The sequence below is a fragment of the Ruegeria sp. CDSA079 genome, assembly GCF_059612245.1.
Genome location: NZ_JBXWQF010000011.1, coordinates 1 through 56,518, shown reverse-complemented (window position 1 = coordinate 56,518; position 56,518 = coordinate 1). Strand labels below are relative to the sequence as shown.

Sequence of the window (56,518 nt, the reverse complement as noted above, 5' to 3'; positions counted from 1 at the left end):
TCCTACCCCAACTCTCAGGATGTCGCTCAAGCCAAGGCAGAAGGGGTTAACCCGGGCGGAGATATTTTCATCCACGGCCAGCCGAATCTTCGGTCAGAACTCAAGCGCGCGCGGAAAACACCGGATTGGACGGCAGGATGCATCGCGGTCAAGAATGACGAGATCGAGGAGATTTATTCGATGGTCAACAAAGGTACGCTGATCACTTTGCGTCCCTAGGCGGCACTGGCGTCCAGGCAGCAAATCCAAACACTTCATAGTCGCGCTGGTAGGCCTCTGCTGCCAGCGCCTCAAGTTCCGCGTCATAGATCTGGTCCAACGTAAACGGCACGTCGGGCGCGCATGGGCCAGGCGCAGGTGGGTGCGAATGCCCAATCTCATGCGCCAGTGCAGGAAGTGCCGCCGCCATCTCTTCTTCTCGGAGGATCAGGTCAGGCATTAGGAAACTGGCAATACCGTCCAACACCCGCGATTGGCTGCACCACGTCCCGTCGACGCGGATTGGCGTTTGACCATTGAGGTTGAGGCGCAGGAAGCTCAGGAAGGCCAAAAACGCGTCCCTGTGTTGCTCGATGGAATAATTGTTATCCCGCACTTGCCCAGGAATCGGTATTTTGAGCCGGTTACGCAGATAGTTGCGCACCATTTTATAGCTGCCCGGCCCTGTGCTCAGGATGTGCTGGCAAAAGGCCGTATGTGCTCGTGCCAACGGGTGGCGCAGGACGGTGAATTTTCGATGGCCGGGGTAATCCTTTAACCAGGCGCGGATTTGTTTGCGATTCCGATCGGTGATCAGGTCGTCAACCACGCAGCCATCCAGATCGGCCAGCCATTGGCCGATAACAGGCTCTAAACCGCTACGAATAGGTAGATACATCAGGGGGGACTTTGGCGCTGCGATGTATTGCGGTACGGCGGCCCCGCGCTGTGGTTCGAAGCCATATGAACGATGTAGCCCAAACTGATCGATATCTGCCAAAGCGCGCGTCATGTCGTCAGGATTGGTGACCTTTGACACGGCTGGCGCCGGGTTTTGCGGCTTCAGCGTGTCATCCAGCTTGGTCAAACGCGCTTCGACCCTCAGCCATGTAGCCAGGCCGTTTAGGACGTCCAATTCGGTCAGGTCGTCATAGGTGACGAAAAAAGCGGTTTGGCCAGTCTTTTGAAGATGCCGCCGAAGCATGTGCTGGTGGCCTTGGACCTGATCCAGATAGTCCGAAAACTCCTGTGCATCAAAGTCAACCACAGCATCGACACGCCGTTTGACGTTCTTCAGCAGCCATTGCTGCGTGGCCCGCGCGATTTTTAACGACAGGTAACTGTCCAGCGGGTTGCGTGTAAGGATGATCTTGGCGCAGCGAGGGTCATTCAATACCGGCTTTAGAACCCGCGGGTCGTGTTCTACGAAATATCGGAATCCGTTGATGTCACCGGGGGCAGAGCGAATGGCTTTCAGCAATTTCAACGGGTCGGCATCCCGGTCTTCCAGAGACAGGCCCAGCAGGCTATCGGATTTCAGATTGCCCGCAAAATGCGGGTTAAACGCTTCGCCATGGCAGGTCACGCCGTCCAGCGCATTGAGATTTGCTTCCAGCAGGTTCGACCCTGTGCGCATGGCCGCCAATACAACGAAATAATCAAAGTTGGCTGACATGGGCCGTCACTGCACCAGATAAGGTTTGCGGAATGGTCTTGTCTGAGGGCCAAACACATCATCCACGGGGAAGTCCCCCATGAGGTATGGATGCATACCCTGATTCTTGAGGTTTTGTAGGAACTTACCGAAACCAGACAAATCACCCATAGTGGGCACTTCGGTCAGATGGCTGGTCTGATTCACTCCGATTTCATCAAGGATGGACTGCAAGGGATCCATCGGCGATTCAATGAAATCCGCCAACGTCCAGTTGCGCACTCTTGCCTTGGTCCAGACCGAGGTCAAAACCTCAAGCTGCTTGGTTTCGATCTGCTGCAGCCGTGCCGCTTCGCATCGGATATCCGAGAAGTTGAGATTCGAGCGGAACAGCGGAATCGCCCACGCTCCGGTGATGACCGAGATCTGGGCGTTCTTGTCGCGCGCCAGGAACCAGTTGATCTCTTGCGTGTCTCTTGGGCCGAACTGAAAACACTGTCGTTCCCCCCGCGTATTCCAGACCAAGTTCGACAGGAAAGCTGTGGGATTATAATCCCGCAACGATGCAGAATCGCTGAGAGCCCCGTTGGTTATGGGTTCGCCCTGCGCAAACTCGGCGTGTTGGGGTTCGAACAAGTGCCCGTGGACCCTTGTGCCTGTGATGGTCGCCAGCCAGGATTCAAAATCGTCAAACAGCTCGGAAAAGCCCTGAAAGACGGAATAGGGCGAAGATGTCAGGCCATTTTCGCTGCCGTGCCTCGGAAAGCGGCTTTGCATATAAAGCCCGTCGCGCCCGCGTGTCCGCCGTTCGACCGCTTTCGAGAAGATGCGATCTATCTTACCCGGATTGGGCTCGGCCGGTTTCATGGCGCCGCTCTGGTCGGTCAGGAATGCCTGATACAACCGTTCGGCCTGGGGCCAGATCTTGCGCGCTACAAAGCAGTCCGAGCGTCGTAGCAATTGCAGGTGGTCGTCGTAAAAAATGTGAGGGCGGCCCTGATAGTCGAACTTGGACAGGGTCAGGGAACGGCTTTCGATATGTGTGGAGTATTGCCGAGAAAGTGTTTGGAAATAGCTTTCGTCGGGTATCCAAACATGGCGGAAATACTTGTCGTACTGTTTGCGCTTGGGATCTTGAAGAATGGCAGACAGCGTTTGGCGGGTCAGGCACCACCATTGGCTACCCATATGAGGTACCAATCCGTCGGGGATATTCCTGCGGTATCCCAACGCTCGCTGAATCCTGACATAGGTGTCAAACAGCTTGCGTTGTTTTCGCCACGAAAACGGGAAGCGCAGGGTAAAGCGTTCATGGTCCAGCCCGCCAATGGTCCAGTTGACGTCCGATGTCGTCGCGCTTTCGATGAAGTCCACGCGGGGCCGGTCGGCCAGGTATGCTATCAATTCCTGAACCGGGCGCAGCGGTAAGCACGCCCCCGAGGACAAAAACACGTGCCGCACCTCAGGGAATTGTTCCAACATCATCTCGGATGCGCTTTGCGAGGCAGCAACAATGCCCCACCCGCCCCAATCGCACCTGTGACGTTCGGAAAAAACGATGCTGGGATCATTCGAGCAGGAGGCGACAAAGCGTGTGTATAGACCATCGGGTACTTTGCGATCTACGTGGATCACGACCGGGCATCCTGCAGCCGTCCAGTGGCGCGCGACCTGCTCGGCCCGATCCAGTGATGTATGGACCAGCATGACGATGCCCAGACCGCTCATGCCCAATTCCCCTTGGACATCAGGCCCAGAATCTCAAGCTGCCGCCAATTGATGTACGCCTCGGACCATTCGCACCAGAAAACGGGTTTGTCCTCAAGCCGGGCAGCATAGGCTTTGTATTCATCCGACCCGCGATAATGCTGACCGCGCTTCAGTTCCTCGCGCGCCTTGTCGCCAAGGGTGTTTATCAATTTGGCATGAAGCAGTGACCCGCTGGCCTTTTCCCCACCCCATTCGTCATACACCTGGTTCAGCCCCCGCGGCAAAAGCGAATGGGTCGAGCTGATATAGACATAGCGCCGATCCCATTTCACCAACGGAATCTTGTTCAACGCTGGAGCCTTGGAGGGGTTTTCGCTGAAAAACACTCGCGCCCTTGGGCCGCCCTGAATCCACAGGTTCTTATAATCCGGGTTTTTGGTGATCATGTAATTTCCGGGATCGAACCAACGCGCGATTTCGAACGGATCCTGCCCCTCGTGGTAGGGTTCCGCATCCACCGGGCCTTCGGGGTACATGTCGATCAGCATGGTTCCAAAGCTGCGCACGGCGCTGCCATCCAGCCAATCCGTCAACGCACGGACCGGACGGGTATCGCAAAATGGATAGATGAAGAACTCATCCGGGTCGACGGTCAGAACCCAATGCCCGTGCGCGTATTTGCGCAGAATGTAGTTTGACCAGTCCAGACCATAGCCCGCGCGTTTGTAACTGGTGGTCGTCCGCCAGACTGACACGTCGACCTGTTCTTTCAGGAACTCGAAGCTTCCGTCATCGCTGTTGTTGTCGATGAACAAAAAGTGGTTGATGCCCAGTTTGCGGTAATATTCCAAAAAGAATGGCAGGCGGATTTTTTCGTTTCGGATAACACTCATCAACAAGATGTCGTCGCTGCGGATTGCTGATGTATTGTTACTGGCAGGTTTGAGTTCACGTCTTCGTCTGAGGCAACGCAGAATACGGCGCTTGCGCCGCAATCTCATCTTGTAGGACTCAAACAGGCTCACGTGACTGCCCAACCCTTTTTATAACGCGAGCTTTCCCCGACCCCGTCATGACCGCTGGCACGACAAAGCATTATCGGTTTATGGCACCTATGCATCTTCTGAGGCAACTTCTTTAAATTCTGGAAAGGGTAAACGGGCCGTTGATTGTCGTGTTTTCATGACAGCACCCAATCCCCGCCTGTCATCAGCCCCATTTGCTGCAACTGTGTCCAATCAGCGTATCGCACCGATTGTGGGGTCCACATGTCCGGTTTATTAATTATCCCGTCATAGTACGCCCCGAATTGGTTCGGGTCGTGAAAATGCTGGTGTCGTTGCTTTTCGGATTTGGATTTTTCGACAATCTCCGGCAGGAACTTCGTGTGCAGCAAAACCCCCGAAGGGGCCGAGCCGCCCGGTCCGTCATAAGTTGCGTTCAGGTGACGCGGCAGGGCGGAATGGCAAGAGTTTACATAGGCATACCGCCGCGACCAGCGCATAAGCGGGATCTTGTTCAGCGTGGGGGATCGTTGCCGCGTTTGGGCGAAGAACATGCGTTCCCTTGCACCGCCTTGAACCCACAGATTGCCCATCGGGCTTTGTCGCTCTGCGCGATGTGGCCCTGCGTCGAACCAACATAACAACTCCGTCGGGTCGGTATTGGAGTCATAGGCCTCATGGCCCAGCGGACCTTTGGGGTAGAGGTCCAGCATCAACGCGCCAAAACCAACCCGCCCTTGCTGGTCCAGCCAATGCGTCAGGTCCTGCAGGGAGTGGGTATCGCACTGGGAATAGACCAGCAGTTCATCCGCATCGACCATCAGGCACCAGTGATTGTGCCCATACCGCATCTGAAGCCAGGTCAGCCAATCCAGGCCAAATCGTGATCCCCGATAGCTGGAATAGGTTTGCCAGACAGACACATCCGGTTGGTCCAACAAATATTCTGCCGAGCCGTCATCGCTGCCGTTATCCACGAAAAGGAAATGACCTACGCCCAACTGGCGGTAGTGGTGAAAGAACCAGGACAGGCGAGTGATCTCGTTGCGCAATGTTGTAAAGCACAGCACTCCACCAGCGCGGATCTCGCCTGTCTGATCCTTCAGGCAGGTCAATTGGTGCCGACTGCGCAAGGACCGCCACAGCAGCCGTCGACGTTTCCAGCACAGCTGATACTTTTGCCGCCAACTGATCCGCGGCAGGTTATGCACTGTGCCGGAGGTCACCGGCGACTCATTTCTCGTAATGCCCGTTCTGATGCCAGCGCCAGGCATCCGCGATCATCGTCTCTAACGTTGATCTTTTGGGCGACCATCCAAGTTCCGTTTCAGCACGTACAGAACCTGAGACCAGCTTTGTGCAATCCCCGGCGCGACGCGGTCCGATAGAATACGGTACCGGTCGATTGGTGACGGATTTGGATTGTTCGATGACCTCAAGCACGGAAAATCCGGATCCGGTACCCAGATTGAAGACGCGACTTTCCTTGCCCTGTTCCAACCAGTCCAGCCCCAGAACATGCGCGTCCACCAGATCGCAGACGTGTACATAGTCGCGGATACATGTTCCGTCGGGGGTGTCGTAGTCGGTGCCAAAGACGGTCAAACCATCCCGTTTGCCATCAATCGCGTCCAGCATCAGAGGGATCAGGTGAGTCTCGGGGCGGTGAAATTCACCCACTTCCCCCTCGGGATCCGCCCCGGCAACGTTGAAATAGCGGAAAATGACATTGCGCAGGCCATGGGCCGCTTCGAAATCCTTCAGGATGTCTTCGATTGCGCGCTTTGAGGCGCCATATGCATTCAACGGAAGCTGCGCGGTGGATTCATCCAGAACCACGTTGTCATGCTCGCCGTAGGTGGCGCATGTGGATGAAAACACAAAGTCCAGACACCCGGCTGCGACTGCAGCTTCGATCAAGTTCAGTGAACCCGTAACATTGTTTGACCAGTACACTCCGGGCTGGCGCATCGCGTCACCCACCTGGCTTAGGGCAGCAAAATGAATCACCGCCGCTGGTTGGTGTTTGGCAAACACCTCGTCAAGACGCGCCCGGTCCAGCAGGTCGCCCTGTTCAAAAGGGCCGTATTTCACTGCATCCTGCCAGCCCGTGACCAGATTGTCATACGTCACCGGAACATAACCCGCCTTCGCCAGCGCCTTACAGGCGTGCGAGCCAATATACCCGGCACCACCGGTCACAAGGATAGTTGTCATGATGCGCCCTTTGGAGCCGAGTTACCTTTACATAAGATATGGGGACCGCCGGATGTCATGGGGAAAATCGGTTACTCCAGCCCCATCGCCGCCATCATCTCTTCGATCTTTGGCACGTCCTGCGGGTTGTTCAATTCCCAGAACTGGCGGCCCTTGGCCGCGACCTCGACGCACAGAACCTTGCGCCCGTTTTCCATGAACCGAAGCTGTTCCAGACCCTCCAGCTGCTCCAGCGGGCCGGTGGGCCAGCCTGGATATGCGGCAAGCGCATCGGGTCGGTAAGCATATACGCCCACGTGATGAAACACCGGGGTCGGTTCGCCGCCTGCATAAGTCTCGGACGTAAAAGGCACGACCTCTTTCGAGAAATACATCGCGCTGTGGTCGCGCCCGAACACTGCAGTTGTACCGCCAACGCGCCCATTTTTGCGATCGTTCAGCAGACTGTTCAGCGCGTCCCCGTCGCAGCGCAGCACGGGCGTGGCAACACCGGCATCTGGCGCGGCGCGCAGGCCGGCGATCAGGTCTTCGACAAACCAGCGTGGCGTCAGCGGCGCGTCGCCTTGCAGGTTGACCACGATGTCATGACCACCACCCAGAACTTCATGCGCTTCGGCGCAGCGTTCGGTGCCGTTCTGGCAGCTTTCCGAGGTCATGACCACTTCGGCCCCAAACCCTTCCGAGACCTCGCGGATACGATCGTCATCCGTTGCAACGACCACCCGGTCAACACCCGAAACAGACTTGGCCGCGCGCCAGGACCGTTCGATCAGCGTCATTGCAGCACCTGTGGCACCCGATAGCGGCACCAGTGGTTTGCCCGGATAACGGGTCGAGGCATAGCGGGCAGGGATGGCGATCAGAACAGACATCAGGCTTCCTTCAGTTCAACACCCGGAGCGTAAGCGATAAAAAACGGGTTGGCATAGCCTTCTTTGCCATAAGTCAGCGGCGAGTGGTCGTCAAAACGCACCACCTTTCCGCCCGCCCCGGCAAGCACCGCATGGCCTGCCGCCGTATCCCATTCCATCGTGCGCCCAACGCGGGGATAAATGTCCGCCTCACCCGTAGCCACCAGGCAGAACTTGAGCGAGGACCCCGCGCTTTTGCTGTCTTTCACCTGATACTTGTTGATGTAGTCCTCGGTGGCCTGATCCCGATGGGATTTCGAAGCCACAACAAAAAGCGCCGAATTGTCCGGTTTAGAGACTGATATTCCGGTCAAAGTCCCGGGCGTTGCCTTGTCAAACGCCCCTGTTTCCTCGACTGACTGACCATCCGATTGCGTATAGAACATGCGCCCGCGTGCTGGTGCATAGACCACGCCCCGGGTCGGTACTCCGTTCTCGACCAGCGCGATGTTGACGGTGAAGTCGCCGCGACGGTTGATGAATTCCTTGGTGCCGTCCAACGGATCAACAATCAGGAAGGTATCGCCTTTTTCCGAATGCGAGGCGGCCTGTTCTTCAGTGACCAGAAGGATATCCGGGAAGGCTGCGCGCAACCCGGCGGAAATCAAAGCGTCAGCAGCCTCGTCCGCTTCGGTCACAGGGCTAGAGTCGGATTTGACTTTGACGTCGAAATCATCCGCCTCATAGATCTCCATGATCTTGTCGCCCGCCTCCAGGGCCAGCCGCCGAATGACGGGAATAAGCGCGTCGTAGGTCACAAAAATGCTCCGTTCCTGTGGTTTGTTGATCCAAACTCATCACCGACTTATGATGCGGCGGTTACGGAACGGCAAGATATTCGTGGCAGATTAAAGGCGACGCGGCTGGAAAGACCTTCGAGTGTATTACTTCAAGCGCAATCAATCACTGCTGGGCGGCGCCTTTACAACGGCTGAGCTGGTGTTCCACGCTTCGGTGCGAAATGTGCGTGCGCAACATCCCAATGCGGTGATGGCCATCCTGATCAACGTTATGCAACTGGTGGTTATGGGCACTACGTTTTACCTGCTTATGACTTTGATGGGTCGAGGCGGTGTTCCCAAGATCAGAGGCGAATTTCTACTCTACGTCCTGTCGGGAGTTTTTCCTTTCATGATGCATATCCAATCCATCGGCGCGATTTCAGGGGTCGGGACGGCGAATAATCCAATGATGCTGCATTCGCCGATGAACGTGATGGTCACGATCCTGTCGTCAGCATTCAGTACGCTGTACAAGCAAATGCTGGCCATGTTCATCATCCTTTTTTTCTACAGCGTCGCAATCGCACCGATTGAGATTCAGGATCCTGGCGGTGCTTTTGCAATGATTTTGCTGGCCTGGTTTACCGGGTGTGCTGTGGGATTGGTGTTTATGGCACTGAAACCGTGGTTTCCGACAACGGTCGGAATGCTCACCAATATCTATCGTCGTCTGAACATGGTGTTTTCCGGCAAAATGTTTGTTGCTAATACACTGGGTGGCGGGTTGCTGATGATGTTTGCGTGGAATCCGCTATTTCATATCATCGACCAATGTCGCGGTTTCATTTTCCAGAATTATTTCCCGCGCAATTCCAGCTGGGAATACGCGCTCTGGGTTGGGATTGCCTTGTTGATGATCGGCCTGATGGGTGAGTTCTTTACACGCCAGCACGTTTCACAAAGCTGGAACACCCGCCGTTAACGCGCGACCCGCAATGTAAGGTTGATCCGTCCGCCTTTGGGCAGCAGCCGAGAAGATCCGAACCTGATCCGATCTACCCCGTGATACGCCAACCGCGCTGGTCCACCCATGACCACCACATCACCCGAGCCTAGCCAGATTGACTCGGTCTTGCCGCCACGGGTCGTGTTGCCAATGCGGAACAGGGCGTCGTCGCCCAGAGAAACTGACAAAACGGGCCAGGAAAAATCGGCCTCGTCTTTGTCCTGATGAAGCCCCATCTTTGCGCCTTCACCATAGTAATTGATTAAACAGCAATCCGGTTCACGTTCGGCGCTGACCAAATCACGCCAGATATCCAGAATACTTTTGGGAATGCCGGGCCAGATGCCGCCCTTGGGATGCTGATCCTGATAGCGATAGCCCGCCTTGTCAGTCACCCAACCCAAGGCCCCGGCTGAGGTCATCCGCACCGACATCTCTTTGCCCGAGGGCGTAACGGGGCGAAACAGGGGCGCGGCTTTTAGAATCGGTCGCAAATCAGCGATGACCTGCGTCTGAGCGGCAGGATCCAGATAGGCTTTTCTGATATCGAACCCCCGCAAAACCAGCCGCGCCATTCCGGAAACCCCAATCCTTTCCAAATCCTTGCCAAAAAAGGCCACAGATTCCCGAAAACCTGCCTTTTACGGTGCTTGCAGGCCCTTGGTCTCGCCCTTATATACGCCGGGACGCGCGATGGTAGTGCTGTCGCGCACAACAGATCGGGGGCGGGATGCCGTAACGGGTCCGGTCCTCGGGACATCGCCTTGAAGAGAAAGGGATTGCAAAAATGGGAAAAGTAATCGGGATTGACCTCGGTACCACAAACTCTTGTGTGGCCATCATGGACGGCTCGCAGCCGAAGGTCATCGAAAACGCCGAAGGGGCGCGGACCACGCCCTCGATCGTCGCCTTCACCGAAGATGAGCGTCTGGTCGGTCAGCCTGCAAAACGTCAGGCGGTCACCAACCCCGACAACACGATCTTTGGCGTCAAACGTCTGATTGGTCGTCGCGTGGATGATGCCGAAGTCGAAAAAGACAAGAAAATGGTGCCGTACGCCATCGTCAATGGCGGCAATGGCGACGCATGGGTGGAAGCCCGTGGTGAAAAGTACTCCCCAAGCCAGATCTCGGCCTTCACTCTGGGTAAGATGAAGGAAACCGCCGAAAGCTATTTGGGTGAGGAAGTCACGCAGGCGGTTATCACCGTTCCGGCCTACTTCAACGACGCTCAGCGTCAGGCCACCAAAGACGCAGGCAAGATCGCCGGTCTGGAAGTGCTGCGGATCATCAACGAACCGACAGCGGCCGCTCTGGCCTATGGTCTGGACAAGGAAGAAACCCAAACCATCGCGGTTTATGACCTTGGTGGCGGTACGTTCGACGTGACCATCCTGGAAATCGACGACGGCCTGTTCGAGGTCAAATCGACCAACGGTGACACCTTCCTGGGTGGTGAAGACTTTGACATGCGCATCGTCAACTACCTGGCGGACGAGTTCAAAAAGGAACACGGTGTCGATCTGTCTGCTGACAAGATGGCCCTGCAGCGTCTGAAAGAAGCCGCTGAAAAAGCCAAAATCGAACTGTCCTCAACCTCGCAGACCGAAATCAATCAGCCGTTCATCTCGATGGGCTCGAACGGTCAGCCGCTGCACATGGTCATGAAACTGACCCGTGCCAAGCTGGAATCGCTGGTTGGCGACTTGATCAAGAAGTCGATGAAGCCTTGCCAGGCCGCTCTGAAAGACGCCGGTCTGTCGGCTGCCGACATTGATGAGGTTGTTCTGGTCGGTGGTATGACCCGAATGCCGAAAGTGATCGAAGAGGTTACCAAGTTCTTCGGCAAGGAACCACACAAGGGTGTGAACCCGGACGAAGTGGTTGCAATGGGCGCCGCCATTCAGGCTGGTGTTCTGCAGGGCGACGTCAAAGACGTGGTTCTGCTGGACGTGACCCCGCTCAGCTTGGGTATCGAAACCCTGGGTGGCGTGTTCACCCGTCTGATCGACCGCAACACCACGATCCCGACCAAGAAGTCTCAGGTCTTCTCGACCGCCGAGGACAACCAGAACGCGGTGACCATCCGCTGTTTCCAAGGTGAACGCGAAATGGCTGCGGACAACAAGATCCTGGGTCAGTTTAACCTTGAAGATATCCCGCCCGCGCCACGCGGCATGCCTCAGATCGAGGTGACTTTTGACATCGACGCCAACGGCATTGTCTCGGTTTCGGCCAAGGACAAAGGCACAGGCAAAGAGCAGAAGATCACCATCCAGGCATCTGGCGGTCTGTCCGACGAGGATATCGACAAGATGGTCAAGGACGCCGAAGAGAACGCGGAAGCCGACAAGGAACGCCGCGAGCTGATCGAGGCGAAGAACCAGGCGGAAAGCCTCATCCACTCGACCGAAAAGTCGATGGAAGAGCATGCCGACAAAGTCGATCCGACCACTATCGAAGCCATCGAGCTGGCGATCGCCGCACTGAAGGACGAGCTGGAAACCGAGAATGCCGACAAGATCAAGTCGGGTATCCAGAACGTCACCGAAGCAGCCATGAAGCTGGGCGAAGCCATCTATAAGGCGCAAGCCGAAGAAGGCGAAGATGAGCCTGCGGCTGCAGATGCAGCACCAGCGGACGATGACATTGTCGACGCCGAGTTCGAAGATCTGGACGACGACAAGCGTAAGTAACGGGTAACCGGGCCAGTTTGGGCCGGTCCGGATGCCGGGCCGGCCTATTTACGTTGAGGCAGAAGGAAATACTGATGTCAAAGCGCGACTATTACGAAGTGCTGGGTGTGGCCAAGGGCGCTTCGGCGGATGAGATCAAGAAAGGTTTTCGCACGAAAGCCAAAGCGCTGCATCCTGACCGCAACAAGGACAACCCGGATGCCGAAGCGCAGTTCAAGGAAGCCAATGAGGCCTACGACGTGCTGCGCGATGCCGAAAAAAAGGCAGCTTATGATCGCTTTGGCCATGCCGCATTTGAAAACGGCATGGGAGGCGGTGGTCGCCCCGGTGGTGGCTTTGGCGGACAAGGCGACTTCTCGAGCGCGTTCTCGGACGTTTTCGATGATCTGTTCGGCGATTTCATGGGCGGTCAACGCGGTGGCGGCGGTCGTCGCGCCGCGCGAGGTTCGGACCTTCGCTATAACCTGCGCGTGACGCTGGAAGAGGCGTTCTCGGGTCTGCAGAAAACCATTAACGTACCCACGGCCGTGGCCTGTTCATCATGCGACGGGATCGGGGCTGAAGGTGGTGTTGAGCCCACAACCTGTCCCACCTGTTCCGGCATGGGCAAGGTGCGGGCGCAGCAGGGTTTTTTCACCGTTGAACGCACTTGCCCGACCTGTTCAGGGCTGGGGCAGATCATCAAGAACCCCTGCAAATCCTGCCAGGGATCAGGCCGTGTCGAAAAAGATCGCGCCTTGTCGGTCAACATCCCGGCTGGTGTCGAAACCGGCACGCGGATTCGGCTGGCAGGCGAGGGTGAGGCCGGATTGCGTGGCGGCCCTCCGGGGGATCTTTATATCTTTGTCGAAGTATCCGACCACAAACTGTTCGAACGCGACAGCGTCAACCTTTACTGCCGAGTTCCGGTCAGCATGGCCAAGGCCGCGCTGGGCGGGTCGATCGAAGTTCCGACCATCGATGGTGGGCGGGGCCGGGTCCAGATTCCGGCAGGCAGTCAGTCGGGTCGGCAAATGCGCTTGCGCAGCAAAGGCATGCCTGCGCTACGCGGCGGTGGCGTTGGCGACATGTTCATCGAACTGGCAGTGGAAACTCCGGTCAACCTGACCAGTCGTCAGAAAGAGTTGCTTCGCGAGTTTGACGATCTGGGTGAAGACAACCACCCGGAATCCAAGAGCTTTTTCTCTTCCGTCAAATCCTTTTGGGACGGAATGAAAAGCTAAGATTGAGGCGGCATTTGCCGCCTCTTTTTCGCTCTGGCCTTCTTAAAAAACACCCAAGCCTCATGGCGTGGATTCATGAAAATCGGCGCTATCGGGTTTCCAGCCAGTCCATCAGGCGCATCGACCAGATTGCCGAACCTAAACCTGCAATCTTGAACGAGCGATAGGGCATGGCTCGTACGGGGGTCGTTGGAAACGTCAGAGACCCTGGATCAGCCCCCAATGCACGCTCTGCCAGCACCCGACCCATGACATGTGACATTGCAACGCCACGCCCGTTATACCCAAGCCCGACTAGAAGACCCGGCTGCGGTTCATGCAGGTGAGGCAGGTGATCGTCGGTGATCGCAATACGCCCTCCCCAGCGATGGGACCAGTTGGCACCTTTCAACTGAGGGAAAACGCGTTCGGCGTCCCGTTGAAGCCAGTCGAAGCCGCCCAGATTGCCCGCGCGATCCACGCGACCCAACCCACCGTAGACCAACCGATTGTCCGGCTCGCGCCGCGCATACATGATGATACGTCGGCTGTCCGAGATTGTGTGCCCCTGCGGCAAGATCGAAGCGACGATATCTTCTGGCAAAGGGTCTGTTGCGATTTGGATCGGTGTCAGGGGCAGGATGCTGTTGGGCAGTTTCGGCACCAGTGGTCCGGTATAGCCATTGGTTGCAACGATCACCGTGTCGGACGTGACCGAACCCTGATCTGTGCGCAGTTGCCACTTCCCGCCGACCTTGTTCATCGAGGTAACAGCGCTGTTTCCAAAAATCGAAACGCCGCGCTGTTGGGCGGCGCCTGCCACGCCGCGCGCCAGCATCATCGGCTGCACCGCACCGCCGCGCGGGGTCACGACACCACTGGAATAGGCGTTTGTGCCCGAAGTGATTCTCAGATCGTCGCCGCGTAGAACCTCCATTCCTGCGCCAAAGTCATTCCAGGCTTTCACATCAGCCTCGGCTTTACGCAAAGCTCGGTCATTGTGCAGCACCCGCAACCACCCTTTTTGTCGCGCCTGACACGGGATCTGATAGGTGTCGATCAGTGAAAACAACTCGTCTGCCGAGTTTAACGAGGTTTGGGTCAAGCGCTCGAAGTAAGTCTGCCCCAGCATTCGGCGCAGATCCTCGGGCGAGTTGAATGGCAGCATCGGATTGACCTGCCCGCCGGTGCGTCCGGAAGCGCCCCAGCCCACATCACCGGCATCAAGCACAACAACAGACGTGCCTGCTTCGGCCAAGGCCAGCGCCGCGCGCAGACCGGTGAAACCCGCGCCCAGAATGGCCACATCCGTGTGTAGATCACCGGACAACTCTGGGCTCTCGGGTTTCTGCGGCGCAGTGGCGGCCCAAAGCGAGTTTGGTCGTGTGGCTATGGGCGGCGGCGTTGCGAGCATAAGACTCTTGTATATCAGAACTGTCATTCCAATATTCGATAGTATTGCTCAGGTCGTCAAGTCGAAGTTTTCCGGGGCCTCGCCTCCGATCCGGGCGCAGATCTCAGCGGCGGTTTGTTTCAGCATGTCGAGATGGGAAAGCAATTCCTCAGGCGTGTATTCTGCCGTAAATGTCCAGGCAGAAAGGCAGGCAGCCACCTTGCCTTGTTCATTCCAAATCGGGGCGGACATGCCCATGACCTGTAGGAATTCCTCTTTTACCACAATTGCATAGCTCTGGTTCCGAACGACATTCAGATCCGCTTCAAGTTCTGGCAGGCTAGTCCGGGTGAACTCGGTGAACTTTTCCAACCCGGATGACTCGAGCACGGAACGGCGTTGATTTTCGGACATAAAGGCAAGAAAAACCTTACCCGCAGCGGTGCAGTGCAGCGGGGCATGATCGCCCGGGCGTGCGGCATACCGTACGGCAACGTGGTTAGACGTCCGCAAGTAAAGAATGGTATCCCCATCCAGCACAGACAACGCGATGTTCATACCGGTCGCTTCGCTCAGACGGTCTACAGGTTCGGCCACAATTTGCTGAAGATCGGGATGGCGGAACCCGGCACGCGCCCAATCCTGAAACCGCGAACCGGGTTTGTAGGTTCTGCCAGTTCTTTCATATTCGACCAGCCCTTCGCTTTGCAGAACGGCCAAGACACGGTGGCACGAGCTTTTGACGAAACCGGTCTGTGTGACAATGTCCGAAAACACCATTGGCCTTTTGGCATGGGTCAGGACATCCATGATCTTAGCGCACTTTGCGACGATAGAGCTGTCTGTTGGTCTCGCCATGTCTGCTCCTAAAGCTATTACATTGCAGAACTACGACGAGATTGTACTCGTTTCAAGTCTTTGTGTGACCGTTCTTGCAGGGTTGAGCAATAAACAGTTGACGGAAAGAATATGCACTCTCTAATGTTTCAATTCTGAAAAGCTGTTCTGCAGAACGATAGAGTATAGGGCTTCAAGATAGGCGGCGTGCAACAACAAAAAACAGGCGGCACTGTACCGCAAGATGCACCCAACGCTCCCTCTACAGTAATACGGCGGCTTACGCTGAAAACAAAAAATGACCCAACCGGAGGATACTATGAAGAAAACATTCGCCACTCTCGCAGCGACCAGTGTGCTTGCGCTGACAAGCCATGCGGTGCTTGCGCAGGATCTGGAAGAATTAACCGTCGCATACTTCCTGGAATGGCCCCTTCCCATGTTGGAAGCCAAAGCCAACGGAACCTATGACGAGGCGCTTGGCCTCAAAGTAAACTGGGTAAGCTTTGAAACCGGCACGGCGATGAGCGCGGCCATGGCCTCGGGCGACGTGCAGATCGCGGTCAGCCAAGGTATCCCGCCATTTGTTGTTGCTGCATCAGCAGGTCAGGCGATTCAAGTGGTCGATGTCGCTGTGACGTATTCTGAGAACGACAACTGTGTTGTGTCGGAAGCGCTGGAGATCGACAAGGAAAATGCCAGCGAACTGGCAGGCAAAAAGGTCGCTGTGCCACTGGGCACCGCCGCGCATTATGGGTTCCTGCGCCAGATGGATCATTTCGGCATCGACCTGGCCGGCCTTGAAGTTGTCGACATGGCCCCGCCTGAAGGCGCTGCTGCATTAAGCCAGGGCGCGGTTGATTTCGCCTGTGGATATGGCGGCGGTCTGTCCCGGATGAAAGAACACGGCAACGTGTTGCTGACCGGCGCAGAAAAAGAAGAGCTGGGTATTCTGGTGTTCGACGTAACCTCGGCCCCAGAAAGCTTTATCTCGGAAAACCCGGAACTGGTCGCACAGTTCTTGCAAGTGACAGCAGATGCAAATGAGCGCTGGAACTCGGGTGCTGGTGGTGACGCTATGCTTGAGGTCGTTGCCAAAGAATCCGGTATGGACCTTGAAGGTGCGCGCGCCGCGATCGGGACGATGGGCTTCCCCAGCATGGATGATCAGCTGTCGTCGAAATGGCTGGGCGGCAACGTGCAGACCTTCATGAAAGGCGTGGCCGATGTGTTTGTCGAGGCCGGCAGCATCGACGGTGCGCTGGACAGCTATGACAACTCGGTCAACACCGAGCCGATGACGATTGCCGACGGCAAGTAACAAGGTCCGGCGTGGCGCAATTCCATGCGCCCGCCTATCTTTCCCCGGCAATCGGGCGTGCTGCCTGCGTGTGGCGGCGCCCTCATCTATAGAGAGAGGGATATGACAGGTTTATCCATCGAAAAAATCTCCATGCGTTTTGACTTGCCCAACGGAACGGCGGTGCAGGCGTTGAAAGACGTCACGTTGCATCTGAACGAAGGCGAGTTGCTAAGCGTGCTGGGCCCCTCGGGTTGCGGCAAGACCACATTGCTGAACATTGTCGCGGGTTTTCTGGCCCCGACCGAAGGGCAGATCGTGTTGAACGGCCACACGGTCACCGGCCCTGATGCCGAACGCGGTATGGTGTTTCAGAAGGGCGCCTTGTTCGAATGGATGAGCGTGCGGGACAACGTAAGCTTTGGTCCTCGAATGAAGGGCCAGAAGGAAGCGCAATACGCTGCCGAGGTCGACCATCTGCTCGAGGTCGTGGGCCTTCAGGACTTCAAGGAAAAGGCGATCTACGAATTGTCTGGCGGGATGCAGCAGCGCGTGGCGCTGGCGCGGTGTCTGGCCAATGACCCGGATGTCATCCTGATGGACGAACCGCTGGGCGCGCTGGATGCGCTGACCCGTGAAAAAATGCAGTCTCTGGTTTTGAAACTGTGGAAAGAGACTGGCAAGACCATCATCCTGATCACCCACTCAGTGGAAGAAGCGCTGCTGCTGGGCGAGCGTTTGCTGGTGATGGCCCCCAGACCGGGGCGCATTCACAAGGAATATCGTCTGCCCTTTGCGGATATGGGTGTCGACCAGGACCTGCGAGAAGTTAAAAAACACCCTGAATTTGCCATCAACCGCGAAGAGATCCTGGGCATGATCTGGGACATGGAAGAAGAAATCATGGGTCGGACGGAGGCAGCGCAATGATTCCCATTCTGATCTATATCGCGATTTTTATCGGTGCCTTCTTCGTGGTCAAACTGGTGACAGCCGGCACAGACCGCCATGATTTCACGTCTCTTAAAACGGTTACTTTTGGCGATGAAAGCGCCGTTGTCTCGGATCGTAAGGCGTCAATTATCTCGATCGTCGCCATCATCGTGCTTTGGGGTGCGTTCACCGGGTCGGTCTTGTTGCCGTCCTTCTTGCACGCGCCCGGGCCTTACGTCGGAGAGGACTCGTTCACTTACACGGTTGAAACGGCAGATGGGCAGACCGATGACGCCACAGTGACGGTGATCGTGCACCCTGCGGATGCACCGGTGGACGAACCCGAAGTCGCGCCCGGCGATGGCTTTGCCAAGGACGACGTGGTCGTGGTGCAGGCCTATCGCAGCAAATTGGCCCGTCTTGACCGAAATGATGAGATCGGTCGCGACGAAGGGGCCAAGATTGTTGCCGTGAATGGCCAGCCGATTCAGCCGGGTGGTGTTGTGAACACCGATTTCGGCCGTGTGGTCATGTCGCAGCGTGGCACGCTCAACATTGACCCGGACAAAGGCTGGCAGATGGAGCCGATCTGGCTGCCAGCACCGGAAAACGTTTTCGAACGGTTGGGCGAAATTGCCAGCGAAGGCTTCCGGAACTTCACCCTTTGGGAGCATCTGGGCTATTCGCTGTTCCGCGTGATCGTGGGCTTCCTGTTGGGATCGCTTGTGGGCATTCCCTTGGGCTATGCCATGGGTCTGTCCAACTGGTTCCGTGGGTGGTTCGACCCGATCGTCGAATTCATGCGCCCGGTTCCGCCATTGGCTCTGATCCCGCTGGTGATTATCTGGGCGGGGATCGGTGAGGGTGGCAAGATCATCCTGCTGTTCCTGGCGGCGCTCTGGATCATGGCGATCGCAGCCCGTTCTGGTGTGTCCGGCGTGAACATCTCGAAGGTACACGCGGCGTATTCCCTTGGGGCGTCAAAGTGGCAGGTGATGCGCCATGTGATCATCCCCAATTCGTTGCCAGAAATCTTCACCGGTGCGCGGGTTGCCATGGGCGTGTGCTGGGGTACGGTTGTGGCTGCTGAACTGGTCGCCGCTGAAAAAGGGGCCGGCATGATGATCATGGTTGCCTCGAAATTCCAGAACACCGACATCGTGATTATGGGCATCATCCTGATCGGTGTCATAGGGTTCGGTATCGACATGCTGATGCGCTGGGCTGAACGTGTTCTGGTACCTTGGAAAGGTAAAAGCTGATCGAATTGCACCAGACGTCAACACGCGTCTAATTTCATCAATACAGATCATGAGGCGCGGTTTCCCGGTCGGGGTGCCGCGCTTCTTTCGTTTTCGCGCCTGCGGTTCGGGTATTCAGACCATAAATCCTGCCCAGCGATATAGCCAGTTTGCTGACCAATAATGTCCAATTGGCTCTTGCGTTCGGCGTCAGTGGCTGAGATTGTCCGCTTCAACCGTTGGGGTGCCCTTTCTGAAGGGCTGAGAGGCGCGGCTGCGCTAACCCATCGAACCTGATCCGGGCAATTCCGGCGTAGGGAACGGTCTTATGAATACAGACAGTTTTCCTGCATCGTTGCCCTAAGAAGATGGAGCGACGACATGGCAGCAATTGCCTTGACCATAGCGGGATCTGACAGCGGCGGCGGCGCCGGGATACAGGCCGATCTGAAGGCCATGTCAGCGCTTGGTGTCTTTGGCGCAAGCGTGATCACGGTCGTCACAGCACAGAACACGCAGGCCGTCACAGCGGTGCACGGCATTCCTTTGGATGTGATCGAGGCGCAAATTTATGCGGTGCTCAGCGATTTGGATGTCAAAGCCGTCAAGGTCGGTATGCTGGCGACACCAGAGATCATTCAAACAGTTGCCAACGGGTTGGCTGATTTTCAGGGACCCGTTGTTTTGGACCCGGTAATGATCGCCAAGTCAGGTGACGCCTTGCTGGCGCAAGAAGCAATTCAGACATTGCGCGATGTGTTGTTGCCTATGGCGGAGGTTTTGACGCCAAATCTGCCCGAAGCCGCCCGCCTGTTGGATGCACAAGAGGCTGAAACTCCGGATGAGATGGCCGCGCAGGGGCAGGCCCTTTGCGCTTTGGGTGCGCGCGCGGTGTTGATGAAAGGCGGCCACGGCGCAGGCGAGGTGTGTCATGATCTGCTGATCGATCCGACGGGTATCGTGGCAGAGTTTCGGGCCCCGCGCCGGAATACCAAAAACACGCATGGCACGGGTTGTACTTTGTCATCCTCGATCACGGCGGGTTTGGCCAAGGGTATGCCATTGAAGGATGCGTCTGCGCAAGCGCATGAATATCTGCAAGGCGCCATTACGCGGGCGGATGAGTTAAACGTGGGTTCCGGGCATGGTCCGGTTCATCATTTCCATCAGGTCTGGTCCAAGTGACGCTTTGGTCCGTCATAGGAGCCGGGGTTGCCGGTCTGGTCGTCGCCAGCGAACTGATAGCGCGCGGCGCGAAGGTGCAGGTGTTTGATCCCGGCGGCTTGCCCGGTCCGCATGGTTGTTCATGGTGGGCCGGGGGAATGCTGGCCCCCTGGTGCGAATACGAAAACGCTGAAGAGCCGGTGCTGAGACTGGGTCAGCAGGCCATCGGTTGGTGGGCCAGCCGCACACAGGTGCAGCGGCGCGGTACTCTGGTTGTAGCCAATGCCCGAGACCTGCCAGACTTGCGCAGGTTTGCGCGCCGGACTGAAGCGTTTACAGATGTAGATCGGGCAAAAATTACCGAATTAGAGCCTGATCTTCATGGATTTGGGAAGGGTCTGTTCTTTGATCGGGAAGCCCATCTTGATCCCCGTCAGGCATTGCAGGACCTGTACCGGGGGTTGAAAGAGCAAGGGGTGGAGTTCCACCGAAAACTGGCCCCTGCGCAGCTTGAGAATGCAATCGACTGTCGCGGTCTGCACGCGCGCGAATACCTTCATGATTTACGGGGCGTGAAGGGTGAAATGTTGGTTGTGCGCTGCCCCGACGTGACACTGACGCGTCCTGTGCGTCTATTGCACCCCCGGATGCCGCTTTACGTCGTGCCGCGGGGCGATGGTGTCTACATGCTAGGCGCGACCATGATCGAAAGCGAAGACAGCAGTCGCATCACGGCCCGGTCCATGCTGGAACTGCTCAGCGCGGCTTATGCCCTGAACCCGGCCTTTGGCGAGGCTGAAGTATTGGAAATCGGCGTCGATCTGCGCCCTGCCTTTCCCGACAATTTGCCCCGCATCCGTCGCTTGGGCCGGACAATCTATGCCAACGGGCTTTATCGGCACGGCTACCTTCTGGCCCCAGCGTTGGCGCAGGGCGTGGCGGATCTGGCGCTGGACAACACACATACGGAGATGGTCGATGAAGATCGTGCTTAACGGCGAGACGCGCGACGTGCGCGCCCAAAATTTGGCCGAGCTGCTGGACGAATGCGGGTTCACAGGCCGTGTCGCTACTGCAGTGAACGAAGACTTCGTGCCGTCCAGCCTGCGCATTGCGCACAAACTGACCAACGGCGACCGGGTCGAAGTCGTTGCGCCGATGCAGGGGGGGTGAGGATGAAAACCTTTTACGGCAAAGAACTGTCAAACCCTTTGATGCTGGGCACGGCCCAATATCCTAGCCCCGCCATTCTGGAACGGGCCTTCCGCGAAAGTGGCGCTGGGGTCGCAACCGTATCCTTGCGCCGCGAATCCGGTGCCGGGCAGACCTTTTGGCAGATGGTCCGGGAACTGGGCGTCTTGATCCTGCCAAATACGGCTGGCTGTCACACGATAAAAGAGGCTGTGACCACCGCCCATATGGCCCGCGAAGTTTTCGAAACGCCGTGGATCAAATTGGAACTGATCGGACACACGGACAGCTTGCAACCAGATGTGTTCCAGTTGGTCGAAGCCGCCCGTATCCTGACCGAAGACGGGTTTCAGGTGTTCCCCTACACCACCGACGATCTGATCGTGGGCGAACGCTTGTTGGAAGCGGGGTGCGAGGTGTTGATGCCCTGGGGCGCGCCCATTGGGTCCGGGCGTGGTCTGAATAACGAATACGCCCTGCGTGCAATGCGGGCCGAGTTTCCGGATGTTCCGCTGGTGGTGGATGCAGGTATCGGCCTGCCCAGCCATGCGGCCCACGCGATGGAGCTGGGCTATGACGCCGTGCTGCTGAACACGGCTGTGGCCCGCGCCGGAGATCCCGTTCTAATGGCCAAAGCCATGGCGCAGGCGACGCTGGCCGGGCAGTTGGCCCATCAGGCGGACCCGATCGAGGCGCGCGATATGGCCGAACCCTCGACCCCTGTTGTTGGAAAGGCATTCCTGTCATGACGCTGGATCGTTTTTATCCAATCTTTGATCACTCGGACTGGCTGCGCCGGATGTTGCCGCTGGGGGTCAAACTGGTTCAGCTGCGCGTCAAGGATCAACCGGTTCAAAAGGTGCGTGACCAGATAGCGGCCTCGCGTGATCTCAGCCGCGCCTATGGGGCGGTTTTGGTGATCAACGATTACTGGCAGGACGCCATCGATTTGGGTTGCGATTGGATTCACCTGGGGCAGGAGGATCTGGACGATGCCGACCTGAAAGCCATCCGAAAAGCGGGTCTAAAGCTGGGGGTTTCCACCCATGATGATGATGAGCTTGAGCGTGTGCTGGCCATGGATCCCGATTACGTGGCGCTGGGGCCGGTCTACCCAACCATCCTGAAAAAGATGAAATGGCATCAGCAGGGCCTGCCCCGCGTGACCGAATGGAAGGCACGGGTTGGTGACATTCCTCTGGTTGGCATCGGTGGCATGAGTGTCGAACGTGCAGCAGGTGTGTTGGAGGCCGGGGCCGATATTGTCTCGGCCGTCACGGACATTACCCTGAACGCTGACCCCGAAGGGCGGGTGCGTGCATGGATCGAGGCCACAAGATGAGTCGATACGCCCGTCAGACGCTTCTTCCCGAAGTCGGAGCCGAAGGGCAAGGCCGCCTGTCTGCCGCCCGAGTTTTGGTGGTGGGCGCGGGCGGGTTGGCCGCACCGGTTCTGCCGCTTTTGACAGGGGCCGGAGTGGGGCGGATCACGATTGTCGATGGTGACACGGTTGATCTGTCGAATCTGCACCGCCAAACACTGTTTTCCGAGGCAGATTGCGGACACCCGAAGGCAGCGCGCGCCGCTGACCGATGCCGCGCGTTGAATGCCGAGGTGGAGATTGCTGCGCTGCATCAGAAACTCACCAGCGAAAACGCGGCCTCACTGGTCGCGCAAGCTGACGTCGTTCTGGATTGCGCGGATAGCTACGCGGCCAGCTATATCCTGTCGGACACGTGCCTGGCGCAAGGCAAACCGTTGATCAGCGCCTCGGTTTTGGGGCTTTCGGGCTATGTCGGTGGTTTCTGCGGCAGGGCCCCGTCCCTGCGCGCCGTGTTCCCGGATGCGCCGGACAGCGGGGCGAGCTGCGCCACAGCGGGCGTTCTGGGTCCTGTGGTTGGCGTGATCGGATCGATGCAGGCGCAAATGGTGTTCAACCTGATTCTTGGATTGGAGCCATCACCCTTGGGGCAGATGGTGCAATACGATGCGCGTACCCTGCGCAGCACCGGGTTCCGCTTTGACGATGCACCCGAGCCGAATACATGCTTTCGGTTCCTGTCTGCCAATCAACTGACGGATACCGACCAGATCGTGGAACTGCGCGATATCGAAGAAGCACCAGTTCCAGCACATCCAGATGCCATCCGTATGTCGCCGGAAAGTTTGCATAGCATAGACCCTAATAAAGGAAAAAGGTTAGCGCTGTGCTGCGCTACGGGCCTGCGGTCGTGGCGCGCAGCCGAACAGATACAACCGGATTGGCCAGGCGGGATCGTCCTCGTCGCGGCCTCAACCTCGTGAGTGAAAAGGAAACGCGAGACATGAAAAAGCTGATGACAGCCATTGCCCTTCTGGCCGCAGCGCCAGCCTGGGCCGAAGACAAGATGACCGTCCTGCTGGATTGGTTTATCAACCCTGACCACGGACCCATCATCGTGGCGCAGGAAAACGGCTATTTTGCCGAGCAGGGGCTTGAAGTCGAGATTGTCCCACCCGCGGATCCGTCCGCCCCGCCCCGTCTGGTGGCTGCCGGTCAGGCGGAACTGGCCGTGTCGTATCAGCCGCAGCTGCACCTGCAAATCCACGAAGGCCTTCCCCTGAAACGCGTTGGCACGCTGGTCGCGACACCGCTGAACTGCCTTCTGGTGTTGGAAGATGGTCCGATCAAGTCGCCCGCAGACCTCAAGGGCAAGAAAATCGGCTTCTCGGTTGCGGGCGTCGAAGAAGCTATCCTTGGCACCGTTCTTGGCAAATATGACGTTGCTCTGGACGATGTTGAGCTGATCAACGTCAACTTCTCGCTCTCGCCGTCGCTGATGACTGGTCAGGTAGACGCGGTGATCGGGGCTTATCGCAATTTTGAACTGAACCAGATGGATATCGAAGGTCGTCCCGGCACTTGCTTCTATATCGAGGAAGAAGGCGTGCCGTCTTATGATGAGCTGATCTACGTCGCCAACCCCGAAAGGATGGATGCAGACAAGATCGCCCGTTTTCTTGCTGCGACCGAAAAGGCGACCCAATACATCGTCAATAATCCAGAAAAAAGCTGGGAGATCTTCTCGGCCACCTCGCCTGAGCTGCAGGATGAGTTGAATGCCCGCGCCTGGGTTGACACGCTGCCACGTTTTGCGCTGCGCCCGGCAGGTTTTGATGCCGGTCGGTATGCCCGGTTCGAAGCGTTCCTGAACGAAAGCGGCATGATCGACAGCATCCTTCCGGTCAGCGACATCACCATCGATGTGACCGCGCAATGAACGATTATGGCAAAGCCTTCGCGCTGATGCGTGACGCAGCGCAAGAGCCGTGGCGGGATTATACCCGCCACGCTTTTGTCGAGGGGATGAAAGACGGTACGCTTCCGCGCGAGGCGTTTCTTCATTATCTGCGTCAGGATTACGTATTCCTGATCCACTTCTCTCGTGCTTGGGCACTGGCAGTGGTGAAATCCGAAACGCACGAAGAGATGTTGGCTGCTTCACGTACTGTGAATGGCCTGATCAGCGAAGAGATGAAGCTGCATATCGGTGTTTGCGAAGCCGAAGGTATTTCGCAGGCCGAGCTGTTTGCGACCCCCGAAAGACAAGAGAACCTCGCCTATACCCGCTTTGTCCTTGAAGCAGGATACAGTGGTGATTTGCTTGATCTTCTGGCAGCGCTGGTGCCTTGCGTCATGGGTTATGGTGAGATCGGTGCGCGACTTACGTCTGAAGCGAGCTCCGAAGCTTATCGTGACTGGATCAACACTTATGCTGGTGAGGATTATCAAGGCGCTTGTAAAGCGGTTGGAGAGTTGCTGGATTCGACTCTAACACGGCGCATTGGGGCGGATTTCGAGGCTTCTCCTCGGTGGGATCGCCTCTGTAAGACCTTCCGCACAGCAACTGAGTTGGAAGTCAACTTCTGGCAAATGGGCCTGACCCCATGACCCTTGCACCCGATCTGACAATCAGTGGATCAGCCACAATCGACGGCGCGACTTTGTTTGCGCCGCTGACCCTGTCCCTTGGGGCGGGGGCTTGGACCTGTTTGCTGGGCGGATCGGGCGTGGGAAAAACCACCGTTTTGCGGCTGATCGCCGGGCTTGAGACCGGGGCCACTTTCTCGGGCAAGATCATGGCCAGCGACGGTCTGTTGGTCTCGGATCGGGTGGCCTATATGGCGCAGGATGACCTTCTGCTGCCCTGGGCGACGGTGGCGCAGAACATTTCACTTGGTGCGCGGCTGCGGGGCGAAAAGCCCGACCTGGATCGGCGCGACCGCCTGATCAAACGGATGCGCCTGCAGGATCATATGACCAAGAAACCGTCCGAGTTGTCGGGGGGGCAAAGGCAGCGCGTCGCGCTGGCCCGCACGCTGATGGAAGATCGGCCCATCGTGCTGTTGGATGAGCCGTTTTCGGCGCTCGACGCCCGTACTCGCGCGGACATGCAGGATCTGGCCGCCGAGGCGCTGGCCGGACGGACCGTTCTATTGGTCACGCATGACCCCGGTGAAGCCGCACGCTTGGGGCAATCCATTGTTGTCATGACAGAACATGGCCTGACCCATTGTGAACCGCCGCATGCCCCGGCCCCGCGCGGCGTGGATGATTTGGAGACACTGGAAACTCAGGGTGCTTTGCTACGACTTCTGCGGGAGGGTGCAGCATGAAGTACCTGTCCGCACTGGCAGCCACCCTGTTTGCACTGGTCATCTGGCAGGGGATTGTGACCCTGACCGGGTTGCCAAAGTTCATCCTGCCTGGACCCGCCTTAGTGGCCGAAACCTGGTGGCAAAACAGGTGGTTGATCGCCGAGCATGCGTGGATCACCGCAGTTGAAGTTGTCATAGGCTTGGCCTTCGGAACAGTGCTGGGCGTCATCACAGCACTGCAATTGGCGAATTCGCGCGCCGCGCGAGTTCTGGTGCAACCCATGCTGGTGTTCACACAGGCGCTGCCGGTCTTTGCGCTGGCACCGTTGCTGACCCTGTGGCTGGGCTATGGCCTGTGGTCCAAGGTCGCGATGGCGGTGCTGATCATCTATTTCCCAATCACGTCGTCCTTTTTTGACGGGTTGATGCGAACACCGCCGGGCTATCTGGATCTGGCACGCACCATGCAGGCCAGCAAACGGTCAGTGCTGTGGCACATTCGTATTCCGGCGGCCCTACCATCGTTGGCTTCGGGTATGCGTTTGGCGGCAGTGTATGCGCCGATCGGGGCGGTGATTGGTGAATGGGTCGGCTCGTCGCAAGGGCTGGGTTATTTGATGCTGCTGGCCAATGGCCGCGCCAAGACCGACCTGATGTTTGCGGCGATGCTGACGCTGGGTGTGTTCTCGATCCTTCTGCACATGATCGTCCGCCGCGCCACCGCGCACATGGCGAGGGAGGCGCGTTAACCAATCAGAAACCGATTCTGCGTCAAGATGAACCCATGACACAGGACGCCTTTGCCGAAGCCCCCATGCTGTTTGACACGGACGAAGCGCCGGCGCAGCCGCTGCCCTCTGGTCGGTTACCCTCCTACATTAAAGACCATCGCAAGCGGCTGCGCGAACGCTTCATGGCGGGCGGGTCGGCGGCGATGCCGGATTATGAGTTGCTGGAATTGGTGCTGTTTCGCTCCATCCCCCGGCAAGACGTAAAGCCGCTGGCACGTGCTTTGCTGGATGCCTTTGGGGACTTCAACCGCGTGTTGACCGCACCGGAAGAACGGCTGCGGCAGACCAAAGGCGTGGGCAATTCGGTGATCACGGATCTGAAGATTCTTGAAGCTTGCGCCCATCGGATGGCGCGCGCTCGGGTGATGCAGCGGCATGTGATCTCGGGTTGGGATGCGCTGCTGGATTATTGTCACACCACTATGGCCCATCGCGAAACCGAGCAGTTCCGGGTGTTTTATCTGGACCGAAAGAACGTTCTGATCGCCGATGAAGAACAGGCTAAAGGCACCGTCGATCACGTGCCGGTCTATCCGCGCGAGGTGGCGAAACGGGCGCTGGAGCTGAATGCCTCGGCCTTGATATTGGTCCATAACCACCCTTCGGGTGACCCGACGCCCTCGCAGTCGGACATCGATATGACCAACCGTATTCAGGATGCTTGTTCGGCCTTGGGGCTGACCCTGCACGATCACCTGATCATCGGCAAATCGACCGAGCTGAGCTTTCGGTCGGAAGGGTATTTGTAACCTCTACTGAACCCAGATTTCGACCCGACGGTTGACCTTGCGACCCCATTCGGTGTCATCACAGGCCATCGGCATCGCTTCACCAAAGCCTTCGGCGGAAACCTCGATACCTTCGGGCAATGACGACTCCACAGCCGCCAGCACGGCATTTCGCACGGTTTGCGCGCGCCGCAAGGCGATGCGTGCATTTGCAGCGGCCCCGCCGTCACCGTCACTGAAACCGGCAAACACCAGCTTGCGCGCCTTCAATGATCCGGTTTCAAGCATCTGAGCCAGGTGCTGAATGTTCGAGCGAGATTGCGCATCGGGGCGTGAGGATCCGGGCTCGAACCGAACAGACAAGGACAGACGCGACAATGGGCGCAGCGTGTCGATCATGCGCTGCAACTCTTCCAGGCCAACCTCGGCCCCCCCTGTGACGATGGCATTGGCAAGCCTGTCGCCCTGTACGCCAACTGGCAGAGTTTCGGGCGATTGGTCGAAATAACCTGCGCCCCGTATCGCCATCTGCGCCCCAGGGCTTTGGGAATACGCCAGAAACTGCCGTGCAATCCGTGGCAGACGCCGATCCGGCAGATAAAGGAACATCGGCAGGGTCAGAGGATAATCCTCGGTCTTGATCGATTGTCGGGTTGCGGCAAGCGGATGCCCGCAGCCTCCGGTCAACGGCAGGGTGCGGGTAACATCGGCCACAGCCTTGCTGGCGATCCCGATGGAAAAGGGGTCTTTTGCCACAGCGTCAATCAGATCGCGCGTTCGGCTATGAGGAATTGCAGCCTTGGATAATTCGGCACCCGCAGTTCTCAGAACCTGATCCTCGACCGCCTGTGCAAGCCCAGAGCCCGTTTCCGGGACATGCAAGGCGATCGGAGCGTCCGGCCCCCCTAAATCCACCCAGTTGATCACATCACCGGACAGAACGCGTATCAAATCCGCCATCGAAATCTGCTGTATCATGCTGTCCGGGGCCACCACCGGGACCATGGCGTCCAAGGCGATAACCCGCGACCGTCGCGACCGTTTCAGATCGCCCAGACCTGCGGCCTCGGCCTCTTCTCGTTCTGCTTCGCGCACTTCACGCTGGGCCATCACGATATCTGTCTGATCCGCGACAAAGTCACTGAACCCACGCGCTGTTGTGCCGACGTTAAAATAGAACCGTGCCAGCGGTGCGGAACGGTTGGCCTGTCTGAGCTCATAGACGAAACTGTCCGAATCCACGCGGGCGGGGGTTGCAGTCAGGTTTTCCTGCTGCGCGAACCCGATGATCAAAGCGGGCAAAACTGTTTCGGCCATGACCGATGAGCCGGAAAACCAAAGCTCGGCCACAAAATCCGTCAGGTTCGGACAGGCGGGGCCGTCGCAGGTGACGCCAGACCCATCCACCGTCAGAGCGCCAAACTGAGTTTCAACGCGATAAAACTCGCCGTCAAAACCCAATAGATTGCCGGTCACTTCGACCTTGCCGTCATGCGACGTCAGGGTGATATCCTGCGCCACAGCGCCGGTTGCGAATGAAATCAGCGCAGCTGCCGCTACACGGAAAATTGTCATAAGAGAGTCGAACCTGCCTGCGGATTACTTTGTCGCAATTGTCAGGTCTGAGAGCAAATTATTCAACACCAGAAACTCACCGGCTTGTGAACAATCGGGCAGGGTCAGCGACATGTCGCGAGACCGCAAGCGGCGGTCTGACAGCAGCTCCAGTGCTTGCACGTTCAGCGTGTGCCCACAATTTGCTTCTGTCACTTCGGCCTCGACCGTCAGGTCGATTGTGCCGGACTGATCCGATGCGCCTGCAGGGAAAGAATACACTTCGATATTCTGTGCCTTTTCGTGACCGGTCTGACCCAGTCGCAAGACATCTCCAGCGCCGTTGGCCGATGCGTCATCCCATACATGGCCATTGCCGCCATAGCTGGCGCCAAACTCTAATGCGTGGATTTGCAACTCGGTCTCGCCTTGCCATTGCAGAGCCACACGATTGTATTTGGCAATGTCAGTCACGTGAGTGGTGGCGACAGAGCCGGTTTCATCTTCGAACGAAATCAGGAAAATCGCATATTCCGACAAGGCCGGGATCGTCATTTGCAACGCGCCGGACGCGTCGGTCATCTTGCTGACAGTCAAGCCACTGTGATGGATTTCAACACGTTCTTCGGTTTTGCACGGCGCTTTGAGCGACAGACGAGCCATTGCGCCGGGAACGGCGATAGCGCGGGCGCTGATATTGCAATCCGACGTCCCGGGAGCTGAAGGGGCCGCGCGAGAAACCGGAGCGGTATTGCCAGGAACAGCGTCTGAGGGTGTGTCTGAGGGTGTGGCCGAGGTCAAAACGATGTCTTCCAGCCCGGACAGAACCGAGGACTGCTGCGCGGCCGAAGCCACATCTACACCCGCCTGCGCACGGTTGTGCTGCGCAGTTGGGCCGTTTTGCATCAAGTAGCCTATGCCCAACGCACAGGCGACCGTGCCACACATGGTCACGTAGTTGCGAACTACAAACAAGACACCCTCCCCAGTTGAAGGAGCAGCTTGTACCTTCGCCTCGAATCGCGGCCAATTTGTGGCCGCGAGGCGGACTCATTGTGATCAGAAGATGTTTACGTCAGGTCAATCTGCCATGGCAGTGCTTGAACTTCTTACCTGTTCCGCAGGGGCAAGGGTCGTTGCGCGATGGGTTGCCCCAGGTTGACGGATCGTTTTCGTCAAACCCAGGAAGTGCGTCGCCTGATGCCGCAGCTTCGGCTTTTGCTTCGGCCTGTTCGGTGGCCTGATCGACTGCCTGTTGCGTCTGCGCCTGTTGTGCTGCCATCTGCGCCATCATCTCTTTCTGTTCTTCCTCGGTCAGAGGTCGCACACGAGACAATTGCTGCGTCACGGTTTCGCGCAAGGAATCCAGCATCCCTTCGAACAGCTGAAAGCTTTCGTTCTTGTATTCGTTCAGCGGATCGCGCTGGGCATATCCGCGGAAACCCACGACAGAGCGGAGATGTTCCAGCGTTAGAAGATGCTCACGCCATTTGCTGTCGATGGTTTGAAGCAGAACCTGCTTTTCGATGTTGCGCATATTCTCGGGGCCGAAGGCCACAGCCTTTTGCGCCATCATCTCGTCGGCGGCCTTGACCAGACGTTCGCGGACCTGCTCGTCATCCACCCCTTCCTCCGCGGCCCAGTCTTGAACCGGGGCGTCGATGGTCAGCTTGTCCTTGATCGCCTCATGCAGCCCGTCTGTATCCCATTGATCAGCATAGGATTTCGGCGGCATATATTCGTCGATCAGGTCGTCGATCACTTGTTCGCGCATATCCGATACGATTTCGGACAGGTCATCGGCCGACATGATCTCACGCCGCTGGCTGAACACCACCTTACGCTGGTCGTTCATCACGTCGTCGAATTTCAAAACGTTCTTGCGCATGTCGAAGTTGCGGCCTTCGACCTTGGATTGCGCCCGTTCCAGCGATTTGTTCACCCATGGGTGTACAATTGCCTCGCCCTCTTTCATGCCCAGCGTCGTCAGCACCTTGTCCAGGCGCTCTGAGCCAAAGATGCGCATCAGGTCGTCTTCCAGGCTCAGGTAGAACACAGTGCGGCCGGGGTCACCCTGACGGCCCGAACGGCCCCGCAGCTGGTTGTCGATGCGGCGGCTTTCGTGGCGTTCCGAGGCCATCACATACAGACCACCAGCAGCCAGAACCTTTTCCTTTTCCTCGGCATGGCGCGCCTCTTCCGCCGCGCGCAGTTCGGACGGGTCGGCGTCGGGGTTTTCTTCCAGCGCCTTCAGCACCTTCATCTCGACATTGCCGCCCAGCTGAATATCGGTGCCGCGACCGGCCATGTTGGTGGCAATCGTCACAGCACCCAGACGGCCTGCATCGGCAACGATCTGGGCTTCCTGCTCGTGCTGGCGGGCGTTCAGAACGTTGTGCTCGATCTTCTCCTTGGTCAGCATCTGGCTCAGCAGTTCCGATTTCTCGATCGAAGTGGTGCCCAGCAAAACCGGTTGGCCTGTTTCTTGCGCCTTTTGGGTTTCGGAGATCATCGCGCCGTATTTTTCAAGGGCGGTGCGATAGACCTGATCATCCTTGTCGATACGGGCAATCGGCTTGTTGGTTGGAACCTCGACCACGCCCAGACCATAAATTTCCTGAAATTCTTCGGCTTCGGTCAGCGCGGTGCCGGTCATGCCGCCAAGTTTGTCATACAGGCGGAAATAATTTTGGAAGGTCACGCTGGCCAGCGTCACGTTTTCCGGTTGGATTTGAACGTTTTCCTTGGCTTCAATCGCCTGATGCAGACCTTCTGACAGGCGGCGGCCCGGCATCATGCGGCCAGTGAATTCATCGATCAGCACCACATTTCCGTCGCGCACGATGTAGTCTTTGTCGCGCTGGAATAGTTTGTGCGCGCGCAGACCCTGGTTCACGTGGTGCACGACCGTGGTGCTTTCCGGGTCGTACAACGAATGCCCCTCTGGGATCAGCCCACCTTCCAGCAACAGTTGTTCCAGAAACTCGTTGCCTTCATCGGTGAAGGTCACGTTACGCGCCTTTTCATCCAGAGCAAAGTGATCTTCATTCAACGAAGGAATCAGCGCATCAATGGCCGTATACAGATCCGAACGGTCCTGGGCAGGACCCGAGATAATCAGCGGTGTCCGTGCCTCGTCGACCAGAATCGAGTCGACCTCGTCCACAATCGCAAAGTTGTGGTGTTTCTGATAAACCTGCTCTAGATCTGCTTTCATGTTGTCGCGCAGATAATCGAAGCCCAGTTCATTGTTGGTGGCATAGGTGATGTCGCATTTATAGGCGGCCATCTTCTCGTTTTCGGGCTGACCCGACCAGATCACGCCGGTGGTCATGCCCACGGAGGCAAACACCTTGCCCATCCATTCCGAGTCGCGCTTGGCCAGGTATTCGTTCACCGTGACGATATGCACGCCCTTGCCGGTCAGAGCGTTCAGATAGGCAGGGAGGGTCGCGACCAGCGTCTTGCCCTCACCGGTTTTCATTTCCGAGATATTGCCCTGATGCAGGAAAGCCCCGCCCATCAACTGCACATCAAAGGCACGCAGACCCAATGCACGTTTGGCGCCCTCACGTACGTTGGCGAAGGCTTCCGGCAGCAGATCATCCAGGCTTTCGCCATCCAGCGCCCGTTTGCGTAGTTCTTCGGTCTTGTCGATCAGACCCTGATCCGACAGTTTCTCGAACTTGGGTTCCAGCGCATTGATCTTTTCGACCAGCGGGCGGGTCGCCTTGATCTTGCGGTCGTTCGGTGTTCCGAACACCTTTTTGGCGAGCGTTCCGAGTCCCAGCATGTTCACTCCAGCGGATCTGTTCTTATCGTGGTTGCGACAGGCTTGCCCACCTTGCGCGCAACCCATAGATACGGGGGGTGAAAGGCGGCCCTGTCCAAGGCTTCAAAGCGATGTAAGCGGCAGGTTCCAGAGTGTCAACGCCGCGCCCTGTCGCGGCAAGGAAATAGGATGATTCAATGCCCAAAGGCCTCACTTTTCTGCCATCGCTGGCTCTGACTGCCATGATGGCACTGCCGCTGGCCGCCGAAACCCAGCCCGATGCGTCCACGGTTGTGGCGCGCGTGAATGGTGATGAAATCACACTCGGTCACGTGATTGCGACCGTTGCCGTTCTGCCGGCGCAATACCAGCAGGCCGAAGATGACGTACTGTTCGATTTCGTGTTGGAACAACTGATCCAGCAGCAATTGCTGGGACAGCAACAAGATGGTCTGAACAAACAGAACGCGTTGACACTCGACAACGAAAAACGGTCGCTTCAGGCGGTTCAGACGGTCGCAGCCCTGACCGAAACCGTCGTCACGGACGAGGCCATTCAGACTGCTTATGACGCGCAGTTCAATGAATTTGCGGGCGAAGACGAATTCGACGCCAGCCATATTCTGGTTGAGACAGAAGAAAAAGCCAAAGCGCTCAAGGCACAGCTTGATGACGGTGCCGAATTTGCCGAGCTCGCACGTGAGAACTCGACCGGCCCGTCCGGCCCCAATGGCGGTGCATTGGGATGGTTCGGAAAGGGCCAGATGGTGCCCGAATTTGAAGGCGCAGTGATCGCGTTGGAAAAAGGGCAGGTTTCGGATCCGGTCCAGACCCAGTTTGGTTGGCATCTGGTCAAACTGAACGACAAGCGTAAGACCGAAGCGCCCGAGCTGGATGCCGTGCGAAATGAGCTGGCCCAAACCATCCAGCAGGACGCCATTCAGGCGCGGATCGACGAACTGACGCAGCAGGCGCAGATCGAACGCCCCGCGCTGGACGGCTCAGGCCCCGAGTTCATGCGCCAACTGGACCTGATTCAGGAGTAAAGACCCGTGGCCACGATCACAAAGGTTTCGCCGCTGGCGCCTGCGTCCTTCCCTAAACTGCCTGCGATCGACGGTGTGCGTTTTGCCACCGTCGAAGCGGGCGTGCGCTATCAGGGCCGCACCGATGTCATGCTGGCCGTTCTTGATCCGGGCACGTCTGTGGCCGGAGCCTTTACCCGTTCAGCCACACGGGCCGCGCCGGTGCTGGATTGCCAGGAGAAAATCGGCGGGTCCAGTGATGGGCCTGCGGCGATCCTGGTGAACTCGGGCAACGCCAATGCTTTTACCGGGCATTATGGTCAAACATCGGTGGCCGAGGTGACGCAGGCCGTCTCGAAGGCAACCGGCGTTCCGGTCGAACGAGTCTTTACCTCATCCACCGGCGTGATCGGTGAACCGCTGCCGCATGACCGCATCGTCTCACAGCTTGAGGTCTTGAAATCCGGCCTCAGCCGCCACGCCATAGAAGACGCCGCACGTGCTATCTTGACCACCGACACGTTCCCGAAGGGGGCCAGCGCACAGGTCGAGATTGATGGAAAAACAGTCTCTATTGCAGGGATTGCGAAGGGATCCGGCATGATCGCCCCGGACATGGCAACCATGCTGGTCTATATCTTCACCGACGCACAGGTCGAGCAGTCGGCGCTGCAATCGATGCTGGGCGCTCAAACCGACCGTACCTTTAACTGCATCACTGTGGACAGTGACACCTCGACCTCGGACAGTCTGCTGCTGTGCGCAACTGGCGCGTCGGGCGTGGACGCCTCTGGCAACGCAGCGTTTGCCGAGACTTTGGAAACGGTGATGCTGGATCTTGCCCAGCAAGTGGTGCGCGACGGGGAAGGGGCCACGAAATTCGTGGAAATTCGCGTGACCGGAGCTGCCACGGACGCCGAGGCTAAAGTGCATGGGCTGGCGATTGCCAACTCACCGCTGGTTAAAACCGCCATTGCGGGGGAAGACCCCAACTGGGGCCGCGTGGTCATGGCCATTGGTAAATCCGGCGCGGCGGCGGACCGTGATCTGCTGAGCATTTCCTTTGGTGACATTCTGGTGGCCGAGAAAGGGTGGGTCAGCCCCGATTACCGCGAGGAAGCTGCGGCCGATTACATGAAGGGTCAGGATCTGGTGATCTCGGTTGATCTGGGTCTGGGCGACGGGCGTTCCACAGTTTGGACCTGCGACCTGACTCATGGCTACATTGAGATTAACGCGGATTACCGTTCATGAAGACAGTATTAGTGTCTGCTGTTGCCCTGATCGACATCGAGGGCCGCGTCCTGCTGGCTCAACGCCCCGAGGGCAAGTCCATGGCGGGTCTCTGGGAGTTCCCCGGCGGCAAGATCGAACCCGGCGAAACGCCCGAAGCTGCCCTGATCCGCGAATTGCGCGAGGAACTGGGCATCGACACCTGGGCCTCGTGCCTCGCACCGTTGACCTTCGCCAGCCACAGCTATGAGGACTTCCACTTGCTGATGCCGTTATTCGCCTGTCGCAAGTGGGACGGAATTCCGCAGTCGAAGGAGGGACAGGCGCTGAAATGGGTGCGCGCGAATGATCTGCGCAACTACCCGATGCCTGCGGCGGACGTGCCGTTGATTCCGATCCTAAGGGATTGGTTGTAGGCGTGTGACAAGGCGGGCACTTCAATGACCTGATCAGTGATCTGATTGGGCGACGGTTGCAAATATCGAAGCGGCCATAGCCGACCAGTTTTCAGTATTTGAGCTTTAGGCCCAGCCTAGTTGCTTCAAAGAGTGAGTGTCGTTCCAGATCTTGGTCATATGCCTGATCTTGTCGCCGTCGAACTCGATCGCGTAAACGTAATCGGCAGCCAGCTTTTTCCCAGTGGCCGGCACGGGCCCATCAACCGAATGGGTTCCATGGAAAACGGCGAACGCGTTTACAATTCCGCGCTCATCATCTGTCGAAAAGGACTTGAGTTCGTAATGCCCATCCGGAATAGGTGTTAACAGTCCCTTCATCCAGTCAGCGTAGCCTTCCAAGGTAGTAACGTCAGCCAGCGCGTCGGCTTGAGCCGAAAATGTAGCCCCCTCGTGACAGAAGTCCTTGCACCCGTCCCAGCCCTTACCTGTATCGCAGGCCTCTAAGAATTCTCTTCCGATCTCTTGGATTGACATTCGTTCCGCCTTTCAAAAATCTACCAAACTTTTCGGGCAATGAGTCGAACTTCACCTAAAAGGGTACGCCCAATTGGGTGGATTTCAAAATGGTTTACTCTTGGCCTCGGCATGTGCACCGTGGCGAGTGGGAGTGACGCTAAAACCCCTGGTTGCACTGATGCGGATGTAGTTTGCTTTAAGGCGCGATGCCCAAACAGAAAGGTCTCTCACCAACCCTGATACAATTTGCGAGACTTGAGAAAACATCGGGTAAAACTTGACGTTGATCGTGACTCTTTCCCTCAACTGAGGCCGCGGCATTCACGATTTGGTTTTGTTACATCGTCCGCTGTCGTTGTACCAAGTGTCGAGGGGTTAAAATGCGAACGGTCAATGGATGACCCTGAAACGTTGCAAATGCGTGGGCAAGAAGGGTGGATCAAAGAATGTCCAGGAACTTTCACGCCGCCAAAAAAGCCGATCGTGAAAGCCACCAGACTCAAACCGCATTTCTTTCAGCGCAACGACAGCTTGTTGTGGTTCGGGTTTTTGAACAGCAATACGCCATCCGTTTCGATCTGTGGGCGCCCTTGGATCAACGTATGAATAACTGGGCGGTCCATCTCGAGCTTCCATCCTTTCGACAGGAAAAACTCCTGCAAAGCGCCTTCAAGATAGCGAGAGTGCGTTCCGATAAACACGCGTTTTACAAGCTTTTCTATGCTATCGAAATTGTTCCGCACAAAGTCCAACTCCGATCCCTGAATGTCGATATGCAGCAAATCGACAGCTTCGCCATTCGAAAGGTTCTCGAGCGTATAACAATCCAGCTCGGTATAGTTGCCTTTGGCTCGGGCTTTGGCCAGGATCTCTTCGCTCGGATAAAAAACCGGCTCTGCGCCCCAGTTTTCATGTTCCTTTTCAAACTTGGGGAATAGCGCGATGCCTTCCTTGCTGGCGGCAACTCCGTTGGCGAGACGGAATTCGTCCGGATTAAAGCCGTTCAGCTGAAACGTTCGCTCGGCATTCGCCAGATGAGAGCCGTCACCTTCAATACCGATCAAATCAACGTTCAGGCCTCTTTTTTTCGCGACGAAGCCCATGTTGTTCAACCAGCATGCCCAACCACAGCCGAGCTCGATTATTCGATAAGTGCCAGACGCCTCTTTCACAGACAGAAGCGCCGCCGCCCATTCCGCGATGTCGGCATGCCAATTTCCCGGATCGGGGATCGCCTCTACCGAGCCTGCAAACGGATCCAGAATGCTGGGCATCACGCGAGGTTCGATCCTGACGCCAAGGAAGTTGGTTATCAACCCGTCTCTTGCTTCTGGATCAGGTTCGGAGAAATCGCGAATCAGTTCCATGGCCGGGAACTCGCAGATGTAGTTGTACAGCGGATGTCCGGCACCGGCGTGGTAAACCTGAGTTCGCGTATTAGGGCAAAAATGCCGTCTGAAGTATCGCCGTAGTCCCACGCTTTTGTCCTGAAGTAATTAGAGGGCCACCTCTCATTGATCGGATAACAGACATTGTCCAGCTTTCCCCGGCAAAAAAGCAGTGGTTGTCGCGCTATCGGATTTTCGGCGCAGTGTTCCGGGGCGGCCTATATATCAGGTCGTGGCCTACGTGCTATCTCGTGTCAGCGCCTTTCGTCCTAAATCGTTTTTTGCGCGAAGCATCCAGAAGCTTGCGTCAAGCTCAACCCGGATCTTGGCAGTCTCGTCCAATTGCACGGCATGCACATCTTGTAGAAATCTCACCTTTCAATGCCTGTTACAATTCGTAAGAATTGAGAAAACATCAGGCAAAACTTGACGCTGATCGTGCCAGTGTCCCTAATCGGGACGCTGGCATCCGGGGCGACCTCTGGTTTGCCGTTTCCGGTCTTGAGGAGGGCCGGATGGGGAGGAGAAAAAGATTGGCTCAGACGCAGTCGGGCGCTGAAGGGATGCAGTCTCTTCCGGCGCTGCTACACCGCAATGTGACCCAGTTCGGGGATGCCCCGGCCTATCGGGAAAAAGAATTCGGGATCTGGCAATGCTGGACCTGGGCAGAAGCCGCCAGGGAAATCCGCGCCATCGCGCTTGGATTTTTGGAGCTGGGCGTTGCAAAGGGCGACCATATCGCCGTCATAGGCCGCAACCGCCCGGCGCATTACTGGTCGATGGTGGCAGCGCAGATGGTGGGTGCGGTACCGGTGCCATTGTATCAGGACGCGGTCGCCGAAGAGATGACTTATGTGATGGAACATTGCGGCGCGAAATATGTCGTCTGCGGTGATCAGGAGCAGGTCGACAAGGTCATCGAAATTCAGGAAAAAGTACATCAGATCGAACATATCCTGTATACCGACAAGCGCGGGATGCGGAAGTACGACCACAGCCAAATGAACGCGCTTGAAGACATAATGGCCGAGGGTAGCGCCGGTCACGCGCGGTTCGATGCGGAACTGGACAAGCGTATCGCTGCGATCACTTATGACGACACCTGTGTGATGCTCTATACCTCGGGCACCACGGGTAAGCCGAAGGGTGTCGTGCTGTCCAACCGCAACGTCATCGAAAGCGCAAAGAATTCTGCCGAGTTCGATCATCTGACCCGAAACGAAGATATCCTCTCTTACCTGCCGATGGCCTGGGTGGGTGATTTCATATTCTCAATTGGTCAGGCCTATTGGTGCGGGTTCTGCGTGAACTGCCCCGAAAGCGCCGACACGATGATGACGGACCTGCGCGAGATCGGGCCGACCTATTTCTTCGCTCCGCCGCGCGTGTTTGAGAACCAGTTGACCAATGTGATGATCCGGATGGAGGATTCGAGCAAGCTGAAGCAGCGCATGTTCCATCACTTCATGGCGCATGCCAAGAAAGTCGGAGGTCTGTTGCTGGACGGTAAGCCGGTGGGTCTTGGCGATAAGTTGAAATACGCGCTGGGCAATCTGTTGGTTTACGGACCGCTCAAGGATACGCTCGGCTATGGCCGGTTCCGCGTGGGTTATACGGCGGGTGAGGCAATTGGGCCGGAAATCTTTGATTTCTATCGTTCATTGGGCATCAACCTGAAGCAGCTTTATGGTCAGACTGAAGCAACCGTATTCATCACAGTACAGCCCGATGGTGAGGTGCGTGCCGATACGGTTGGCGTCCCCGCGCCGGATGTTGAGCTGAAGATCGATGACAAGGGCGAGATCCACTATCGCTCGCCGGGCGTGTTTGTTGAATATTACAATAACCCGGCCTCGACGGCCTCGACCAAGGATTCTGAGGGTTGGGTTGCGACGGGCGATGCCGGGTTCATCGAAGAAAGTTCGGGCCATCTGCGGATCATCGATCGCGCCAAGGATGTGGGCAAAATGGCCGACGGGTCGATGTTCGCGCCCAAATATGTCGAGAATAAGCTGAAGTTCTATCCGGATATTCTGGAGGTCGTTCTGTTCGGCAACGGCAAAGATCACTGCGTGGCCTTCATCAATATCGACCTGACGGCGGTGGGAAACTGGGCGGAGCGCAACAACGTGGCCTATGCGTCCTATCAGGAACTGACGGCAAATCCTCAAGTGTTAGAGACGATTCGTGACCATGTAGAAGAGGTCAACAAGTCGGTCGCGGCCGACGAGATGCTGTCGGGCTGTCAGGTGCATCGTTTTGTGGTTCTGCACAAGGAATTGGATGCCGATGATGGTGAGATGACCCGGACCCGCAAGGTGCGTCGGGGCTTTGTCGAGGACAAGTTCCACGACATCATCACGGCGCTTTATGACGGGTCCGAGCGCGTGTCGACGACAACCGAAGTGACCTATGAGGATGGTCGCAAAGGGTCGATTTCTGCGACGCTCGAGATTGTCGACGTGCCGGTTGTAGCGGTTGTACAGCACAAAGTGGCGGCGGAATGAGCGCCGCGACCTGCGGTTATCGCCCCGCCGCCGTCTTGTTTTTTGTGTCAGGGAGTAACTGATGCTGGATAATTCCGAAGGATATGTCACCGAAGACGGCCGCAAGATCGGCGGCGTGGTGATGGAGATGAAGAATATCACTCTGCGCTTTGGCGGGGTGGTGGCGATCAAGGATATCTCGTTCGACATTCGCGAGGGTGAAATCCGCGCCATCATCGGGCCGAACGGGGCGGGCAAGTCCTCGATGCTGAACGTGATCTCGGGGTTCTATGTTCCGCAAGAGGGCGAGGTCTGGTTCCACGGCGCGAAACGCCCTCAGATGCGGCCCTTTGAGGTGGCGCAGCAGGGCATTGCGCGGACGTTCCAGAATATTGCTCTGTTCGAAGGCATGAGCGTGCTGGACAACGTCATGACCGGGCGGTTGAGTTTCATGAAGACGAACATGCTTCAGCAGGCGCTTTGGAAAGGCAAGGCCGAGGCGGAAGAAACAGAGAACCGCGAGGCCGTCGAGAAAGTTATCGACTTTCTTGAGATTCAACACATCCGCAAAACGCCGGTATCGCGCTTGCCATATGGCCTGAAAAAACGCGTCGAACTGGCCCGCGCCTTGGCGGCAGAACCCAAGCTGTTGCTGCTGGATGAACCGATGGCGGGCATGAATGTCGAAGAAAAAGAGGACATGAGCCGTTTTATCCTCGATGTGAATGACGAATTCGGCACCACCATCGCCCTGATCGAACATGACATGGGTGTGGTGATGGATCTGAGCGACCGGGTGGTCGTGATGGATTACGGCAAGAAGATCGGTGATGGCACACCCGACGAGGTGCGCAGCAACCAGGAAGTCATCGACGCCTATCTGGGGGTCAGCCATGATTGATATCCGGTCAGATATTTGGGGAGGCACAGATGCCTGAACAACTCGTATTTGCGATGGAGGTCATCCTCAACGGTCTGATGGCCGGGGTGTTGTATGCGCTGGTCGCGCTGGGCTTTGTGCTGATCTACAAGGCGTCGGGGATTTTCAATTATGCGCAAGGGGTTATGGCCCTGTTTGCAGCGATGACACTGGTCGGGATCATGAACGGGCAAGTTCCGTTTGCCCATCTGATCAATTCCACATTTGGCACGCATTTCCATTATTTTGGCTGGAACGTGCCCGCACTGCTGGCGGTCATCCTGACGATGGGTGTGATGGTGCTGCTGGCCTGGGCGGTGCAACGGTTTGTGATGCGCCATCTGGTCGGCCAGGAACCGATCATCCTATTCATGGCGACCATTGGTTTGGCGTACTTCCTCGAAGGGGTTGCGGACCTGATGTGGGGATCTGAAATCAAGACGCTTGATGTGGGATTGCCGCAGGGGATCAACCTGTGGATTGACGAGACCACCTTCAACATCTTCGACTACGGCTTCTTCATCGACAATCTGGATATCGTCGCGACGGTGATTGCGGCGCTGCTGGTCGCGGCCTTGGTGGCATTCAGCCAATATACCAAGCAGGGACGGGCGATGCGCGCCGTGGCGGATGACCATCAGGCGGCGTTGTCGGTGGGAATTTCGCTGAACTTCATCTGGATCATGGTCTGGTCGGTTGCAGGCTTTGTCGCCTTGGTCGCGGGTATCATGTGGGGCACCAAGTCCGGTGTGCAGTTTTCCTTGTCGCTGATTGCGCTCAAAGCGTTGCCGGTGCTGATGCTGGGTGGGTTCACCTCGATCCCCGGAGCCATCGTCGGCGGTCTGATCATCGGCGTGGGTGAGAAGCTGTTTGAGTTTGCCATTGGCCCAATGGTCGGCGGCGCGACCGAGAACTGGTTTGCCTACGTTCTTGCGCTGATCTTCCTGGTGTTCCGACCGCAGGGTCTGTTCGGCGAAAAGATCATCGAGAGGGTGTAGTGCATGACCAAGCTGATCGCCATCATCAACGTGATCGCATGGGCAGGGTTCTGGGCTTTTGGGTACATCGCCCTCACGTCAGGCGATTTGACCGACAGCCAGTTGACCATCGCGGCAATCCTGGCCTTTGCCGGGCTGATCATGGGGGTTCTGGCCTACCTGAAACTGGCGCGCGCCTCAGAGGCGAGCGGATACGCCAAAGGCTCCAACCAACTGGATGCCGCAGCCCGCAACCGGGCGCAGGAAGAATGGGGAAAGTAAGACATGTTCTATCGTGAGGCCGGAGATTTCAAAACCTCCTACACCGCTGACAGCCAGACTTTCCCGATCAAGTTTGACCGGTATCGGTATTATGTCGTGCTGGCCGTGGCGTTTGGGATCATTCCCTTCATCATCAACGACTATTGGGCAAACGCCCTGCTGCTGCCTTTCCTGATTTATGCGATCGCAGCGATCGGGCTGAACGTTCTGGTGGGCTATTGCGGGCAAGTCAGCCTCGGTACGGGTGGCTTCATGGCTGTGGGGGCCTATGCGTGCTACAAGCTGATGACCGCCTTTCCCGACGTCAGTATGTTCATCCATGTTATCCTTGCCGGAGGCATCACGGCTTTTGTGGGTGTTCTGTTCGGTCTGCCAAGTCTTAGGATCAAAGGGTTCTATCTGGCGGTGGCGACGTTGGCGGCTCAGTTCTTTCTTGTGTGGCTCTTCAACCGGGTGCCGTGGTTCTACAACTATTCGGCATCGGGCCAGATCAACGCGCCCGAGCGGGATGTGTTCGGCATCATCATTACCGGCCCAAACGCGCCGGCCTGGGCCACCTATCTGTTTTGCCTGATCTTCCTGACACTCTGCGCCATTCTGGCGCGCAACCTGACGCGCGGCACCATGGGCCGCAAGTGGATGGCGATCCGCGATATGGACATCGCGGCCGAGATCATCGGGGTGAACCCGCTGAAGGCGAAACTGACCGCCTTTGCCGTCAGTTCATTCTTTGTGGGTATCGCCGGAGCGCTGTTCTTCGCGGTCTATCTTGGCGCGGTCGAAGTGGGCGAGGTGTTCGGCATTCAGAAATCGTTCCTGGTGCTGTTCATGGTGATTATCGGCGGATTAGGGTCTATTTTCGGTTCGTTTGCCGGGGCTGCGTTCCTTGTGCTGCTGCCGGTGGTCCTGAAGGTCGTCGGCGTCGATGTGCTCGGCTGGCCCACGGATATCGTGGCCCATCTGCAGCTGGTGATCGTGGGCGCATTGATCATCATGTTCCTGATCCTCGAACCACATGGCCTGGCGCAGCTTTGGCGCGTCGCGAAAGAGAAACTCAGACTCTGGCCATTCCCGCACTAAGGGTGGCCCAATCATAAAGACGGGTGCGAAACCCGAAAACACCATCGGATCAATCAAGGGAGGAAACACCCGATGAACAAGAAACTGGCAACCTTGGCGCTGAGCGCCCTGATGGTCGCAGGGCCGGCGATGGCAGAGCTCGTAATTCCGGATCTCAGCTACCGCACCGGGCCTTATGCGGCGGGCGGTATCCCGTTTTCGGACGGGTACAACGACTATTTCACGCTGTTGAACGAACGGGACGGCGGCATCGGTGGCGAGCCGATCCGGGTTGTGGAATGCGAAACCGGATACAACACCGAGAAAGGTGTGGAATGTTATGAATCCACAAAGGGCGAAGGTGCGCTGGTGTATCAGCCGCTGTCGACCGGGATTACGTATCAGCTGATCCCCAAAGTGACCGCTGATGGCATTCCTTTGCACACCATGGGTTACGGTCGGACCTCGGCTGCAAACGGCAAAGTATTCAGCAACGTGTTCAACTATCCGGCCAACTACTGGAACGGGGCCTCGGGCGCGATCAACTATCTGCTGAACGAAAACGGCGGTGATCTGAGCGGCAAGAAAATCGCGCTGGTCTACCACAACTCGGCCTATGGCAAGGAACCGATCCGCACGCTGGAAATGCTGGCTGAAAAGCACGGTTATGATCTGACGCTGCTGCCGGTGGATCACCCTGGTCAGGAGCAGAAATCGCAATGGCTGCAGATCCGTCGCGAAAAGCCTGACTACGTGGTCATGTGGGGTTGGGGCGTGATGAACCAGGTCGCTGTGCAAGAGGCCGCAAACATCCGCTTCCCGATGGAAAACTTCATCGGTGTCTGGTGGTCGGGTGCCGAGTTCGACGTTGAACCTGCTGGTGAAAAAGCCACTGGCTACAAGGCGCTGACCTTTACCGGTTTGGGCGCTGACTATCCGGTTTATGACGACCTGAAGAAGCATGTCGTTGACTCGGGTAAGGCTGCTGGTGCCGGTGATCAGTTGGGTTCGGTTCAGTACAACCGTGGGCTCTATGCGGCGATGTTGGCCTCGGAGGCGATCAAGACTGCGCAAGAGATGCATGGCGTGACCGCGATCACACCGGCGATGATGCGCGACGGTATGGAAGCGCTGGAAATCACTAACGCCAAGATGGAATCGCTGGGTATGGCAGGCTTTGGGCCTGAGTTCAGCGTGAGCTGTGAAAACCACGGCGGCCCGGGTCTGGTGGGTGTTGTTCAGTGGGATGCTTCGACCGGCACCTGGAACAAACTTCAGGACTTCATGCCAACCGATGCAGAAGTGATCGGTCAGTTGATCGCGGAAGATTCGGCAGCATATGCCGCCGAAAACAACATCGAACCGCGCTGCGAGTAAACCGCAGCTTTGTTCCGGTTTTGGTCGGAACGTCAAAACACCGGAGCGGCGGGATGCCTGCCGCTCCCCACGAACCGCCCTTGAAGGGCAGGCATGAGGACACGCGCTGATGCTGGATGCGGCACAAACCACTGATGTGCAGGCGGAAACCCTGCTTGAGGTCAACAATATTGAGGTGATCTACAACCACGTGATCCTCGTGCTGAAGGGCGTCAGCTTGACCGTGCCCAAGGGCGGTATCACGGCTTTGTTGGGCGGCAATGGCGCGGGCAAGACGACCACGCTCAAGGCGGTGTCGAACCTGCTGCATTCAGAACGCGGCGAGGTCACGAAAGGGTCGATCAAGTATCGCGGTGAAAGCGTGCATGAAAGCGACCCTGCTGTTCTGGTCGAAAAAGGTGTCATTCAGGTGATGGAAGGCCGCCACTGTTTTGAACACCTGACCGTGGAAGAAAACCTGCTGACAGGGGCCTATACCCGCAAGGATGGGTCCGCAGCGATCCAGCGGGACCTGGAGCTGGTCTACAACTATTTCCCCCGCCTCAAGGAACGCCGCCGGTCGCAGGCAGGTTATACCTCGGGCGGCGAACAACAGATGGTTGCCATGGGTCGGGCATTGATGTCTCGGCCCGAGACGATCCTGCTGGACGAGCCCTCGATGGGTCTTGCGCCGCAGTTGGTCGAAGAGATCTTCGGGATCGTGAAAGACCTGAATGAGAAAGAGGGCGTGTCCTTCCTGCTGGCTGAACAGAATACAAACGTTGCCCTGCGGTTTGCTCATTACGGGTACATTCTGGAATCCGGGCGCGTGGTTATGGATGGCCCGGCTGCCGAGCTGCGCGAAAACCCGGATGTGAAAGAATTCTACCTCGGCATGTCCGATGAAGGCCGCAAAAGCTTCCGCGACGTGCGGTCTTATCGCCGCCGCAAGCGGTGGCTGTGAGCGAATGGAGGATATGGCGATGACCTATTTCGACACACTCGAAACGCGCTCGGCAGACCAGCGCGCCTCCGATCAGGCCACAGCGCTTGTGGAGCAAATCAAGCGGGCAGCATCCGCACCAGGATTCGCGGCGCACCTATCTGAAACAGACACTAATCAGGTGTTTAATGCAGAAGATCTACCGCTGCTGCCCGTATTTCGCAAATCGGACCTGACGCGAGCTCAGGCCGAACGACCGCCGTTTGGCGGGTTTACGGTGAAGCCCGCGCGGCATTTTCATCATGTGTTCCAATCCCCCGGACCGATCTACGAGCCGGGCAGCACGGATCATGACTGGTGGCGCATGGGCCGGTTCCTCAATGCGGCGGGTGTAGGCGCCGGTGACATTGTGCAAAACTGCTTTGGCTATCACCTGACCCCGGCGGGCATGATTTTTGAAAATGGTGCCCGCGCGGTTGGTGCAGCCGTTTTACCCGCTGGAACCGGCCAGACCGAGTTGCAGGTGACAGCGGCGCGTGATGTCGGGTGTACGGCCTACGCAGGAACGCCCGACTATCTGAAGGTCATTCTGGACAAAGCCGATGAGATGGGCGTTGCGCTGAGTTTCTCAAAGGCCGCCGTTGGCGGTGGGGCGCTGTTCCCGTCGCTGCGCCAGGAATATGCGGATCGCGGGATTTCGTGCCTGCAATGCTATGCGACAGCCGATCTGGGCAACATCGCTTACGAAAGCCCGGCGATGGATGGGATGATCATCGACGAACATGTGATCGTCGAAATTGTAACCCCCGGAACTGGCAACCCGGTCGCTCTGGGTGAGGTCGGCGAGGTTGTTGTGACGTCACTGAACCCCGATTACCCACTGATCCGCTTTGCAACGGGCGATTTATCTGCGGTCATGCCAGGTGTTTCGCCTTGCGGCCGCACCAATACAAGGATCAAGGGCTGGATGGGCCGCGCGGACCAGACCACCAAGATCAAAGGCATGTTCGTGCGCCCGGAACAGGTGGCGGCACTGGTCGACAAACATGATGAAATTGTCAAAGCCCGCGTTATCGCGATGCGTCAGGGCGAAATGGACACAATGACCGTGCAAATCGAAAGCGCGGATGGGGATAACCCTACCTACGCCAAGTCGGTTGCCGAAGTGCTGAAGCTGAAAGGCGCGATCGAGGTCGTGGCCCCTGGCTCACTTCCCAAAGACGGTTTGGTCATCGAGGACCAGCGAGTTTACGAATAGCCGTGGAAAACGTGTCTACGGCATCAAATGCCGCAGATTTATTGAATGTCGCACTGGTGTTTCCGAGCTTTTTGGTCGATTAAAGGCGAACCCTTCGCCTTTGCCAATCACAAGCCGGGATGATGGCCGAAATCGAATATTCACAAAACGGATCGCGCAATCGTGGCGTACGTGGAACCCGGCTGTTGGCGGGGATCGCGTATCTTGTGGCAGCGGCTTGCCTGTTGCCGATGGTTGCCGTGGTTCTGGCTGCGGTGACGGGCGGGACGGACACGATTTCGCACCTTATCGAAACGGTTCTGCCAAGCTATACCGCGACGACACTGATCCTTGTTGTGCTGGTCGCGGCAGGTACGTTTAGCATCGGCACCGGAGCCGCCTGGCTGGTGACGATGACCCGCTTCCCCGGAGTTCGGTTTCTGGAAATTGCACTGGTTCTGCCACTGGCTTTTCCAGCCTATGTACTGGCCTATGCCTACACTTTCATTCTGGACCATCCAGGGATCGTTCAAAGCACATTGCGGGACGTAACGGGGTGGGGGCCGCGCGACTACTGGTTCCCTGAAATCCGCTCGACCGAGGGTGCAGCGGTGATGCTGATCCTTGTGCTGTACCCGTATGTTTATCTGTTGGCGCGAGCTGCGTTCTTGCAGCAAAGCGCAACGGCGTTTTTGGCGGCCCGGGCGCTGGGGAACAATCCATGGTTGGCATTCCGGCGCGTCTCGTTGCCGATGGCGCGGCCAGCGATTGCGGGCGGCGTTCTGCTGGCGGTGATGGAGACCATAGCGGATTTCGGCACTGTTTCGTATTTCGGTGTTCAGACATTTGCGACCGGCATCTACACCAGCTGGTTTTCCATGGCAGACCGTGCGGCTGCGGCGCAGCTTGCGCTTTGCCTGCTGGTTTTTGCGCTGGTGATGGCCGTGGCCGAGCGCACGCAGCGCGGCAAGGCGAAATATTATCAAGCCGGAAAACAACATGTGGCGCAACCGGCGGTCGATCTTACAGGCTTGCACGCCTTTGGGGCCTTTTTGCTCTGTGCGATACCTGTTCTGTTCGGGTTCTTGCTGCCGGTGATCATTCTGGTCGAGATGGGGTTGGAATCGGAACAAAACCTGCTGTCGCGACGCTATATCGGGTTCATCCAGAACTCGCTGACTTTGGCCGGGACAGCGGCGGTCATCACGGTCTTTGCGGCGATCAGCGTTGGGTTCTTCCAGCGGCTCAGGCCCGGGCGGGCATCCTCTGTGACGGCATATCTGGCGCGGTTGGGATATGCCGTGCCCGGGGGCGTGATTGCGGTGGGTCTGATCGTCCCTTTCGCCGGTTTCGACAACGCGCTTGATGCCTGGATGCGCAAGACTTTCGATGTGTCCACAGGGTTGCTGGTCACCGGTTCAATCTGGTTGCTGGTTGCAGCCTATATGGTGCGGTTCCTGGCAGCCGCGCTCAGCGCGTATGAAGGTGGGCAAAGCACGGTGCACGCCAATATGGATGCCGCTGCGCGTTCACTGGGTCAATCGCCGCTGGGGACTCTGCGGCGCGTACATTTGCCGATTCTAACGCCATCCCTGTTGACGGCGCTATTGATTGTATTCGTGGACGTGATGAAGGAATTGCCTGCCACGCTGATCATGCGCCCGTTCAATTTCGACACATTGGCAGTGCAAGCCTACAGGCTGGCCTCGGACGAGCGGTTGGAGGGTGCTGCCGTGCCCTCGTTGGTCATTCTGGCTGTCGGTTTGTTGCCCGTGATCCTGATTTGCCGTCAGGTTGGCCGGCGGTAACACTTCTGCCTGAATTGTCGGGTCATGACGCATCAGGCTTGATTCAAAAGCGATTTCCGGCAAGGCTGGAGGTATGAATATGCAGCCTCCCAGCCGGTTCTCGGCAAGTGCAGCGCAGATGCCCGTCGCCTTTGACCGGCATGAGATGTCCCAGATACTGTCCGTTTATGGCCGGATGGTCGCCGCCGGAGAATGGCGGGATTACGGTATCTCGAACCTGCGCGACATGGCAGTGTTCTCGATCTTCCGGCACACTGCTGAACACCCGATCTATCGCGTCGAAAAGCACCCGCGACTGAGGTTCCGGCAAGGGATGTATTCCGTTGTCGGCATGGATGGCCGTATTCTGAAACGCGGCCACGATCTGCGCGCGGTTCTTCGGGTATTGGAACGTAAGCTGATCCGGGCGGTAAAGCCCGATTAGAGCCTTTTATGTGCCGTTACTGGGCCGTCGCCCTGTGCTTGAATGCGCTCAATGGCCTGATCCATAGGTTCAAACACAACCGCCATATGGCTGGCGTTGGCATGCAAAATCATGTTGTCCCCGGACACCCAGGCCACATGACCTTTCCAGAACACCAAATCACCTCGATGCGCCGCTGATCCTTCGCTCAGGGTTGAACCCAGTGCGCGTTCCTGATCACCGCTGTCACCGGGACAAGGCGTGCCACAGGCCAGAAGCGCGGCTTGGACAAGCCCGGAGCAATCGATACCAAACCGGCTGTTTCCACCCCACAAATAGGGCGTCCCAAGGAACAATTCGGCCACTGCCAGCGGATCCTGCGGCGTCTCAGAGATTGGTGCGGCGTGTACCTTCGGAACAAAGCCCAACTCGGTTTCCAGATACCGGTCTGTTTCTGACAACGCGTGAATTTTGCTGCCAAAGCTGAGGGACACCAGATCGTAGCTTTTGAAATACGCGGTTTCATAGGCATGAGTCGCCGGTGCTTTGATCCAATGCGTGGCGGGTCTACAGTTGGTCAACTGATCCGTTCGCACCCAGCCGGTGTACCCGTCTTTGTCGGCGATAACCCGGCTCCAACCATCTTTTTCACAAGTGACCTGAACCGTATCTCCGAACAGGACCTGCCTGTTACGGGGGCCGTCAGGGTCACGCAACAGATCGACCACAGGCTTAGATATGCGGAGGTGAGTCACAGGCCTAACATCTCGGGCAGAGCGTTCAGTATCGCGCGCGGCCCTTGGCCTAGACCGCCTTTGCTGCGCCCGGGTTCCGTGCTCGGCTGCCAGGCATAGATATCGAAATGGACATAGCGGCACGATCCCACAAACCTGCGCAGAAACAGGGCGGCGGTGATCGAACCCGCAAACCCGCCCGAAGGTGCATTGTCCAGATCGGCGATGCCGGGCTCGATCATTGCCTCATACGGCGCGTGAAACGGCAAACGCCAGACTGGATCGGCCGATGCCTTGGCGGATTGCGACAGGGCCGTCGCACAGGATTCATCATCAGTGTAGAACGGGGCCAAATCGGGACCCACAGCAACGCGTGCCGCCCCGGTGAGTGTTGCCATCGAGATCACCAGATCGGGCTCACCCTCATCCGCCAGTGCCAGAGCATCCGCCAGCACAAGGCGTCCTTCGGCGTCTGTGTTGTTGATCTCAACCGTCAAGCCCTTGCGCGAGGTCAGGATATCCCCGGGCCGAAAAGCATTGCCTGCAACCGCGTTTTCAACAGCAGGGATCAGGACACGTAGCTGTACTGGCAAGTCCAACGCCATAATCATGTGCGCTAATCCAAGCACATTGGCGGCCCCGCCCATGTCTTTTTTCATCAGACCCATCGAGGCACCCGGTTTCAGGTTCAGCCCGCCTGTGTCGAAACAAACGCCTTTGCCTACGAGCGTCAGTTTGGGGCCGCTGTTGCCCCAGTTCACCTCGATCAATCGCGGGGCCTGGTCCGCGGCCCGCCCGACCGTGTGGATCATCGGGAAGTTCTGGTCCAACAGCGCGTCACCCAGGACAGTGCTACACGTGGCCCCAAATTCGTCGGCCAAAGACTCGACAGCCTGTTGCATCTGCGCCGGTCCCATATCCGACGCCGGAGTGTTGACCAGATCGCGGGTCAGGGCCTCGGCCTGAGCCATGGCTTCAATACGGGCTGCATCCACCCCATCAGGAGCGACCAGCGCCGCTGAGCCGCCGGATTGTATGGCGTAGCGATCAAAAGCATAGCCGGCCAGCAGCCAGCCGAGGCATTCAACCTCTAACAGGTCCGAAGGCAGGCCGGACGCGATATGATAGGTTCCTTCCGGCAGAGACAGAGCGGCAGCGGCCAGCGGAAACCGTTTGCGCGCGCGCTTTGCTTCAGTCCCGTAACCGGCTAGTGCCATTTCTGCGGCGCCATTTTTGCCTGGCAACAGCAGAGACTGACCTAGCGCCGCCGAAAACCCGTTCGCAGAGACCCAGGATTGCACGTGCTGCGGTTGCTCTTGCAACCACCCCTCTAGATCCGGCTGAGCAATCACATGCAGCGGCAGAGAGGTGTCAGAGGACGGGGCGAAGGACAGGGTCATGGGCGTCTCAACAAGTGGTTTCCAAGCACAGACTAGCCACGCCTGATCCGCCTGCAACCCCTGTCAGACGGAAAGATCCTGTTGATCCCATACGGCGGTCAGGGAACGCTCACCCACTCGGATCAGCCGCCCCAAGGTTGCGCCGGCCGCCACTGCATCACCGGCATCGACGGATTGGGCCACATCCCCTGCCACCCGCGCAAGCGCTGTCATCCCGACCTGTTCAGAAATTGCGACCAGCGATTTGGCACATTTGCGCAGGTCAGACCATTCGCGGTGTCGCCAATAGCGTTCACAGTTTGAAAGACGCACGGCCAGCTCTTCAACCGTGCGACACAGCACGTCCAGAGCGTTCTTGTCCCCCAGTTGACTGTACAGCCCGCTGAGTTGATCCGGGTCCAGCAGGACGGATTCTTTGTGTTCTAGCGTGATTATCTTTTCCACCACATTCACCCTAAGTATTGACGCCCCCACGGCGTGGGTCTGATACTGGCGGCAAAATCCTTTGCAAAACCTTGCAGGGAAACTGGATAATGGCTCGAATTTTTATTGAATTCGGTTTACAGCGTCCTGAACCGAGAAGAACTGGGACATTACAATGGACTATGCCAAGCCTTTGCCAACCTATCTGGTCAAGCGGTATCACGGGTGGAAAGCCACAACATATTCCGAGAACCAAGTTTGGTACAAACGGTTGGCAGAAGAAGGGCAACGCCCCCGCGCAATGGTGATTTCCTGCTGCGATAGCCGGGTGCACGTGACCTCTATGTTTGGGGCTGATCAGGGTGATTTCTTTATTCACCGCAATATTGCCAACTTGGTGCCTCCTTACGCGCCCGACGGCGATCATCATGGCACCAGTGCCGCAATTGAGTATGCCGTTACGGCGCTGAAGGTCGCGCATCTGATCGTGTTGGGCCATTCGCAATGCGGCGGTGTTCAGGGTTGCATCGACATGTGCAAGGGCGAAGCGCCTCAACTGGAAGCCAAAGAAAGCTTTGTCGGTCGCTGGATGGACATCCTCAAACCCAAATACGATCTGGTTGCGGATATCGAAGATCGTGTCGATCAGGCGCGCCAGTTCGAGCGCCAGGCGGTTGTGGCATCACTGGAAAACCTGATGACTTTCCCGTTTATCGCCTCGGCGGTTGAGGAAGGCGCACTGAGCCTGCATGGGTTGTGGACCGATATAGGCGCGGGCGGGCTGGAATGTTTTGACCCTCATCAGAAGAAATTTCTTGCCATCTGACATCGATGAAACAACACGGTTTCCGGTTCTGATTCAGAGCCGAAATCCTGTATGATGCGTGCACACGTTTCGAGTTTTGGAGATTGCGATGAAAGTTGTTCTACGAATTCTTGCAGGATTGGGCCTGATTGCTATCGCGCTGGTCTCGGTGTCATATCTGTTGCCAGGCAAGGCCGAAGTGTCCCGCAGCATCACCATCGATGCGCCAGCCGAAGCGATCTTTCCGTACGTAAACTCCATGCAAGAGACCGAGCAATGGTCCCCTTGGCTGCACCGAGATCCCGACACCAAACTGACCTACTCGGGACCCGATGCAGGCGTCGGCAACGCTCTGAACTGGAGTTCCGATAACCCGCAGGTTGGCACCGGTTCGCAGGTGATCGTCGAGAGCGTGGAAAACCAGCGCGTCCAAACGGAATTGGATTTCGGTCCGATGGGGACTGCCACGGCGTCATTTCTTCTGGAGTCTGGTGGAAACTCGACCTTGGTGACCTGGGGGTTCGAGTCCGATTTGGGGCTTAACCCCATATCCCGATGGATGGGGCTCATGATGGATAAATGGGTCGGCGGTGACTATCAGCGCGGGTTGACCAATCTGAAAGCGCTGATCGAAAATAGTACATAGGCAGGCGGACCAGCTGCGCGCTGAGGAGTGCCGCGGAAACGCTATTCGATACGAAACCGGGCGAGCTTTCCCATATGGTCCGAGCCCATGAAGGGGCGCAGTTCGACTGTTCCGATTGTGCCCTTGGGAAAGAGCAGGTTGTCGATCGGCAAAGGGACCCTCCAACTGCCAAGGTTATGCGTATTCAGCGCAGTTCCGAAACTTTGATTGTCCGCAGCCGCGGCGATCCGCTGGACGCTTGCCCCCCATGGCACCATGTTGAAATCCCCCGCGATCAGAACCGGGCCGTCCAAATCCGCGATGCGATCCGCGATAATCTGACTTTGCTGCGCCTGATCATAGGGAAATGGCCAATTCAGGTGAATCGAGACGATCCAGACCGCAGTCTCGTCAGGAGCCTCAACCTGCACACCGACCAATCCACTGCCTTTGAGGCAGAATTCCGAGTTCTCCACGATAGGCAGTGTCGTCAGAATGGCAACGCTTTGCTCAGGACGAAAGCTGCACACGACCTTTGACGGGTAGTGTTCGAACAGGTTGTTCATGTATTTTTGATTGTGACTGGACACTTCTTGCAAAGTCACAATCTGGGCGTTGGACGCGATGATATCGTCAGCCAGAGGATAGCGCGGCCAGGCTTTGCTCATCAGGTTCTTTTGGTACAGCGTCAGGCAGGTTCCGTTGCATTCAGCAGAAGGCGCAGCATAGCTGGCGGCAATGGAACCAAGGGCCATCGCGGCAACGGCACAGGTCGTCAAAGCCAAATATCTGGCGTGCAGGTACAGCAAGAACGCGGCACAGGGCAGAAGCAAAACGCCAGCTTGAGGACGCAAAAGGGCAATCGAGTCCCCCACGGCAAAGATTTGTCCGGTAAATCCGATCACCACAAACGCCATCAGTATGCCTGCGCATCCGATGGTCAGGGTTCTGGCAATCCTGTGTCTGGTCGAAACCTGCATGCCCTGCCTCAGCCACCTTGTGCGGGACACTGCTTGTGGTCTGCTCAGCCACATCTGCAGCGATCAAGGTTATGCATTTAGGTGACAAGCCCGCCCGTCTTTGTCAACAGGTCGGGGGAATGTACCGCGTTCGGGTGCTCGCCCTTGAGCAGATTTCTATTGGAGACCTGACGGGCATGGCTGTTGAGCCACAAGGTGCTGTTTGAAAGGAAAAGGTGCTTGGAGGCAGATTTGTACAGACTATCGTAGGTCCGCTTGGAGCCCTAATCGGTCTTTGCCGCTAGAACAAAATGCTGCGGTGGCATTCGACAGGTAACAGCCCAAAGTTGCCATTGGCGTGAATTTCGGCCTGAGCCAAACAGGGCAACACTATTGTCAACCCCAACCGGTCAGGTTGAAGGCAAGGCTTGCATGAGGACACTTGCAATTTTACAGCACTTTCCCTGACACGATGCAGTAACGAAGTTTCACGCATTTCCGCTGCATAGGCGGTGGAGGGTTCCAGTAACCCGCTCTACAAACTATGAGCGGATACTCGCTTAACGTCTAGGTAATCTTATTTAGGTAGATATTTTTGAGAAAGCATGCAAAAAAGGCGCCGAAAGTAGGAGTGAATCGGATGCTGATCGAATTTTCGGTGGAGAACCACCGTGCATTCCGCGAAAAACAAACTTTTTCGATGGCGGCTAGCGCAACCACGGAACGAGCGGGCCATGGGCATGTGTTGGAGACAGGCCTTTCTACCGTGCCTTATGTGTTGAGCGAAGCCTGTATCTTTGGTGCTAATGGCTCGGGTAAATCTTCACTGATTGATGCAATGGGAGCGATGAAGCGGCTTGTAAGTGACTCGGGAAATAACTCGCCCGGAGATGAGCTCCCAGTCAAGCCATTCGTATTTCACGGTGAATGGCGTGATAAGCCATCAGAATTTGAAGTAGTCATTCTTCACGAAGGGACACTGTATCAATACGGTTTCGTCGTGAATCGTGAACGAGTGTTGGAAGAGTGGCTTTTTACCCGTCCTAGCGCTACTGGTCGCGAACGACATATTTTCTCTCGCACCTATGATGCTGAAACGGGTACAGTTGAATGGGAGCTAAACGCAGCCCAACTTAAAGGTGAACGCGAAAGCTGGAGAGCTCAAACTCTGCCGAACTCCCTTTTTCTAAGTACTGCGGTACGACTGAATTCCAGAGCCTTAACTCCTCTATATGAATGGATTACCAAGGCGTGGCGGTTAGGTTACCCCAGCACATTCTCTCATCTAAACATTACTACCGCTAAATGGCTGAAAGATCAGGATTCAAAACAGAGAATTCTTGGCTTCATGCGAGAGGCGGACATTTCTTTGAGCGATCTTCATTTGGAAGAAACGGAAATGACTTCCGAGGTTAAGGAACTCGCGCTAGCGATGTACAAAGCAATTGATGCAAAAGGTTCACCCGACCTCAAAGAGCTTAAAGTTCCAATTGTTTCTACCTTTAGGCAAGACAATAACGGACAACCAACGAGCTTACCTCTCGAGGAGGAATCCACTGGAACAAAGGTTTTAATTAGCCTTTCTGGCCCCATTTTGGATGTTCTGGACACAGGCCTGACTTTAGTTGTTGATGAGCTTAACACCGGGCTGCATCCACTTGCCTTCCAATATCTTGTGGGCCTTTTCGCCGATCCAGAAACCAATCCCAAGGGCGCGCAGTTGATTTTTACCACTCATGACACTTCGGTCTCCGAGCAGGAATGCATGGGGCGCGATCAGATCTGGATCGTGGAAAAGGGTGCGGACCTAGCTGCTAAGCTCGTGCCGTTGTCGGACTTTAAGGAAAGAGGGGCAAAAGGGTTTCAAAGAAAATATTTGGACGGGCGCTTTGGTGGTGTCCCAAAGGTGGCTCGCTAAACATGGTAAGGCATAGCCGTCGCCGCGCCAAAGGGCGCAATGAATTGAAGCGTCGCGGAGCCACGCGTCAAGAGCGTGACAAAGTTTTGATTGTCACAGAAGGGGAAAAGACGGAGCCAGATTACTTCAAACGGCTGATTGCGGAAATGGGCCTAACCACGGCCAAGGTCAGGATCACAGGAGAAGGTGGATCAGCTCCGATCAACGTGGTCGAGACTGCAGAACGCATTTTGAATAGCGATGACGATTTCGAGCAGATATATCTAGTGTTCGACCGGGATCGGCACGCAAGCTATGATGATGCAATCGCCAAAGCTACGGGACTAAAAAAACGTCGTGGTTTCAGTAAAAAGACCGTTGTTGCAGCGACTTCGGTGCCATGCTTTGAGGTTTGGTACACGTTTCATGTATCAGACAGTTGCAAACCTTATGAGGCTGCAGAAACTGGTGCTTCCCCCGCCAAGTCTTTAATTTCGGACTTAAAGCGCGCCAAGCTGGATGGTGTCGCCGTGTTTGAGGGCTATGAGAAATCAGATTGCAAAAAGTTTTTTGCTGAGATTGCCCCGCAACGGGCTGAAGCAAGAAAACGCGCGACAAGAACCCTGCAGAATTCTCAAGCTAGGGGAGATGCACCGCACCACGAAAACCCATCAACGAGGGTGCACCTCATAGTAGAAGCTTTGGAGAAATTATCCCAAAACTAAAGCTTGAGGTTATCGCCCTAACCTCAAGCCCCCCAGGTAATTTGCTGTGGTGCTAACCGGAACTGCCGCGGAAGCGTCTTTACCGTTCAAGTCTGAACGCCTGTTTCCATTTAAATTTTGGGAGTTTACAAAGTACTGTCTGCAAAAAGCTGCCATTAACGATGGTCGGGGTTGCAAACGCAGCGAAAGGCGGCTTGGTGGCGATATTGTTGAAAAACAACGTGTTGCTGGCGCAGAGAGAGGCGTACCGAACTGAGCGCGAGTGCCTTTCTTGTCAG

At 56.9% G+C, this 56,518-nt stretch carries 54 protein-coding genes and 1 riboswitch (1 of these 55 cut by a window edge); of the genes, 35 read left to right on the top strand and 19 right to left on the bottom strand.

Annotated features, from left to right (window positions below; genetic code table 11):
* Positions 1–219: the end of a L,D-transpeptidase family protein gene (locus tag AC2FJZ_RS13195; protein ID WP_496778068.1), read on the top strand. 300 nt of this gene lie to the left of the window's left edge; only the last 219 of its 519 coding nucleotides appear in the window; the start codon falls outside the window, past its left edge; its stop codon occupies positions 217–219.
* Here AC2FJZ_RS13195 and AC2FJZ_RS13190 read toward each other — a convergent pair.
* From AC2FJZ_RS13190 to cysQ, 7 genes are all read right to left on the bottom strand, one after another.
* Complete coding sequence (locus AC2FJZ_RS13190; protein ID WP_496778066.1) at positions 203–1,654, bottom strand: nodulation protein NodH; 1,452 nt, start codon at positions 1,652–1,654, stop codon at positions 203–205. The genes AC2FJZ_RS13195 and AC2FJZ_RS13190 overlap by 17 nt on opposite strands.
* A gap of 6 nt (positions 1,655–1,660) precedes the next feature.
* Positions 1,661–3,361 carry a DUF5927 domain-containing protein gene (locus tag AC2FJZ_RS13185; RefSeq protein ID WP_496778064.1) on the bottom strand — a complete coding sequence of 567 codons (1,701 nt, stop codon included), beginning with the start codon at positions 3,359–3,361 and terminating at the stop codon, positions 1,661–1,663.
* The gene (locus AC2FJZ_RS13180) at positions 3,358–4,344 is read right to left on the bottom strand and encodes a glycosyltransferase family 2 protein (protein ID WP_496778192.1); all 987 of its coding nucleotides are present in this window, start codon (positions 4,342–4,344) and stop codon (positions 3,358–3,360) included. The genes AC2FJZ_RS13185 and AC2FJZ_RS13180 overlap by 4 nt, the downstream gene beginning before the upstream one ends.
* Before the next feature lie 179 nt (positions 4,345–4,523).
* Positions 4,524–5,573, bottom strand: a complete 1,050-nt coding sequence (locus tag AC2FJZ_RS13175) for a glycosyltransferase family 2 protein (RefSeq protein WP_496778062.1) — start codon at positions 5,571–5,573, stop codon at positions 4,524–4,526.
* 7 nt (positions 5,574–5,580) lie between these two features.
* Entirely contained in the window at positions 5,581–6,564 is a 984-nt protein-coding gene (gene galE, locus AC2FJZ_RS13170) for a UDP-glucose 4-epimerase GalE (RefSeq protein WP_496670190.1), read from the bottom strand.
* Between the two features lie 71 nt (positions 6,565–6,635).
* Positions 6,636–7,436, bottom strand: a complete 801-nt coding sequence (locus AC2FJZ_RS13165; protein ID WP_496670189.1) for a 3-deoxy-manno-octulosonate cytidylyltransferase — start codon at positions 7,434–7,436, stop codon at positions 6,636–6,638.
* A complete protein-coding gene (gene cysQ, locus AC2FJZ_RS13160; RefSeq protein ID WP_496778060.1) occupies positions 7,436–8,233 on the bottom strand; it encodes a 3'(2'),5'-bisphosphate nucleotidase CysQ in 798 nt (265 codons plus the stop codon). Before cysQ ends, AC2FJZ_RS13165 begins: the two co-directional genes overlap by 1 nt.
* 121 nt (positions 8,234–8,354) lie before the next feature.
* Here cysQ and AC2FJZ_RS13155 point away from each other — a divergent pair, with 121 nt between their 5' ends.
* Entirely contained in the window at positions 8,355–9,179 is an 825-nt protein-coding gene (locus AC2FJZ_RS13155; protein WP_496778058.1) for an ABC transporter permease, read from the top strand.
* On the opposite strand, the gene AC2FJZ_RS13150 is transcribed toward AC2FJZ_RS13155, so the two are convergent.
* The gene (locus AC2FJZ_RS13150; protein ID WP_496670186.1) at positions 9,176–9,778 is read right to left on the bottom strand and encodes an alpha-ketoglutarate-dependent dioxygenase AlkB family protein; all 603 of its coding nucleotides are present in this window, start codon (positions 9,776–9,778) and stop codon (positions 9,176–9,178) included. The genes AC2FJZ_RS13155 and AC2FJZ_RS13150 overlap by 4 nt on opposite strands.
* A 212-nt stretch (positions 9,779–9,990) precedes the next feature.
* Here AC2FJZ_RS13150 and dnaK point away from each other — a divergent pair, with 212 nt between their 5' ends.
* Together dnaK and dnaJ are read left to right on the top strand one after the other, a co-directional pair.
* The gene (dnaK, locus tag AC2FJZ_RS13145) at positions 9,991–11,898 is read left to right on the top strand and encodes a molecular chaperone DnaK (protein WP_050604605.1); all 1,908 of its coding nucleotides are present in this window, start codon (positions 9,991–9,993) and stop codon (positions 11,896–11,898) included.
* Positions 11,899–11,972: 74 nt separating this feature from the next.
* Positions 11,973–13,121 carry a molecular chaperone DnaJ gene (gene dnaJ / locus AC2FJZ_RS13140; protein WP_496778056.1) on the top strand — a complete coding sequence of 383 codons (1,149 nt, stop codon included), beginning with the start codon at positions 11,973–11,975 and terminating at the stop codon, positions 13,119–13,121.
* An 88-nt stretch (positions 13,122–13,209) separates the two neighbouring features.
* Here dnaJ and AC2FJZ_RS13135 read toward each other — a convergent pair whose 3' ends face one another.
* Together AC2FJZ_RS13135 and AC2FJZ_RS13130 are read right to left on the bottom strand one after the other, a co-directional pair.
* Positions 13,210–14,541, bottom strand: a complete 1,332-nt coding sequence (locus AC2FJZ_RS13135; protein WP_496778054.1) for an NAD(P)/FAD-dependent oxidoreductase — start codon at positions 14,539–14,541, stop codon at positions 13,210–13,212.
* 21 nt (positions 14,542–14,562) lie between these two features.
* Positions 14,563–15,351: an IclR family transcriptional regulator gene (locus AC2FJZ_RS13130; protein WP_496778053.1), complete on the bottom strand. Its 789-nt coding sequence runs from the start codon at positions 15,349–15,351 to the stop codon at positions 14,563–14,565.
* Between the two features lie 298 nt (positions 15,352–15,649).
* On the opposite strand from AC2FJZ_RS13130, the gene AC2FJZ_RS13125 reads away from it, so the two are divergent.
* The 14 genes from AC2FJZ_RS13125 (at position 15,650) to radC (ending at position 27,337) form a co-directional block, all read left to right on the top strand.
* Positions 15,650–16,651, top strand: a complete 1,002-nt coding sequence (locus tag AC2FJZ_RS13125) for a taurine ABC transporter substrate-binding protein (RefSeq protein ID WP_050604696.1) — start codon at positions 15,650–15,652, stop codon at positions 16,649–16,651.
* 102 nt (positions 16,652–16,753) lie between these two features.
* Positions 16,754–17,560, top strand: coding sequence for a taurine ABC transporter ATP-binding protein (locus AC2FJZ_RS13120; RefSeq protein ID WP_050604601.1), 807 nt, complete (start codon positions 16,754–16,756; stop codon positions 17,558–17,560).
* Entirely contained in the window at positions 17,557–18,825 is a 1,269-nt protein-coding gene (locus AC2FJZ_RS13115; RefSeq protein ID WP_050604600.1) for an ABC transporter permease subunit, read from the top strand. Before AC2FJZ_RS13120 ends, AC2FJZ_RS13115 begins: the two co-directional genes overlap by 4 nt.
* 209 nt (positions 18,826–19,034) lie before the next feature.
* A riboswitch (TPP riboswitch) is annotated at positions 19,035–19,141 on the top strand.
* A 44-nt stretch (positions 19,142–19,185) separates the two neighbouring features.
* The gene (thiD, locus tag AC2FJZ_RS13110; RefSeq protein ID WP_496778051.1) at positions 19,186–19,989 is read left to right on the top strand and encodes a bifunctional hydroxymethylpyrimidine kinase/phosphomethylpyrimidine kinase; all 804 of its coding nucleotides are present in this window, start codon (positions 19,186–19,188) and stop codon (positions 19,987–19,989) included.
* Positions 19,986–20,963: an FAD-dependent oxidoreductase gene (locus AC2FJZ_RS13105; RefSeq protein WP_496778049.1), complete on the top strand. Its 978-nt coding sequence runs from the start codon at positions 19,986–19,988 to the stop codon at positions 20,961–20,963. The genes thiD and AC2FJZ_RS13105 overlap by 4 nt, the downstream gene beginning before the upstream one ends.
* The gene (gene thiS, locus AC2FJZ_RS13100; protein WP_050604597.1) at positions 20,947–21,141 is read left to right on the top strand and encodes a sulfur carrier protein ThiS; all 195 of its coding nucleotides are present in this window, start codon (positions 20,947–20,949) and stop codon (positions 21,139–21,141) included. Before AC2FJZ_RS13105 ends, thiS begins: the two co-directional genes overlap by 17 nt.
* Positions 21,142–21,143: 2 nt before the next feature.
* On the top strand, positions 21,144–21,908 hold the full coding sequence (locus tag AC2FJZ_RS13095) for a thiazole synthase (protein WP_496778047.1): 765 nt from the start codon (positions 21,144–21,146) through the stop codon (positions 21,906–21,908).
* Positions 21,905–22,501 (top strand): thiamine phosphate synthase, encoded by a 597-nt coding sequence (locus AC2FJZ_RS13090; RefSeq protein WP_496778045.1) that lies wholly within the window; start codon positions 21,905–21,907, stop codon positions 22,499–22,501. The genes AC2FJZ_RS13095 and AC2FJZ_RS13090 overlap by 4 nt, the downstream gene beginning before the upstream one ends.
* On the top strand, positions 22,498–23,463 hold the full coding sequence (locus AC2FJZ_RS13085) for a HesA/MoeB/ThiF family protein (protein ID WP_496778043.1): 966 nt from the start codon (positions 22,498–22,500) through the stop codon (positions 23,461–23,463). Before AC2FJZ_RS13090 ends, AC2FJZ_RS13085 begins: the two co-directional genes overlap by 4 nt.
* A 20-nt stretch (positions 23,464–23,483) precedes the next feature.
* Complete coding sequence (locus AC2FJZ_RS13080) at positions 23,484–24,419, top strand: ABC transporter substrate-binding protein (RefSeq protein WP_496778042.1); 936 nt, start codon at positions 23,484–23,486, stop codon at positions 24,417–24,419.
* The gene (gene tenA / locus AC2FJZ_RS13075; protein WP_496778040.1) at positions 24,416–25,090 is read left to right on the top strand and encodes a thiaminase II; all 675 of its coding nucleotides are present in this window, start codon (positions 24,416–24,418) and stop codon (positions 25,088–25,090) included. The genes AC2FJZ_RS13080 and tenA overlap by 4 nt, the downstream gene beginning before the upstream one ends.
* The gene (locus AC2FJZ_RS13070; protein ID WP_496778038.1) at positions 25,087–25,815 is read left to right on the top strand and encodes an ABC transporter ATP-binding protein; all 729 of its coding nucleotides are present in this window, start codon (positions 25,087–25,089) and stop codon (positions 25,813–25,815) included. The genes tenA and AC2FJZ_RS13070 overlap by 4 nt, the downstream gene beginning before the upstream one ends.
* On the top strand, positions 25,812–26,546 hold the full coding sequence (locus tag AC2FJZ_RS13065) for an ABC transporter permease (RefSeq protein WP_496670173.1): 735 nt from the start codon (positions 25,812–25,814) through the stop codon (positions 26,544–26,546). Before AC2FJZ_RS13070 ends, AC2FJZ_RS13065 begins: the two co-directional genes overlap by 4 nt.
* Before the next feature lie 35 nt (positions 26,547–26,581).
* Complete coding sequence (gene radC / locus AC2FJZ_RS13060; protein ID WP_496778036.1) at positions 26,582–27,337, top strand: RadC family protein; 756 nt, start codon at positions 26,582–26,584, stop codon at positions 27,335–27,337.
* 3 nt (positions 27,338–27,340) lie between these two features.
* On the opposite strand, the gene AC2FJZ_RS13055 is transcribed toward radC, so the two are convergent.
* From AC2FJZ_RS13055 to secA, 3 genes are all read right to left on the bottom strand, one after another.
* Positions 27,341–28,891 carry a phosphate ABC transporter substrate-binding/OmpA family protein gene (locus AC2FJZ_RS13055; protein WP_496778034.1) on the bottom strand — a complete coding sequence of 517 codons (1,551 nt, stop codon included), beginning with the start codon at positions 28,889–28,891 and terminating at the stop codon, positions 27,341–27,343.
* A gap of 24 nt (positions 28,892–28,915) precedes the next feature.
* Entirely contained in the window at positions 28,916–29,845 is a 930-nt protein-coding gene (locus AC2FJZ_RS13050; protein ID WP_496778032.1) for a hypothetical protein, read from the bottom strand.
* A 100-nt stretch (positions 29,846–29,945) separates the two neighbouring features.
* Positions 29,946–32,663, bottom strand: a complete 2,718-nt coding sequence (gene secA, locus AC2FJZ_RS13045; RefSeq protein ID WP_496778030.1) for a preprotein translocase subunit SecA — start codon at positions 32,661–32,663, stop codon at positions 29,946–29,948.
* 176 nt (positions 32,664–32,839) lie between these two features.
* Between secA and AC2FJZ_RS13040 the strand changes: the two genes are divergently transcribed.
* Genes AC2FJZ_RS13040 through mutT form a run of 3 tightly spaced genes read left to right on the top strand, consistent with a single transcriptional unit; the run spans position 32,840 to position 35,316 of the window.
* Positions 32,840–33,688 carry a peptidylprolyl isomerase gene (locus AC2FJZ_RS13040; RefSeq protein WP_496778028.1) on the top strand — a complete coding sequence of 283 codons (849 nt, stop codon included), beginning with the start codon at positions 32,840–32,842 and terminating at the stop codon, positions 33,686–33,688.
* 6 nt (positions 33,689–33,694) lie between these two features.
* Positions 33,695–34,921, top strand: a complete 1,227-nt coding sequence (gene argJ / locus AC2FJZ_RS13035) for a bifunctional glutamate N-acetyltransferase/amino-acid acetyltransferase ArgJ (RefSeq protein ID WP_496778026.1) — start codon at positions 33,695–33,697, stop codon at positions 34,919–34,921.
* The gene (gene mutT / locus AC2FJZ_RS13030; protein ID WP_496778024.1) at positions 34,918–35,316 is read left to right on the top strand and encodes an 8-oxo-dGTP diphosphatase MutT; all 399 of its coding nucleotides are present in this window, start codon (positions 34,918–34,920) and stop codon (positions 35,314–35,316) included. Before argJ ends, mutT begins: the two co-directional genes overlap by 4 nt.
* 105 nt (positions 35,317–35,421) lie before the next feature.
* On the opposite strand, the gene AC2FJZ_RS13025 is transcribed toward mutT, so the two are convergent.
* Together AC2FJZ_RS13025 and AC2FJZ_RS13020 are read right to left on the bottom strand one after the other, a co-directional pair.
* Entirely contained in the window at positions 35,422–35,832 is a 411-nt protein-coding gene (locus AC2FJZ_RS13025) for a nuclear transport factor 2 family protein (RefSeq protein WP_496778022.1), read from the bottom strand.
* Positions 35,833–36,329: 497 nt separating this feature from the next.
* Positions 36,330–37,181, bottom strand: a complete 852-nt coding sequence (locus AC2FJZ_RS13020) for a class I SAM-dependent methyltransferase (RefSeq protein WP_496778020.1) — start codon at positions 37,179–37,181, stop codon at positions 36,330–36,332.
* Between the two features lie 584 nt (positions 37,182–37,765).
* Here AC2FJZ_RS13020 and AC2FJZ_RS13015 point away from each other — a divergent pair.
* From AC2FJZ_RS13015 to AC2FJZ_RS12970, 10 genes are all read left to right on the top strand, one after another.
* Positions 37,766–39,709, top strand: coding sequence for an AMP-binding protein (locus tag AC2FJZ_RS13015; RefSeq protein ID WP_496778190.1), 1,944 nt, complete (start codon positions 37,766–37,768; stop codon positions 39,707–39,709).
* 61 nt (positions 39,710–39,770) lie between these two features.
* Positions 39,771–40,589 (top strand): ABC transporter ATP-binding protein, encoded by an 819-nt coding sequence (locus AC2FJZ_RS13010; RefSeq protein ID WP_496778019.1) that lies wholly within the window; start codon positions 39,771–39,773, stop codon positions 40,587–40,589.
* Between the two features lie 29 nt (positions 40,590–40,618).
* A complete protein-coding gene (locus AC2FJZ_RS13005; protein WP_050604580.1) occupies positions 40,619–41,605 on the top strand; it encodes a branched-chain amino acid ABC transporter permease in 987 nt (328 codons plus the stop codon).
* A gap of 3 nt (positions 41,606–41,608) precedes the next feature.
* Positions 41,609–41,866 carry a hypothetical protein gene (locus tag AC2FJZ_RS13000; protein ID WP_496778018.1) on the top strand — a complete coding sequence of 86 codons (258 nt, stop codon included), beginning with the start codon at positions 41,609–41,611 and terminating at the stop codon, positions 41,864–41,866.
* Between the two features lie 3 nt (positions 41,867–41,869).
* Complete coding sequence (locus tag AC2FJZ_RS12995) at positions 41,870–42,946, top strand: branched-chain amino acid ABC transporter permease (RefSeq protein ID WP_050604578.1); 1,077 nt, start codon at positions 41,870–41,872, stop codon at positions 42,944–42,946.
* Positions 42,947–43,018: 72 nt separating this feature from the next.
* A complete protein-coding gene (locus AC2FJZ_RS12990) occupies positions 43,019–44,302 on the top strand; it encodes an ABC transporter substrate-binding protein (RefSeq protein WP_496778017.1) in 1,284 nt (427 codons plus the stop codon).
* A 109-nt stretch (positions 44,303–44,411) separates the two neighbouring features.
* Positions 44,412–45,245, top strand: coding sequence for an ABC transporter ATP-binding protein (locus AC2FJZ_RS12985; protein ID WP_050604576.1), 834 nt, complete (start codon positions 44,412–44,414; stop codon positions 45,243–45,245).
* Positions 45,246–45,264: 19 nt separating this feature from the next.
* Positions 45,265–46,482 carry a phenylacetate--CoA ligase family protein gene (locus tag AC2FJZ_RS12980; RefSeq protein ID WP_496778015.1) on the top strand — a complete coding sequence of 406 codons (1,218 nt, stop codon included), beginning with the start codon at positions 45,265–45,267 and terminating at the stop codon, positions 46,480–46,482.
* Positions 46,483–46,604: 122 nt separating this feature from the next.
* The gene (locus AC2FJZ_RS12975; protein WP_496670161.1) at positions 46,605–48,269 is read left to right on the top strand and encodes an ABC transporter permease; all 1,665 of its coding nucleotides are present in this window, start codon (positions 46,605–46,607) and stop codon (positions 48,267–48,269) included.
* 73 nt (positions 48,270–48,342) lie between these two features.
* Positions 48,343–48,693, top strand: coding sequence for a DUF2794 domain-containing protein (locus AC2FJZ_RS12970; protein ID WP_050604574.1), 351 nt, complete (start codon positions 48,343–48,345; stop codon positions 48,691–48,693).
* Here AC2FJZ_RS12970 and AC2FJZ_RS12965 read toward each other — a convergent pair.
* The 3 genes from AC2FJZ_RS12965 to AC2FJZ_RS12955 form a co-directional block, all read right to left on the bottom strand.
* On the bottom strand, positions 48,690–49,427 hold the full coding sequence (locus tag AC2FJZ_RS12965; protein WP_496778014.1) for a C40 family peptidase: 738 nt from the start codon (positions 49,425–49,427) through the stop codon (positions 48,690–48,692). The two genes, AC2FJZ_RS12970 and AC2FJZ_RS12965, sit on opposite strands and share 4 nt — an antisense overlap.
* Positions 49,424–50,806, bottom strand: a complete 1,383-nt coding sequence (locus AC2FJZ_RS12960; protein ID WP_496778013.1) for a leucyl aminopeptidase family protein — start codon at positions 50,804–50,806, stop codon at positions 49,424–49,426. The genes AC2FJZ_RS12965 and AC2FJZ_RS12960 overlap by 4 nt, the downstream gene beginning before the upstream one ends.
* 63 nt (positions 50,807–50,869) lie before the next feature.
* Positions 50,870–51,259 (bottom strand): hypothetical protein, encoded by a 390-nt coding sequence (locus AC2FJZ_RS12955; protein ID WP_050604571.1) that lies wholly within the window; start codon positions 51,257–51,259, stop codon positions 50,870–50,872.
* Between the two features lie 145 nt (positions 51,260–51,404).
* Here AC2FJZ_RS12955 and AC2FJZ_RS12950 point away from each other — a divergent pair, with 145 nt between their 5' ends.
* Positions 51,405–52,055 carry a carbonic anhydrase gene (locus AC2FJZ_RS12950; RefSeq protein WP_496670158.1) on the top strand — a complete coding sequence of 217 codons (651 nt, stop codon included), beginning with the start codon at positions 51,405–51,407 and terminating at the stop codon, positions 52,053–52,055.
* Positions 52,056–52,143: 88 nt separating this feature from the next.
* A complete protein-coding gene (locus AC2FJZ_RS12945; RefSeq protein WP_496778011.1) occupies positions 52,144–52,680 on the top strand; it encodes an SRPBCC family protein in 537 nt (178 codons plus the stop codon).
* Positions 52,681–52,721: 41 nt separating this feature from the next.
* Here the strand turns inward: AC2FJZ_RS12945 and AC2FJZ_RS12940 are convergent, their stop codons facing one another.
* Positions 52,722–53,639: an endonuclease/exonuclease/phosphatase family protein gene (locus tag AC2FJZ_RS12940; protein ID WP_496778009.1), complete on the bottom strand. Its 918-nt coding sequence runs from the start codon at positions 53,637–53,639 to the stop codon at positions 52,722–52,724.
* 619 nt (positions 53,640–54,258) lie between these two features.
* Between AC2FJZ_RS12940 and AC2FJZ_RS12935 the strand changes: the two genes are divergently transcribed.
* Positions 54,259–55,536, top strand: a complete 1,278-nt coding sequence (locus tag AC2FJZ_RS12935) for an AAA family ATPase (protein ID WP_496778007.1) — start codon at positions 54,259–54,261, stop codon at positions 55,534–55,536.
* Positions 55,537–55,538: 2 nt separating this feature from the next.
* Positions 55,539–56,240: an RloB family protein gene (locus AC2FJZ_RS12930; RefSeq protein ID WP_496778006.1), complete on the top strand. Its 702-nt coding sequence runs from the start codon at positions 55,539–55,541 to the stop codon at positions 56,238–56,240.
* Positions 56,241–56,518: the final 278 nt, after the last annotated feature.

What these genes read in the sequence shown, in the direction of transcription:
- AC2FJZ_RS13190 (WP_496778066.1), bottom strand. Translation starts at nt 1,654, where the DNA reads ATGTCAGCCAACTTTGATTATTTCGTTGTATTGGCGGCCATGCGCACA.
- AC2FJZ_RS13185 (WP_496778064.1), bottom strand. Translation starts at nt 3,361, where the DNA reads ATGAGCGGTCTGGGCATCGTCATGCTGGTCCATACATCACTGGATCGG.
- AC2FJZ_RS13180 (WP_496778192.1), bottom strand. Translation starts at nt 4,344, where the DNA reads ATGAGATTGCGGCGCAAGCGCCGTATTCTGCGTTGCCTCAGACGAAGA.
- galE (WP_496670190.1), bottom strand. Translation starts at nt 6,564, where the DNA reads ATGACAACTATCCTTGTGACCGGTGGTGCCGGGTATATTGGCTCGCAC.
- AC2FJZ_RS13165 (WP_496670189.1), bottom strand. Translation starts at nt 7,436, where the DNA reads ATGTCTGTTCTGATCGCCATCCCTGCCCGCTATGCCTCGACCCGTTAT.
- AC2FJZ_RS13150 (WP_496670186.1), bottom strand. Translation starts at nt 9,778, where the DNA reads ATGGCGCGGCTGGTTTTGCGGGGGTTCGATATCAGAAAAGCCTATCTG.
- dnaK (WP_050604605.1), top strand. Translation starts at nt 9,991, where the DNA reads ATGGGAAAAGTAATCGGGATTGACCTCGGTACCACAAACTCTTGTGTG.
- dnaJ (WP_496778056.1), top strand. Translation starts at nt 11,973, where the DNA reads ATGTCAAAGCGCGACTATTACGAAGTGCTGGGTGTGGCCAAGGGCGCT.
- AC2FJZ_RS13135 (WP_496778054.1), bottom strand. Translation starts at nt 14,541, where the DNA reads ATGACAGTTCTGATATACAAGAGTCTTATGCTCGCAACGCCGCCGCCC.
- AC2FJZ_RS13130 (WP_496778053.1), bottom strand. Translation starts at nt 15,351, where the DNA reads ATGGCGAGACCAACAGACAGCTCTATCGTCGCAAAGTGCGCTAAGATC.
- AC2FJZ_RS13125 (WP_050604696.1), top strand. Translation starts at nt 15,650, where the DNA reads ATGAAGAAAACATTCGCCACTCTCGCAGCGACCAGTGTGCTTGCGCTG.
- AC2FJZ_RS13120 (WP_050604601.1), top strand. Translation starts at nt 16,754, where the DNA reads ATGACAGGTTTATCCATCGAAAAAATCTCCATGCGTTTTGACTTGCCC.
- AC2FJZ_RS13115 (WP_050604600.1), top strand. Translation starts at nt 17,557, where the DNA reads ATGATTCCCATTCTGATCTATATCGCGATTTTTATCGGTGCCTTCTTC.
- thiD (WP_496778051.1), top strand. Translation starts at nt 19,186, where the DNA reads ATGGCAGCAATTGCCTTGACCATAGCGGGATCTGACAGCGGCGGCGGC.
- thiS (WP_050604597.1), top strand. Translation starts at nt 20,947, where the DNA reads ATGAAGATCGTGCTTAACGGCGAGACGCGCGACGTGCGCGCCCAAAAT.
- AC2FJZ_RS13095 (WP_496778047.1), top strand. Translation starts at nt 21,144, where the DNA reads ATGAAAACCTTTTACGGCAAAGAACTGTCAAACCCTTTGATGCTGGGC.
- AC2FJZ_RS13090 (WP_496778045.1), top strand. Translation starts at nt 21,905, where the DNA reads ATGACGCTGGATCGTTTTTATCCAATCTTTGATCACTCGGACTGGCTG.
- AC2FJZ_RS13085 (WP_496778043.1), top strand. Translation starts at nt 22,498, where the DNA reads ATGAGTCGATACGCCCGTCAGACGCTTCTTCCCGAAGTCGGAGCCGAA.
- AC2FJZ_RS13080 (WP_496778042.1), top strand. Translation starts at nt 23,484, where the DNA reads ATGAAAAAGCTGATGACAGCCATTGCCCTTCTGGCCGCAGCGCCAGCC.
- tenA (WP_496778040.1), top strand. Translation starts at nt 24,416, where the DNA reads ATGAACGATTATGGCAAAGCCTTCGCGCTGATGCGTGACGCAGCGCAA.
- AC2FJZ_RS13070 (WP_496778038.1), top strand. Translation starts at nt 25,087, where the DNA reads ATGACCCTTGCACCCGATCTGACAATCAGTGGATCAGCCACAATCGAC.
- AC2FJZ_RS13065 (WP_496670173.1), top strand. Translation starts at nt 25,812, where the DNA reads ATGAAGTACCTGTCCGCACTGGCAGCCACCCTGTTTGCACTGGTCATC.
- radC (WP_496778036.1), top strand. Translation starts at nt 26,582, where the DNA reads ATGACACAGGACGCCTTTGCCGAAGCCCCCATGCTGTTTGACACGGAC.
- AC2FJZ_RS13055 (WP_496778034.1), bottom strand. Translation starts at nt 28,891, where the DNA reads ATGACAATTTTCCGTGTAGCGGCAGCTGCGCTGATTTCATTCGCAACC.
- secA (WP_496778030.1), bottom strand. Translation starts at nt 32,663, where the DNA reads ATGCTGGGACTCGGAACGCTCGCCAAAAAGGTGTTCGGAACACCGAAC.
- AC2FJZ_RS13040 (WP_496778028.1), top strand. Translation starts at nt 32,840, where the DNA reads ATGCCCAAAGGCCTCACTTTTCTGCCATCGCTGGCTCTGACTGCCATG.
- mutT (WP_496778024.1), top strand. Translation starts at nt 34,918, where the DNA reads ATGAAGACAGTATTAGTGTCTGCTGTTGCCCTGATCGACATCGAGGGC.
- AC2FJZ_RS13025 (WP_496778022.1), bottom strand. Translation starts at nt 35,832, where the DNA reads ATGTCAATCCAAGAGATCGGAAGAGAATTCTTAGAGGCCTGCGATACA.
- AC2FJZ_RS13020 (WP_496778020.1), bottom strand. Translation starts at nt 37,181, where the DNA reads ATGGAACTGATTCGCGATTTCTCCGAACCTGATCCAGAAGCAAGAGAC.
- AC2FJZ_RS13015 (WP_496778190.1), top strand. Translation starts at nt 37,766, where the DNA reads ATGCAGTCTCTTCCGGCGCTGCTACACCGCAATGTGACCCAGTTCGGG.
- AC2FJZ_RS13010 (WP_496778019.1), top strand. Translation starts at nt 39,771, where the DNA reads ATGCTGGATAATTCCGAAGGATATGTCACCGAAGACGGCCGCAAGATC.
- AC2FJZ_RS13005 (WP_050604580.1), top strand. Translation starts at nt 40,619, where the DNA reads ATGCCTGAACAACTCGTATTTGCGATGGAGGTCATCCTCAACGGTCTG.
- AC2FJZ_RS13000 (WP_496778018.1), top strand. Translation starts at nt 41,609, where the DNA reads ATGACCAAGCTGATCGCCATCATCAACGTGATCGCATGGGCAGGGTTC.
- AC2FJZ_RS12995 (WP_050604578.1), top strand. Translation starts at nt 41,870, where the DNA reads ATGTTCTATCGTGAGGCCGGAGATTTCAAAACCTCCTACACCGCTGAC.
- AC2FJZ_RS12990 (WP_496778017.1), top strand. Translation starts at nt 43,019, where the DNA reads ATGAACAAGAAACTGGCAACCTTGGCGCTGAGCGCCCTGATGGTCGCA.
- AC2FJZ_RS12985 (WP_050604576.1), top strand. Translation starts at nt 44,412, where the DNA reads ATGCTGGATGCGGCACAAACCACTGATGTGCAGGCGGAAACCCTGCTT.
- AC2FJZ_RS12980 (WP_496778015.1), top strand. Translation starts at nt 45,265, where the DNA reads ATGACCTATTTCGACACACTCGAAACGCGCTCGGCAGACCAGCGCGCC.
- AC2FJZ_RS12975 (WP_496670161.1), top strand. Translation starts at nt 46,605, where the DNA reads ATGGCCGAAATCGAATATTCACAAAACGGATCGCGCAATCGTGGCGTA.
- AC2FJZ_RS12970 (WP_050604574.1), top strand. Translation starts at nt 48,343, where the DNA reads ATGAATATGCAGCCTCCCAGCCGGTTCTCGGCAAGTGCAGCGCAGATG.
- AC2FJZ_RS12960 (WP_496778013.1), bottom strand. Translation starts at nt 50,806, where the DNA reads ATGACCCTGTCCTTCGCCCCGTCCTCTGACACCTCTCTGCCGCTGCAT.
- AC2FJZ_RS12950 (WP_496670158.1), top strand. Translation starts at nt 51,405, where the DNA reads ATGGACTATGCCAAGCCTTTGCCAACCTATCTGGTCAAGCGGTATCAC.
- AC2FJZ_RS12945 (WP_496778011.1), top strand. Translation starts at nt 52,144, where the DNA reads ATGAAAGTTGTTCTACGAATTCTTGCAGGATTGGGCCTGATTGCTATC.
- AC2FJZ_RS12940 (WP_496778009.1), bottom strand. Translation starts at nt 53,639, where the DNA reads ATGCAGGTTTCGACCAGACACAGGATTGCCAGAACCCTGACCATCGGA.
- AC2FJZ_RS12935 (WP_496778007.1), top strand. Translation starts at nt 54,259, where the DNA reads ATGCTGATCGAATTTTCGGTGGAGAACCACCGTGCATTCCGCGAAAAA.
- AC2FJZ_RS12930 (WP_496778006.1), top strand. Translation starts at nt 55,539, where the DNA reads ATGGTAAGGCATAGCCGTCGCCGCGCCAAAGGGCGCAATGAATTGAAG.